Source organism: Pseudomonas ulcerans (assembly GCF_036324125.1).
GTDB lineage: Bacteria > Pseudomonadota > Gammaproteobacteria > Pseudomonadales > Pseudomonadaceae > Aquipseudomonas > Aquipseudomonas ulcerans.
In genome coordinates, this window is the sequence record NZ_JAZDQN010000024.1 from 1 (window position 1) to 56,053 (window position 56,053).

Annotated in this window: 54 protein-coding genes, 1 tRNA gene and 1 pseudogene (1 of these 56 cut by a window edge); 13 read left to right on the forward strand and 43 right to left on the reverse strand. The window is 63.2% G+C overall.

Going from position 1 to position 56,053, the window contains the following annotated elements:
* The first annotated feature begins 209 nt into the window (after nt 1–209).
* The 3 genes and pseudogenes from V0R59_RS19905 to V0R59_RS19915 all read left to right on the forward strand — a co-directional run bounded on the left by V0R59_RS19905 (nt 210) and on the right by V0R59_RS19915 (nt 4,441).
* Nucleotides 210–286 (forward strand) — tRNA-Met (locus V0R59_RS19905).
* A gap of 233 nt (nt 287–519) precedes the next feature.
* Nucleotides 520–3,146, forward strand: a pseudogene (gene mprF / locus V0R59_RS19910) (bifunctional lysylphosphatidylglycerol flippase/synthetase MprF).
* Nucleotides 3,146–4,441 carry a virulence factor family protein gene (locus V0R59_RS19915; protein WP_330076178.1) on the forward strand — a complete coding sequence of 432 codons (1,296 nt, stop codon included), beginning with the start codon at nt 3,146–3,148 and terminating at the stop codon, nt 4,439–4,441. The pseudogene mprF and the gene V0R59_RS19915 overlap by 1 nt, the downstream one beginning before the upstream one ends.
* Before the next feature lie 118 nt (nt 4,442–4,559).
* On the opposite strand, the gene V0R59_RS19920 is transcribed toward V0R59_RS19915, so the two are convergent.
* Complete coding sequence (locus tag V0R59_RS19920) at nt 4,560–6,458, reverse strand: potassium transporter Kup (RefSeq protein ID WP_330076179.1); 1,899 nt, start codon at nt 6,456–6,458, stop codon at nt 4,560–4,562.
* A 268-nt stretch (nt 6,459–6,726) separates the two neighbouring features.
* On the opposite strand from V0R59_RS19920, the gene rimO reads away from it, so the two are divergent.
* From rimO to tsaA, 4 genes are all read left to right on the forward strand, one after another.
* Nucleotides 6,727–8,064: a 30S ribosomal protein S12 methylthiotransferase RimO gene (rimO, locus tag V0R59_RS19925; RefSeq protein ID WP_330076180.1), complete on the forward strand. Its 1,338-nt coding sequence runs from the start codon at nt 6,727–6,729 to the stop codon at nt 8,062–8,064.
* Nucleotides 8,065–8,170: 106 nt separating this feature from the next.
* Nucleotides 8,171–8,881 (forward strand): rRNA pseudouridine synthase, encoded by a 711-nt coding sequence (locus V0R59_RS19930; RefSeq protein ID WP_330076181.1) that lies wholly within the window; start codon nt 8,171–8,173, stop codon nt 8,879–8,881.
* Between the two features lie 43 nt (nt 8,882–8,924).
* Nucleotides 8,925–9,386 (forward strand): YehS family protein, encoded by a 462-nt coding sequence (locus tag V0R59_RS19935; protein WP_330076182.1) that lies wholly within the window; start codon nt 8,925–8,927, stop codon nt 9,384–9,386.
* A 7-nt stretch (nt 9,387–9,393) separates the two neighbouring features.
* Nucleotides 9,394–10,092, forward strand: coding sequence for a tRNA (N6-threonylcarbamoyladenosine(37)-N6)-methyltransferase TrmO (tsaA, locus tag V0R59_RS19940; protein WP_330076183.1), 699 nt, complete (start codon nt 9,394–9,396; stop codon nt 10,090–10,092).
* A gap of 82 nt (nt 10,093–10,174) precedes the next feature.
* Here tsaA and fpr read toward each other — a convergent pair whose 3' ends face one another.
* Complete coding sequence (fpr, locus tag V0R59_RS19945; protein WP_330076184.1) at nt 10,175–10,954, reverse strand: ferredoxin-NADP reductase; 780 nt, start codon at nt 10,952–10,954, stop codon at nt 10,175–10,177.
* Nucleotides 10,955–11,074: 120 nt separating this feature from the next.
* On the opposite strand from fpr, the gene V0R59_RS19950 reads away from it, so the two are divergent.
* Entirely contained in the window at nt 11,075–12,001 is a 927-nt protein-coding gene (locus V0R59_RS19950) for a LysR family transcriptional regulator (RefSeq protein WP_330076185.1), read from the forward strand.
* Here V0R59_RS19950 and V0R59_RS19955 read toward each other — a convergent pair.
* The 3 genes from V0R59_RS19955 to V0R59_RS19965 all read right to left on the reverse strand — a co-directional run bounded on the left by V0R59_RS19955 (nt 11,998) and on the right by V0R59_RS19965 (nt 14,028).
* Nucleotides 11,998–12,360 (reverse strand): diacylglycerol kinase, encoded by a 363-nt coding sequence (locus tag V0R59_RS19955; RefSeq protein WP_330076186.1) that lies wholly within the window; start codon nt 12,358–12,360, stop codon nt 11,998–12,000. The genes V0R59_RS19950 and V0R59_RS19955 overlap by 4 nt on opposite strands.
* A gap of 74 nt (nt 12,361–12,434) precedes the next feature.
* The gene (gene erdR / locus V0R59_RS19960) at nt 12,435–13,085 is read right to left on the reverse strand and encodes a response regulator transcription factor ErdR (protein WP_330076187.1); all 651 of its coding nucleotides are present in this window, start codon (nt 13,083–13,085) and stop codon (nt 12,435–12,437) included.
* A gap of 232 nt (nt 13,086–13,317) precedes the next feature.
* A complete protein-coding gene (locus tag V0R59_RS19965; RefSeq protein WP_330076188.1) occupies nt 13,318–14,028 on the reverse strand; it encodes a tRNA-uridine aminocarboxypropyltransferase in 711 nt (236 codons plus the stop codon).
* Nucleotides 14,029–14,243: 215 nt separating this feature from the next.
* On the opposite strand from V0R59_RS19965, the gene V0R59_RS19970 reads away from it, so the two are divergent.
* On the forward strand, nt 14,244–14,666 hold the full coding sequence (locus V0R59_RS19970; RefSeq protein WP_330076189.1) for a quorum-sensing-regulated virulence factor family protein: 423 nt from the start codon (nt 14,244–14,246) through the stop codon (nt 14,664–14,666).
* A 10-nt stretch (nt 14,667–14,676) separates the two neighbouring features.
* On the opposite strand, the gene V0R59_RS19975 is transcribed toward V0R59_RS19970, so the two are convergent.
* Nucleotides 14,677–14,877 (reverse strand): hypothetical protein, encoded by a 201-nt coding sequence (locus V0R59_RS19975; RefSeq protein WP_316920812.1) that lies wholly within the window; start codon nt 14,875–14,877, stop codon nt 14,677–14,679.
* A gap of 427 nt (nt 14,878–15,304) precedes the next feature.
* Between V0R59_RS19975 and V0R59_RS19980 the strand changes: the two genes are divergently transcribed.
* Nucleotides 15,305–16,426: an LOG family protein gene (locus V0R59_RS19980; RefSeq protein WP_330076190.1), complete on the forward strand. Its 1,122-nt coding sequence runs from the start codon at nt 15,305–15,307 to the stop codon at nt 16,424–16,426.
* A 44-nt stretch (nt 16,427–16,470) separates the two neighbouring features.
* On the opposite strand, the gene recX is transcribed toward V0R59_RS19980, so the two are convergent.
* The 21 genes from recX to V0R59_RS20085 form a co-directional block, all read right to left on the reverse strand.
* Entirely contained in the window at nt 16,471–16,938 is a 468-nt protein-coding gene (gene recX, locus V0R59_RS19985) for a recombination regulator RecX (RefSeq protein WP_330076191.1), read from the reverse strand.
* Between the two features lie 8 nt (nt 16,939–16,946).
* A complete protein-coding gene (gene recA / locus V0R59_RS19990; RefSeq protein WP_330076192.1) occupies nt 16,947–18,014 on the reverse strand; it encodes a recombinase RecA in 1,068 nt (355 codons plus the stop codon).
* A 104-nt stretch (nt 18,015–18,118) separates the two neighbouring features.
* Nucleotides 18,119–18,601 (reverse strand): CinA family protein, encoded by a 483-nt coding sequence (locus V0R59_RS19995; RefSeq protein ID WP_330076193.1) that lies wholly within the window; start codon nt 18,599–18,601, stop codon nt 18,119–18,121.
* Nucleotides 18,602–18,641: 40 nt separating this feature from the next.
* Complete coding sequence (locus V0R59_RS20000; protein ID WP_330076194.1) at nt 18,642–19,139, reverse strand: lysis system i-spanin subunit Rz; 498 nt, start codon at nt 19,137–19,139, stop codon at nt 18,642–18,644.
* Nucleotides 19,136–19,687 (reverse strand): glycoside hydrolase family 19 protein, encoded by a 552-nt coding sequence (locus tag V0R59_RS20005; RefSeq protein ID WP_330076195.1) that lies wholly within the window; start codon nt 19,685–19,687, stop codon nt 19,136–19,138. The genes V0R59_RS20000 and V0R59_RS20005 overlap by 4 nt, the downstream gene beginning before the upstream one ends.
* Entirely contained in the window at nt 19,684–20,739 is a 1,056-nt protein-coding gene (locus tag V0R59_RS20010; protein WP_330076196.1) for a phage late control D family protein, read from the reverse strand. The genes V0R59_RS20005 and V0R59_RS20010 overlap by 4 nt, the downstream gene beginning before the upstream one ends.
* A gap of 61 nt (nt 20,740–20,800) precedes the next feature.
* Entirely contained in the window at nt 20,801–21,007 is a 207-nt protein-coding gene (locus V0R59_RS20015) for a tail protein X (protein ID WP_330076197.1), read from the reverse strand.
* Nucleotides 20,982–21,827 (reverse strand): phage tail protein, encoded by an 846-nt coding sequence (locus V0R59_RS20020; protein ID WP_330076198.1) that lies wholly within the window; start codon nt 21,825–21,827, stop codon nt 20,982–20,984. Before V0R59_RS20020 ends, V0R59_RS20015 begins: the two co-directional genes overlap by 26 nt.
* 9 nt (nt 21,828–21,836) lie before the next feature.
* Nucleotides 21,837–24,098, reverse strand: coding sequence for a hypothetical protein (locus tag V0R59_RS20025; protein ID WP_330076199.1), 2,262 nt, complete (start codon nt 24,096–24,098; stop codon nt 21,837–21,839).
* Between the two features lie 139 nt (nt 24,099–24,237).
* Complete coding sequence (locus V0R59_RS20030; RefSeq protein WP_330076200.1) at nt 24,238–24,537, reverse strand: phage tail assembly protein; 300 nt, start codon at nt 24,535–24,537, stop codon at nt 24,238–24,240.
* A gap of 17 nt (nt 24,538–24,554) precedes the next feature.
* The gene (locus V0R59_RS20035; RefSeq protein ID WP_330076201.1) at nt 24,555–25,064 is read right to left on the reverse strand and encodes a phage major tail tube protein; all 510 of its coding nucleotides are present in this window, start codon (nt 25,062–25,064) and stop codon (nt 24,555–24,557) included.
* A gap of 13 nt (nt 25,065–25,077) precedes the next feature.
* Nucleotides 25,078–26,244, reverse strand: coding sequence for a phage tail sheath family protein (locus V0R59_RS20040; RefSeq protein WP_330076202.1), 1,167 nt, complete (start codon nt 26,242–26,244; stop codon nt 25,078–25,080).
* Between the two features lie 90 nt (nt 26,245–26,334).
* Nucleotides 26,335–26,763: a tail fiber assembly protein gene (locus tag V0R59_RS20045; RefSeq protein WP_330076203.1), complete on the reverse strand. Its 429-nt coding sequence runs from the start codon at nt 26,761–26,763 to the stop codon at nt 26,335–26,337.
* 26 nt (nt 26,764–26,789) lie between these two features.
* Nucleotides 26,790–28,613 carry a phage tail protein gene (locus V0R59_RS20050; RefSeq protein ID WP_330076204.1) on the reverse strand — a complete coding sequence of 608 codons (1,824 nt, stop codon included), beginning with the start codon at nt 28,611–28,613 and terminating at the stop codon, nt 26,790–26,792.
* Complete coding sequence (locus V0R59_RS20055) at nt 28,610–29,215, reverse strand: phage tail protein I (RefSeq protein WP_330076205.1); 606 nt, start codon at nt 29,213–29,215, stop codon at nt 28,610–28,612. The genes V0R59_RS20050 and V0R59_RS20055 overlap by 4 nt, the downstream gene beginning before the upstream one ends.
* 1 nt (nt 29,216) lies before the next feature.
* A complete protein-coding gene (locus V0R59_RS20060; protein WP_330076206.1) occupies nt 29,217–30,098 on the reverse strand; it encodes a baseplate J/gp47 family protein in 882 nt (293 codons plus the stop codon).
* Nucleotides 30,095–30,421, reverse strand: a complete 327-nt coding sequence (locus V0R59_RS20065; protein WP_330076207.1) for a GPW/gp25 family protein — start codon at nt 30,419–30,421, stop codon at nt 30,095–30,097. Before V0R59_RS20065 ends, V0R59_RS20060 begins: the two co-directional genes overlap by 4 nt.
* A gap of 97 nt (nt 30,422–30,518) precedes the next feature.
* Nucleotides 30,519–31,079 (reverse strand): phage baseplate assembly protein V, encoded by a 561-nt coding sequence (locus tag V0R59_RS20070; RefSeq protein WP_330076208.1) that lies wholly within the window; start codon nt 31,077–31,079, stop codon nt 30,519–30,521.
* Nucleotides 31,076–31,582, reverse strand: a complete 507-nt coding sequence (locus tag V0R59_RS20075; RefSeq protein ID WP_330076209.1) for a hypothetical protein — start codon at nt 31,580–31,582, stop codon at nt 31,076–31,078. Before V0R59_RS20075 ends, V0R59_RS20070 begins: the two co-directional genes overlap by 4 nt.
* Entirely contained in the window at nt 31,579–31,914 is a 336-nt protein-coding gene (locus tag V0R59_RS20080; RefSeq protein WP_330076210.1) for a phage holin family protein, read from the reverse strand. The genes V0R59_RS20075 and V0R59_RS20080 overlap by 4 nt, the downstream gene beginning before the upstream one ends.
* A 470-nt stretch (nt 31,915–32,384) precedes the next feature.
* Nucleotides 32,385–33,119 (reverse strand): LexA family transcriptional regulator, encoded by a 735-nt coding sequence (locus V0R59_RS20085; RefSeq protein WP_330076211.1) that lies wholly within the window; start codon nt 33,117–33,119, stop codon nt 32,385–32,387.
* Between the two features lie 186 nt (nt 33,120–33,305).
* Here V0R59_RS20085 and mutS point away from each other — a divergent pair, with 186 nt between their 5' ends.
* Complete coding sequence (gene mutS, locus V0R59_RS20090; protein ID WP_330076212.1) at nt 33,306–35,882, forward strand: DNA mismatch repair protein MutS; 2,577 nt, start codon at nt 33,306–33,308, stop codon at nt 35,880–35,882.
* Nucleotides 35,883–36,022: 140 nt separating this feature from the next.
* Nucleotides 36,023–36,346 (forward strand): ferredoxin FdxA, encoded by a 324-nt coding sequence (fdxA, locus tag V0R59_RS20095; RefSeq protein WP_042121894.1) that lies wholly within the window; start codon nt 36,023–36,025, stop codon nt 36,344–36,346.
* 489 nt (nt 36,347–36,835) lie between these two features.
* Here the strand turns inward: fdxA and rpoS are convergent, their stop codons facing one another.
* From rpoS to V0R59_RS20135, 8 genes are all read right to left on the reverse strand, one after another.
* Nucleotides 36,836–37,843 carry an RNA polymerase sigma factor RpoS gene (gene rpoS, locus V0R59_RS20100; protein ID WP_330076213.1) on the reverse strand — a complete coding sequence of 336 codons (1,008 nt, stop codon included), beginning with the start codon at nt 37,841–37,843 and terminating at the stop codon, nt 36,836–36,838.
* A gap of 105 nt (nt 37,844–37,948) precedes the next feature.
* On the reverse strand, nt 37,949–38,809 hold the full coding sequence (locus V0R59_RS20105) for a peptidoglycan DD-metalloendopeptidase family protein (RefSeq protein ID WP_330076214.1): 861 nt from the start codon (nt 38,807–38,809) through the stop codon (nt 37,949–37,951).
* Between the two features lie 187 nt (nt 38,810–38,996).
* Complete coding sequence (locus tag V0R59_RS20110; protein ID WP_330076260.1) at nt 38,997–39,635, reverse strand: protein-L-isoaspartate(D-aspartate) O-methyltransferase; 639 nt, start codon at nt 39,633–39,635, stop codon at nt 38,997–38,999.
* Between the two features lie 38 nt (nt 39,636–39,673).
* Complete coding sequence (surE, locus tag V0R59_RS20115) at nt 39,674–40,423, reverse strand: 5'/3'-nucleotidase SurE (RefSeq protein WP_330076215.1); 750 nt, start codon at nt 40,421–40,423, stop codon at nt 39,674–39,676.
* Complete coding sequence (gene truD / locus V0R59_RS20120) at nt 40,411–41,469, reverse strand: tRNA pseudouridine(13) synthase TruD (RefSeq protein WP_330076216.1); 1,059 nt, start codon at nt 41,467–41,469, stop codon at nt 40,411–40,413. The genes surE and truD overlap by 13 nt, the downstream gene beginning before the upstream one ends.
* Complete coding sequence (ispF, locus tag V0R59_RS20125; RefSeq protein ID WP_330076217.1) at nt 41,466–41,939, reverse strand: 2-C-methyl-D-erythritol 2,4-cyclodiphosphate synthase; 474 nt, start codon at nt 41,937–41,939, stop codon at nt 41,466–41,468. The genes truD and ispF overlap by 4 nt, the downstream gene beginning before the upstream one ends.
* Before the next feature lie 71 nt (nt 41,940–42,010).
* Nucleotides 42,011–42,865 (reverse strand): S-formylglutathione hydrolase, encoded by an 855-nt coding sequence (gene fghA, locus V0R59_RS20130; protein WP_375547394.1) that lies wholly within the window; start codon nt 42,863–42,865, stop codon nt 42,011–42,013.
* 8 nt (nt 42,866–42,873) lie between these two features.
* Nucleotides 42,874–43,986, reverse strand: coding sequence for an S-(hydroxymethyl)glutathione dehydrogenase/class III alcohol dehydrogenase (locus V0R59_RS20135; RefSeq protein WP_330076219.1), 1,113 nt, complete (start codon nt 43,984–43,986; stop codon nt 42,874–42,876).
* A gap of 106 nt (nt 43,987–44,092) precedes the next feature.
* On the opposite strand from V0R59_RS20135, the gene V0R59_RS20140 reads away from it, so the two are divergent.
* Nucleotides 44,093–44,989 (forward strand): LysR substrate-binding domain-containing protein, encoded by an 897-nt coding sequence (locus V0R59_RS20140; protein ID WP_330076220.1) that lies wholly within the window; start codon nt 44,093–44,095, stop codon nt 44,987–44,989.
* 4 nt (nt 44,990–44,993) lie between these two features.
* Here V0R59_RS20140 and ispD read toward each other — a convergent pair whose 3' ends face one another.
* The 8 genes from ispD to dnaE all read right to left on the reverse strand — a co-directional run.
* A complete protein-coding gene (gene ispD, locus V0R59_RS20145) occupies nt 44,994–45,698 on the reverse strand; it encodes a 2-C-methyl-D-erythritol 4-phosphate cytidylyltransferase (protein ID WP_330076221.1) in 705 nt (234 codons plus the stop codon).
* Nucleotides 45,695–45,973 carry a cell division protein FtsB gene (gene ftsB, locus V0R59_RS20150; protein ID WP_330076222.1) on the reverse strand — a complete coding sequence of 93 codons (279 nt, stop codon included), beginning with the start codon at nt 45,971–45,973 and terminating at the stop codon, nt 45,695–45,697. The genes ispD and ftsB overlap by 4 nt, the downstream gene beginning before the upstream one ends.
* A gap of 156 nt (nt 45,974–46,129) precedes the next feature.
* The gene (eno, locus tag V0R59_RS20155; RefSeq protein ID WP_330076223.1) at nt 46,130–47,419 is read right to left on the reverse strand and encodes a phosphopyruvate hydratase; all 1,290 of its coding nucleotides are present in this window, start codon (nt 47,417–47,419) and stop codon (nt 46,130–46,132) included.
* A 153-nt stretch (nt 47,420–47,572) separates the two neighbouring features.
* Entirely contained in the window at nt 47,573–48,418 is an 846-nt protein-coding gene (kdsA, locus tag V0R59_RS20160; protein ID WP_330076224.1) for a 3-deoxy-8-phosphooctulonate synthase, read from the reverse strand.
* Nucleotides 48,419–48,421: 3 nt separating this feature from the next.
* The gene (locus V0R59_RS20165; RefSeq protein WP_330076225.1) at nt 48,422–50,050 is read right to left on the reverse strand and encodes a CTP synthase; all 1,629 of its coding nucleotides are present in this window, start codon (nt 50,048–50,050) and stop codon (nt 48,422–48,424) included.
* Nucleotides 50,051–50,322: 272 nt separating this feature from the next.
* A complete protein-coding gene (tilS, locus tag V0R59_RS20170; protein WP_330076226.1) occupies nt 50,323–51,621 on the reverse strand; it encodes a tRNA lysidine(34) synthetase TilS in 1,299 nt (432 codons plus the stop codon).
* A 143-nt stretch (nt 51,622–51,764) separates the two neighbouring features.
* Nucleotides 51,765–52,712: an acetyl-CoA carboxylase carboxyl transferase subunit alpha gene (accA, locus tag V0R59_RS20175; RefSeq protein ID WP_330076227.1), complete on the reverse strand. Its 948-nt coding sequence runs from the start codon at nt 52,710–52,712 to the stop codon at nt 51,765–51,767.
* A gap of 98 nt (nt 52,713–52,810) precedes the next feature.
* Nucleotides 52,811–56,053, reverse strand: partial view of a DNA polymerase III subunit alpha gene (dnaE, locus tag V0R59_RS20180; RefSeq protein WP_330076228.1) — the 3' portion only. It continues 282 nt past the right edge of the window; the window shows 3,243 of its 3,525 coding nt (coding positions 283–3,525); its start codon lies off the right edge, out of view; the stop codon is at nt 52,811–52,813.

Below are 56,053 nucleotides of genomic sequence, written 5' to 3' on the forward strand. Positions count from 1 at the left end.
GGGATGGAGCAGCCTGGTAGCTCGTCGGGCTCATAACCCGAAGGTCGTCGGTTCAAATCCGGCTCCCGCAACCAGATTCAAGAAAAAGGCCAATCGAAAGATTGGCCTTTTTCGTTTGCCCGGGATTTGGGCCGAAAAGGTTTTTCAGGAAAATCAATAATTAAGCATTGACAGCCAGCGGCAAGACTGTAGAATGCGCACCCATCAGACGCGGGATGGAGCAGCCTGGTAGCTCGTCGGGCTCATAACCCGAAGGTCGTCGGTTCAAATCCGGCTCCCGCAACCAGATACAGAAAAAGGCCAATCGAAAGATTGGCCTTTTTCGTTTGCGTCAGAAAAACCTCGCCAGCCTCCCTGCCCATGGCAGCCATGTGAATATTCTTTAACTATCATGACCCTCACGGATACGCCTGAACGCTAGTAATATTCAGACATTATTATTCCATAGGGATTGGTAACTTGACCGGATACTCCCGTCCTGTCGCGCACAATCCCCGAGGTGATTGATGCGCCCAACCGCTGAAACCGAAATTCCCGTTACCGCCGCGCACCCCATCGCTGCCAGCCGCCTGCGCTGGCTCGATCTGCTGAGCAAGTACCGTCAACCCATCGGTCTGGCCGTAACCCTGGTGCTGTTCGGGATAGCCCTGATCGCTTGCCGCCATCTGCTCAGCGAGCTGGACATCTATGCCCTGCACGACCAGATCCTGGCCACGCCCAAGCCCGCGCTGGCCGGAGCCTTGCTCGCGACCCTCATCGGCTTCATCACCCTGCTCGGCTACGAATGGTCCGCCAGTCGCTACGCCGACGTGAAATTGCCTGCCGGCAGTCTGGTCATGGGCGGTTTCTGCGCCTTCGCCATCGGTAACGCCATTGGCCTTTCGCTGCTCTCCGGCGGTTCGGTGCGCTATCGCCTGTATGCCCGCCAGGGTGTCGGCGCCGCCGAAGTGGCGCGCATGACCCTGTTCGCCAGCCTGTCGCTGGGCTGTGCGTTACCGCCCCTCGCCGCGCTGGCTACCTTGAGCAACCTGCCCGCCGCCTCGGAAGCGCTGCGCCTGCCGCAAGGCCTGCTGGCCAGCATCGCCATGGCGGTATTGCTGCTCGCTTCCGCCCTGGCTTATGGCCTCTACCGTCGTCGCCTGCCGGAGCAGCCGTTCACCCATGCCCTGCTGAGCCGGGTCGGACGTCGCACCTTGCGCCTGCCAGGCGCCAGGCTGACCCTGCTGCAACTGGTCATCACCGCACTGGACGTCGCTGCAGCAGCCACCGTGCTGTACCTGCTGCTGCCGGAAGCCCCGCCCTTCGGCGCGTTCCTGCTGGTGTACCTGCTGGCCCTCGCGGCCGGCGTGCTCAGCCATGTGCCTGGCGGCGTCGGCGTGTTCGAGGCGATCCTTCTCGCCGCCTTCGCCAACCAGCTGGGCGCCGCCCCGCTGGCGGCCGCGTTGCTGCTGTATCGCCTCATCTATGTTGTGCTGCCGATGCTGGTGGCCTGCGTGGTCCTGCTGGCCAGCGAAGCTCGGCGCTTCCTGTTCGCCCAGCAGGCGATCAAGGTCGCCTCGGGCCTGGCCGCGCCGGTGCTGGCGGTGCTGGTGTTCCTGTCCGGCGTGGTGCTGCTGTTCTCCGGTGCAACACCGGAAATCGACACCCGCCTCAAGCACCTCGGCTTCCTGATTCCACACCGCCTGATCGACGCCTCGCACTTCGGCGCCAGCCTGATCGGCGTGCTCTGCCTGCTTCTGGCCCAGGGCCTGCGCCGTCGCCTTTCGGCGGCCTGGATGCTGACCACCATTCTCCTGCTGGTGGGTGCGTTGCTTTCCCTGCTCAAGGGCTTCGACTGGGAAGAAGCCAGCATCATGGTGTTCACCGCCAGCCTGCTGGCTCTGTTCCGCCGCTCGTTCTACCGCCCGAGCCGCCTGCTGGAACTGCCGTTCTCGCCGATCTACCTGGTCGCCAGTGCCTGCGTGGTCGGTGCGTCGATCTGGCTGCTGCTGTTCGCCTACCAGGACGTGCCCTACAGCCATCAACTGTGGTGGCAGTTCACCCTGGATGCCGACGCCCCGCGCGGCCTGCGCTCGGCCCTGGGCAGCGCGGTCCTGCTGGTAGTGCTGGCACTGACCTGGCTGCTGCGCACTGCGCGCCCGGTGATCCACCTGCCAACCAGTGACGAACTGCAGCGCGCCAACCGCATCCTGCTGGCCTCGGACCAACCCGACGGCGGCCTGGCCCTGACCGGCGACAAGGCGCTGCTGTTCCACCCCGATGACGACGCCTTCCTCATGTACGCCCGCCGCGGTCGCAGCCTGGTGGCGCTGTACGACCCGATTGGCCCGGCCCAGCGCCGCGCCGAGATGATCTGGCAGTTCCGCGACCTCTGTGACATCCACCACGCCCGTCCGGTGTTCTACCAGGTCCGTGCCGAGAACCTGCCGTTCTACATGGACATCGGCCTGACCGCGATCAAGCTCGGCGAAGAAGCACGGGTCAACCTGCTGCGCTTCGATCTGGAAGCGAAGGGCAAGGAAATGAAGGACCTGCGTTACACCTGGAACCGTGGTGGACGCGATGGCCTGAGCCTGGAAATCCACGAGCCCGGTCAGGCGCCGCTGGAAGAACTGAAAGCCATTTCCGACGCCTGGCTGACCGGCAAGAACGTCCGCGAGAAAGGCTTCTCCCTCGGCCGCTTCAGCGAGGACTACCTGCAACATTTCCGCATCGCCCTGATTCGCTTCCAGGGCCAGCCGGTGGCGTTCGCCAACCTGCTGGAAACCCACAGCCGGGAGCTGGCCAGCCTCGACCTGATGCGTGCGCATCCGGAGGCGCCGAAACTGACCATGGAATTCATGATGGTCGGCCTGATCCAACACTATAAACAGCATGGATATGCCCGCTTCAGCCTTGGCATGGTCCCTCTGTCGGGCCTGCAACCGCGGCGCGGCGCGCCCCTGACCCAGCGCCTGGGGTCGATGGTGTTCCACCGCGGTGAGCAGCTCTACAACTTCCAGGGCCTGCGCCGCTTCAAAGACAAGTTCCAGCCAGACTGGGAACCCCGCTACATGGCCGTCCCCGCCGGACTCGATCCGCTGGTCGCTCTGGCCGATACCGCCGCCCTGATCGCGGGCGGTCTTACAGGATTGGTGAAACGCTGATGATTCGACGTTACTGGTATTACCTGCTCGGCGCGCTGATCGTGGCGCTGCTGGCAGCCGCCGTGAGCTTCTGGGCATGGACCCGTCCCGCGCCAGAAGCCCATCTGGAGCACATCACCCTCAGCGATGGCAGCAGCCTGACCCGGGCCACTCCCGGCAGCGAGGCCAAGGCCCGGGTGGTCATTGCCTCACCGCAGGATCAACTGCTGAGCGACAAGCAGCTACTGGACCTGAGCCAGAGCGGTGAAGCGCAGTTGGTCCAGGTCGCATTGCCGCCTGGCGACTGCAACCTGCAACAGCAGGCCGTGCAGCTGGCCACGCAACAGCTCAAGGGTGCACCGACCCTGGTCGCCGGTATCGGCCCGGGCGCCAACCTGGCGTGGGACTGGCTGGCCGGGCAGAAGGACGACAAGGCACTGGCCATTTCGGTGGACTTCAATGTAGAACGCCCCGCCTGCTCGATCACGGCCGCCAAGTCCGCGCCTCACGGGCACTGGAACGTGGCCTGGAACGACAGCCCGGACGACGCCAGCGCCGCCTTCGTACGTGACCAGGCCAATGCTGAAACCAGCATCGCCGACTATGACATCCACCTGCCGCAGGTGCTCAAGGCCCAGCTGACCCACGCCCTGGTGGGCGAGGACGGCAATGCCATGAGCATTCCGGTGGTGGAAGTCCCGGCGGGCCAGACCACCGACACCGTGACCCTGTTCCTCTCCGGTGACGGCGGCTGGCGCGACCTCGACCGCGACGTGGCCGGGGAAATGGCCAAGCTTGGCTATCCGGTGGTGGGTATCGACACCCTGCGCTACTACTGGCAACACAAGACCCCGGAACAGAGCGCCGTCGACCTGTCCGAGCTGATGCAGCACTACCGGCAGAAATGGGGCACCAAGCGCTTCGTGCTGACGGGCTACTCCTTTGGCGCGGATGTCCTGCCGGCGATCTACAACCGCCTGCCGGATGAAGACAAGAAACGCATCGACGCCGTTATCCTGCTGGCATTCGCCCGCAGCGGCAGCTTCGAGATCCAGGTGGAAGGCTGGCTGGGCCAGGAAGGCAAGGAAGCGCCGACCGGTCCGGAAATGGCGAAGATGCCGGCGGCCAAGGTGCTTTGCGTGTATGGCGTGGAAGAGACCGACGAGAGCGGTTGCACCGATACCACGGCAGTGGGCGAGAAGCTCAAGCTGCCGGGTGGGCATCACTTCGACGAGAACTACCCGGCACTGGCGCGCAAGCTGATCGGCGAGATCGAGAGCCGCCAGGGCAAGAACAGCGTCGCCGAGCAGAATTGATCCAGGCCTCAGGCCGCCATCGCTGGCAAGCCAGCTCCCACAGGTACCGAGGCGTTCTCAAGAACAATCGAGAACCTTGTGGGAGCTGGCTTGCCAGCGATGAGGCCTTCAAAGCACCTCAGATCTCGACCTGGGTCCCCAGCTCGATCACTCGGTTCAACGGCAGGTTGAAGAAGCGCAGATTCCCGTTGGCATTCTTCAACAGGAACGCGAACAGATTCCCCCGCCAGCGCGACATCCCCTCCAGCCGTGACGAAATCACCGTTTCCCGACTCAGGAAATAGGTGGTACGCATCGGACTGAAATCCAGCTCGTCGAGATGGCACAGGCGCAGTGCCGCCGGCACATCCGGCTCGTCCATGAAGCCGAAATGCAAGAGCACGCGGAAGAAACCGTCACCATAGGCCTCGACCTCGAAACGCTCCTGCTCCGGCACTCGCGGCCGGTCTTCGCTCACCACCGTCAACAACACCACCTGGCTGTGAAGCACCTGGTTGTGCAGCAGGTTGTGCAACAACGCATGAGGCACGGCGTCAGGGCGCGCAGTCAGGAACACCGCAGTTCCCTCGACCCGATGCGGCGGCTGCACGCGAATGCTGCCGATGAACACCGGCAACGGCAGCGCGCCTTCGTCGATCCGCTCGACGAGAATCTGCTTGCCGCGCTTCCAGGTGCTCATCAACAGCAGCAGGACCGCCCCCGCCAGGACCGGGAACGCGCCACCCTGCACCACCTTGGGCAGGTTGGCGGCGAAGAACAGACCGTCCACCAGCAGGAAGCCGACAAGGATCGGCACCGCCAGCAGCGGTGGCCACTTCCACAGCAGAAGCATCACCGCAGACACCAGCAACGTGGTCATCAGCATGGTCCCGGTCACCGCCACCCCGTAGGCCGCCGCCAGGGCGCCGGAGGACTCGAAACCGATCACCAGCAGGACCACCGCCACCATTAGCGACCAGTTCACCGCGCCAATGTAGATCTGCCCCTGCTCATCACTGGAGGTGTGCTGGATCTGCATGCGCGGGATGTAACCGAGCTGGATGGCCTGGCGAGTCAGGGAGAAGGCCCCGGAAATCACCGCCTGGGAGGCGATGACCGTGGCCAGGGTGGCCAGGGCGATCAGCGGCAGCAGGGCCCAGCCCGGCGCCAGCAGGTAGAACGGGTTGCGTGCCGCATCCGGGTTCTGCAGGAGCAACGCGCCCTGGCCAAAGTAGTTGAGCACCAGTGCCGGCAGCACCAGGGCGAACCAGGCGCGAGCGATGGGCTTGCGGCCGAAGTGGCCCATGTCGGCGTACAGCGCCTCGGCACCGGTCAGCGCCAGCACCACCGCACCGAGGACGGCCACGCCGATGCCTGGGTGGACGACGAAGAAACGCACCGCCCATACCGGGTTGAAGGCCTTGAGCACTTCGGGGCTCTGCGCGATACCATGCAGGCCGAGCAGCGCCAGCACCACGAACCAGGTGACCATCACCGGCCCGAAGAGGATGCCGATCTTCGCCGTGCCGTGCTTCTGCACCAGGAACAACGCCACCAGGACGATCAGGGCGATCGGCACCACCCAGTGATCGATACCGTCGAAGGCCAGCTCCATGCCCTCCACCGCCGACAACACCGAGACCGCCGGGGTGATCATGCTGTCGCCATAGAACAGCGCCGCGCCGGTCAGGCCACAGGCCACCATCATCGCCTTCAGCTTCGGCCGCGCGCCCACCGCTCGCGTGGCCAGCGCCGTGAGCGCCATCACTCCGCCCTCGCCCTGGTTGTCAGCGCGCAGGATGAAGGTCACGTACTTGAACGACACCACCCAGATCAGCGACCAGGCGATCAGCGACAGGATGCCCAGGACACCATCATGGTTGACCGGCACCCCATAACCGCCGGTAAAGACTTCCTTCAGGGTATACAGGGGACTGGTACCGATATCGCCGTACACCACCCCGACAGCAGCCACCAGCAGACCCAACGAGCGCGCCGCGCCGTGCCCTGCCGAGGCTTCACTGCTTGCCTGACCCATCAACCACTCCCGCGAACATGAACCGGAAACCGGTGAATTTCGTACCAGACGCCATGATTTTTCTCGTCGGCAGAACCTTGTCGCCCCTGTCCGAAAATACCAAGGGCGCAACGCGGCGAAGCATAGCGCAGCGTTCGTCGTTTTTCTGCTGGTCAAGCAGACGAACGCTCGCTAGAATTGCGCACTTTTTGATCAGAGGCGCCTGGAAGCGCCCAGCAGGGCTGCCTTTCGTCATGCACGCGGCAGCCCCTCTACACCGAGGTTAGCCATGTCCACCACCGCAACCCCCACCACGCCAAAGGTAGGATTCGTCTCGCTCGGATGCCCGAAGGCTCTGGTTGACTCCGAACGCATCCTCACCCAGCTGCGCATGGAAGGTTATGAAGTCGTGCCCACCTATCAGGACGCTGATGTGGTGGTGGTCAACACCTGTGGCTTCATCGACTCGGCCAAGGCCGAATCCCTCGAAGTGATCGGCGAAGCCATCAAGGAAAATGGCAAGGTCATCGTCACCGGCTGCATGGGCGTCGAGGAAGGCAACATCCGCGACGTGCACCCGAGCGTGCTGGCGGTGACCGGCCCGCAGCAGTACGAGCAGGTGGTCAGCGCCGTGCACGAAGTGGTCCCGCCGCGCCAGGACCACAACCCGCTGATCGACCTGGTGCCGCCACAGGGCGTCAAGCTGACCCCGCGCCACTACGCCTACCTGAAGATTTCCGAAGGCTGCAACCACAGCTGCAGCTTCTGCATCATCCCGTCGATGCGCGGCAAGCTGGTCAGCCGCCCGGTCGGCGAAGTGCTGAGCGAAGCCGAGCGCCTGGTCAAGGCGGGCGTCAAGGAGATCCTGGTGATTTCCCAGGACACCAGCGCCTACGGCGTCGACGTCAAGTACAAGACCGATTTCTGGAACGGTCGCCCGGTGAAGACCCGCATGCTGGAGCTGTGCGAAGCCCTCAGCAGCCTCGGCGCCTGGGTTCGCCTGCATTACGTCTACCCGTACCCGAACGTGGATGACGTAATCCCGCTGATGGCCGCCGGCAAGATCCTGCCGTACCTGGACATCCCGTTCCAGCACGCCAGCCCGAAAGTGCTGAAGTCGATGAAACGCCCGGCCTTCGAAGACCGCACCCTGGCGCGCATCAAGAAATGGCGCGAGCAGTGCCCGGACCTGATCATCCGTTCGACCTTCATCGTCGGCTTCCCCGGCGAGACCGAAGAAGACTTCCAGTACCTGCTGGACTGGCTCACCGAAGCCCAGCTGGACCGCGTCGGCTGCTTCCAGTACTCCCCGGTGGAAGGTGCGCCGGCCAACGACCTTGGCCTGGACGAAGTTCCGGACGAGATCAAGCAGGACCGCTGGGACCGCTTCATGGCCCATCAACAGGCCATCAGCAGCGCCCGTCTGCAACTGCGCATCGGTCGTGAGATCGAGGTGCTGATCGACGAAGTAGAGGAACAGGGCTCGGTGGGCCGCAGCTTCTTCGATGCGCCGGAAATCGACGGCAACGTGTTCATCGACGGCAACCACGGCTACAAGCCGGGCGACAAGGTCCGCTGCCGCGTGGTGGATGCCGATGAGTATGACCTCTGGGCCGAACCCGTCTGAAATCGGACCCGCTGAACGACCCCGCCTTCTGGCGGGGTTTTGTTTTCCACAACTGGCTTGTCCACGGCGGTTACAATGGACGCCTTTCCCTGCGCACGGCCCTGTCATGTCCGAAACCACCCGCCTGTCCAAATGCCTTGTCGCCCAGCTGGGCTGCTCCCGCCGCGAGGCCGAACTGTATATCGGCGGAGGCTGGGTCACGGTGGATGGCCAGGTCATCGATGAACCTCAGTTCCCGATCGACCAGCAGGTCGTCGCCCTGCTGCCCGGCGCCAAGCCCGAGCCACTGGAACCGGTGACCCTGCTGCTGCACCAGGAAGCCGGCCTGGATGCCGAAGCCGCCCGCAATGCCATGAACCCCGGCAACCGCTCCGAAGCGCATGCCACGGAGCGTCGCGTGCTGCGCGGGCACTTCGCCCGTCTGACCTGCCTGGCGCCCCTGCAGGCCGGGGCCAGCGGCCTGCAGATCTACAGCCAGGACTGGCGCACGGTGCGCAAGATCGACTCCGACCTGAACAAGCTCGAACAGGAGTACGTGGTCGAAGTCCGCGGCCAGATCATCGCCACCGGCCTTGAACGACTGAACCGCGGCTTCAACTGGAAAGGCCACGAGCTGCCGAAGGTCAAGGCCAGCTGGCAGAACGAGACGCGCCTGCGCCTGGTCCTGAAGAACCCGGCAGCAGGGCTGGTGGAACTGCTCTGTCGCAGCGTCGGCCTGGAAGTGGTCGGCATGCGCCGTATCCGCCTCGGTGGCGTGGCCATGGCCAAGCTGCCCGCCGGCCAGTGGCGTTACCTGGAAAGCAAGGAAAAATTCTGAGCCGCGCCGCACTGGCGAGGCTCCTGATCAGGATCACATTTTCATGATGCACAACGACGTACTGCGCAGCGTGCGCTACATGCTGGACATTTCCGACACCAAGATGGCGCAGATCGCACGCGCCAACGGCTTCAACGTCAACGACGCGGACATGGCCAGCTACCTGAAGAAGGACGAGGACGCGGACTTCCGCCATTGCCCGGACGACGTACTGGCGCATTTCCTCGATGGCCTGGTGATCTTCCGCCGCGGCCGTGACGAAAGCCGTCCGCCGCTGCCGATCGAGCTGCCGGTGACCAACAACATCATCCTGAAGAAGCTGCGGGTCGCCTTCGAACTGAAGGAAGACGACCTGCACGCGGTGCTCAAGTCGGCCAACTTCCCGGTGTCCAAGCCGGAGCTGAGCGCACTGTTCCGCAAGGTCGACCACCACAACTACCGCCCGTGCGGCGACCAGTTGCTGCGCAACTTCCTCAAGGGCCTGACCCTGCGTATCCGTGGCTGAACGGCACATGGACCATCGCGTCTCGCCGGTCGGTTTCGTCCGTTCCTGCTTCAAGGAGAAGTTCGCCATCCCGCGCCAGCCGCACCTGGCGCCGGCGGCGCGGGGCGTCCTGGAGCTGGTGCCGCCGTTCGACACCGGCGAGGCGGTGGCCGGGCTGGAGCAGAGCAGTCATGTCTGGTTGTTGTTTCTGTTCCACCAGGCGCTGGAGGAAAAGCCACGGCTGAAGGTGCGTCCGCCGCGCCTGGGCGGCAATGTCTCGATGGGGGTGTTCGCTACCCGGGCCACTCATCGACCTAATGGCATAGGCCAGTCGGTGGTACGTCTGGAGAAGGTCGAGCCGGGGCGCCTGCTGCTGTCGGGTATCGACTTGCTGGATGGGACGCCGGTGCTGGATATCAAGCCTTACGTGCCCTATGCCGACAGCGTCACCGAGGCCAGCAATCAGATGGCCAGTGCGCCGCCTGAGTCGATCGCTGTCGAATGGAGCGACAGCGCCCTGCCCCAGGCCCATGGGCATGCGCTGCGCCTGGACGAGCCGCTGGTGGAGCTGATCGAGCAGTGCCTGGCACAGGATCCGCGGCCGGCCTATCAAGTGCCGCCGCCGGAACGGGTGTACGGGGTGAAGTTCTGGGATGTGCAGGTGCGCTGGCACTATCCGGTGCCGGAGCGGATCAGGGTGCTGGAAGTGGTGGCTGATCCGAAATAGATACTCCATCAAGCGTATCGCAAATGCTTCAGGCATAAAAAAACGCAGACCAGGGTCTGCGTTTTTTTATATCACTCGACGCTTACTTCTCGACGAAGGCACGCTCAATCAGGTAGTCACCCGGCTCGCGCATGCGCGGCGAGATCTTCAGGCCGAAGCTGTCGAGCACTTCGCTGGTTTCGTCCAGCATGCTCGGGCTGCCGCAGATCATCGCGCGGTCGTCCTGCGGGTTGATCGGTGGCAGGCCGATGTCGCTGAACAGCTTGCCGCTGCGCATCAGGTCGGTCAGGCGACCCTGGTTCTCGAACGGCTCGCGGGTAACGGTCGGGTAGTAGATCAGTTTTTCACGCAGCGCTTCGCCGAAGAACTCGTTCTGCGGCAGGTGCTCGGTGATGAACTCGCGGTAGGCGACTTCGTTCACGTAGCGCACGCCGTGGACCAGGATCACTTTCTCGAAGCGCTCGTAGGTCTCTGGGTCCTGGATGACGCTCATGAAGGGCGCCAGGCCAGTGCCGGTGCTCAGCAGGTACAGGTGCTTGCCAGGGTTCAGGTCGTCGAGGACCAGGGTACCGGTAGGCTTCTTGCTGATGATGACTTCGTCGCCTTCCTTCAGGTGCTGCAGCTGGGAGGTCAGCGGACCGTCCGGCACCTTGATGCTGAAGAACTCCAGGTGCTCTTCCCAGTTCGGGCTGGCAATGGAGTAGGCACGCATGAGCGGGCGGCCGTTGGGCTGTTGCAGGCCGATCATCACGAACTGACCGTTCTCGAAGCGCAGGCCCGGGTCGCGGGTGCACTTGAAGCTGAACAGGGTGTCGTTCCAGTGATGCACACTGAGGACACGTTCGTGGTTCATGTTGCTCATGTAAGGGGGCTCCTGAGAAAAACGCAGCGCTAACCGAGAGCGCGATTGCGCGATAGTTTAATGCGGAGGACAATATCTGTTAACTGGATTATCAAGATATGTCTTATCGGTTATATAGATATGCGATTTACGCTTCGTCAACTTCAGGTCTTCGTCGCTGTCGCCCAGCACCAGAGCGTTTCTCGCGCGGCCAGTGTGCTGGCGCTTTCGCAATCGGCGGCCAGTACCTCCATCACCGAACTGGAGCGGCAATCCAGTTGCCAGCTGTTCGACCGCGCCGGCAAGCGCCTGAGCCTCAATGCCCTGGGCCATCAGTTGTTGCCGCAGGCGGTGGCCCTGCTCGACCAGGCCAAGGAAATCGAGGATCTGCTCAACGGCAAGTCCGGCTTCGGCTCGCTGGCGGTGGGCGCCACGCTGACCATCGGCAACTACCTGGCAACCCTGCTGATCGGCAGCTTCATGCAGGTCCACCCGGAAAGCCAGGTCAAGCTGCATGTGCAGAACACCGCGCATATCGTGCAACAGGTGGCGCACTACGAAATTGACCTGGGTCTAATCGAGGGTGACTGCAACCATTCGGACCTGGAAGTGCAGCCCTGGGTTGCCGACGAACTGGTGGTGTTCTGCGCACCGCAGCACCCCTTGGCGCAACGCGGCCATGCCAGCCTGGAGGAACTGACCCGGGAAGCCTGGATCCTCCGCGAGGAAGGCTCTGGCACGCGCCTGACCTTCGACCAGGCCATGCGTCATCATCGTTCCACCCTGAATATCCGCCTCGAACTGGAACACACCGAAGCGATCAAGCGCGCCGTGGAATCGGGCCTGGGCATCGGCTGCATCTCGCGCCTGGCCCTGCGCGACGCCTTCCGCCGCGGCAGCCTGGTCCCGGTGGAAACCCCGGAACTGGACCTGGCGCGGCAGTTCTTCTTCATCTGGCACAAGCAGAAATACCAGACCTCGGCGATGCGCGAATTCCTCGAACTGTGCCGGACATTCACCGCCGGCGTGCAGCGCAGCGATGAGATCGTGCTGCCGAGCATCGCTTAGAGCAGGATGACGCCCCAGACCACGGCCACCATGGTCAGTGCCACGAATTGCGCGGCGCTGCCCATGTCCTTGGCGTTCTTCGACAGGGGATGGCGATCCAGGGAAATACGATCGATCGCCGCTTCCACGGCGGAGTTGAGCAACTCGACGATCAGGCCGAGCATGCACACCGCAATCAGGATCGCCCGCTCGGCACGGCTGACATCCAGCCAGAACGCCAACGGCACCAGGATCACGTTGAGCAACACCAGTTGGCGGAAGGCCGCCTCACCGGAAAATGCCGCGCGCAGCCCATCGAGGGAGTAGCCCGCGGCATTGAAGACACGTTTGAGGCCGGTCTGGCCTTTGAAGGGTGACATAGAGAACCACTTCCGACTGTGGAGAGCGGTGCAGACTAGTGCACCGCGGGTCAAAAAACCGTGAAGGCGATGGGCTATCCGTTGGCCACCGACTCCAGTTGTTGCAGCAGCAGCGCCGCCTGGGTCCGGGTACGCACGCCGAGCTTGCGGAAGATCGCCGTGACATGGGCCTTGATGGTCGCCTCGGAGACACTCAGCTCGTAGGCGATCTGCTTGTTCAGCAGCCCTTCGCAGACCATGGTCAGCACGCGGAACTGCTGCGGTGTGAGACTGGCCAGGCCTTCACTGGCGGCCTTGGCCTCGGCGGAGACATCGACCTTCTCGAATGCCTGCGGCGGCCACCAGACCTCACCGTCGAGCACCTTGCGCACGGCGTCCTGGATCTCTTCCAGCGGGCTGGACTTGGGAATGAAGCCACTGGCCCCGAACTCCCGCGACTTGACGACAACGGAGGCCTCTTCCTGGGCCGATACCATCACCACCGGGATCTGCGGGTACTGTCCGCGCAGCAGCACCAGGCCGGAAAAGCCGTAGGCGCCCGGCATATTGAGATCGAGCAGTACCAGGTCCCAGTCGGATTTTTCCGTGAGGCGGGTCTCCAGCTCGGCAATGCTGGCGGCCTCCACCAGACGGACATCAGCGCCCAGCCCCAGGGTCACGGCCTGGCGCAAGGCGCTGCGGAAAAGCGGGTGGTCATCGGCAATCAGGATTTCGTATGTGGCCATCGATCTAATGATCCTGTTCTGTGCAGGTTCCGGAAGACGCCGGAACCTGGCGAAGCAACTCAAGGCGACGGCGGCGGTGCCGGACGCCGGAAAGGCATACCGGTCGAGCCCGCGACCTGCCCGAATCGGCGCCAAGGATGCCGAGGCGGAACCGGGTGGTCAAGTTCGGTCCCGGCCCGTTCCGGCGCCGCGTTCATCATTATGAAGCAAAGCGCAAGACTTGCCCCTTGGACTATAGGAAGGGCTTGAGGCGCTGATGGACGGCGTCGTCGAGGTCCAGCGGCAACTGGAACTTTGCGCCCAGGTAATGGGTGCTGAAGACATCGAGGTAGGCATCCAGCGCCTGTGCGGCGACCTGGTCACCGGCCAGTTCCAGGCACATCGCGGCCACTTCCGCAGTGCAGAAGTGGTCGTCGCGCTTGGAACGGCGCAGGCGGTAGCGGGAAATCTGCTCCGGCTCCAGGCTCAGCACCGGGAAGCGCTCCAGGTAGGGACTCTTGCGGAACATCTTGTGCGCTTCGGTCCACGTCGCGTCCAGCAGGATGAACAACGGGCGCTTGCCCGCTTCCGGCCTGACTTCAGTGACAACCCGCGAAGACTCGACGAATTCCCCGGGGAACACGATGTAGGGCTGCCATTGCGGCTGGTCGAGCAGCGCCAGCAATTGCTCGTCCACTACCGTGCGTTGCCAGCCAAAGGCGCTGGTGTCAGTGATGGTATCGGCAATCAGCCAGCCAGTATTGGTCGGTTTCAATGGCTCGGTATCGTGCATCAGCAGGCACATCGCCGAGTTGGCCACGACCTGCGGCCGCCAGGCACACAGGCAATAGTCGAAGATCACCCGGCACTCCGGACAACGCGGAGCACGGGAGCCACGGGCGACGAAGGGTTTGATGCTGCGGGCCAGACGTTCGGCGCGCAGGCGCGAGACGGCATGGCTCATGGCGGATTACAGAGAGAAAGGAAGAAGAAAGGCACAGCACAAGCTCGGCGGGGCGAATTGCGCGGGAGTGTACGGCACATCGCTTTGCCGTGCAGGGAAATATCCCACTCCACTATAATCCCCGACTTGTTGATGGTTGCGACTGACTGTGCTCGTGACGGAACACGACGTGCGGATGCAGGTCAAAGCGCCAGTTACCGAATCTGGAGAAATGAATGCTGCGTTTCATCGCCCCCACCCTGGGCCTGCTGCTGGTCCTGCCGCTTGCCGCCAATGCCGCGTCCAAGCAGGAATACGAACTGACCCAGATGCTGGAAAAGGTCGCTCGGGAAAGCAGCGCAGGCACCCCGCGCGCCATCAACGAGGACATCCTCGACCAGGGCTATACCGTCCAGGGTCCGCAACTGATCAATCACCTGAGCGTGCGCGCCAGCCACGCCCAGCAGATGCGCGCCAACCCGGACAAGGTCCGCGACCAGTTGGGCGCCAGTGTCTGCAGCAACAACGGCTATCGACAACTGATGGCCCGCGGCGCAGTGATGACCTACCAGTTCACCGAGTACAAGACCAATCGCCCGGTGGCCGTGGAGAACTTCAACGCCCAGAGCTGCGGTATCAACGGCAAGAAGAAGAAATAAACGGGCTGGCCTACATCAATTGACTGCTTTCGCGCCGTTGTTCCTCATCGGCGCGCAACTCCGCGACCAGCGCCTGCAGATACCGTGAACGTCGCTCGCCGCCTTCCAGCCGACGCAGGCATTCCTCTTCAATACTCAGGTTGTTGGCCCGAGCCGCATTTTGCAGAAGCCGGAACAGCTGGCTATCGACCTCAAGACTGACACGTTGCATATGCAACCTCCCTGTGTCGCGTATCACTACCCTCAGTTAACCAGACAGATACGAACATTGGATCCGATCTGACGAGTGGCGCGCCAACTCACGCGAAACCGAATAAAACGATTATCTGTCATCACGTTATGCGCACATGCTCAACGAAGCGCAAACACCCGACAGGGTCTAGATTGATTACAAGTACCTTTCATCTTCCGGGCAGACAAAGGAGGCTGTCCGCGACCACGACGTGCCACGCGCGAACCATCCCGAAAACGACAAGACAAGGGATCCAGATCATCACTGCGACGAGACCTTCTTCAGGTCTACTGCAACGCCGGGGCTTAGTGCCCAGGCCTGTGCAGCCAGCGACACCGATCGTGTCGCGGCCAGGTCCCGATCCAGACCTGGTCTGAGGTTTTGCTGCAGAAAGGAGACGTTTTCAATGCCTTACCTACCCAACGAGCTGCTTGCCAGCCACTTCAAGAACCAGGGTATCGACCTCGAACATATCGACCGGCAACTGAGCCTGGTCGCCGCCAACAGCCCCAACCTGCCGCTATACCGGGACATGATGCTCACCGTGCTGCGCATGGCCCATGACGACAGCAACCGCTGGAACGCCAAGATCACCCTGCAGGCCCTGCGCGAACTCGATCATGCGTTCCGGGTGCTGGCGCAGTACAAGGGCCGGCGCAAGGTCACCGTATTCGGCTCGGCGCGCACGCCGGTGGAACATCCGATCTACGCCCTGGCCCGGGAACTGGGCGCTGCCCTCGCTCGCTCCGGGCTGATGGTGATTACCGGTGCCGGTGGCGGAATCATGGCTGCGGCCCACGAAGGTGCCGGCGTCGACAACAGCCTCGGCTTCAATATCACCCTGCCCTTCGAACAACACGCCAATGCCACGGTGGACGGCACCGACAAGCTGCTACCGTTCCACTTCTTCTTTATCCGCAAGCTGTTCTTCGTCAAGGAAGCCGATGCGCTGGTGCTGTGCCCGGGTGGTTTCGGCACCCTCGACGAGGCCCTGGAAGTCCTGACCCTGATCCAGACCGGCAAGAGTCCGCTGGTCCCGGTGGTGCTGCTGGATGCTCCCGGCGGCAGCTTCTGGCAGGACGCGCTGGACTTCATCACCCGGCAGTTGCAGGACAACCGCTACATCCTGCCCACCGACATGAAGCTGCTGCGCCTGGTGCACAGTGCCGACGAGGCCGTCGCGGAAATCAACCAGTTCTACAGCAACTACCACAGCAGCCGCTGGCTGAAGAACCAGTTCGTGATTCGCATGCAGCATCCGCTGAACGAAGCTGCCTTGCTCGATATGCAGGATGCCTTCGCCGATCTGCGCTTGAGCGGAAGCTTCATCCAGCACGCCTATTCAGGCGAAGACCAGGACGACGTCCAGTTCAGCCACCTGCATCGCCTGGTGTTTGCCTTCAATGGCCGTGATCAGGGTCGCCTGCGGGAACTGGTGGACTTCATCAACCTGCCGGAGAACCGGGTCGTGTCTTCGGCGAATTCGGTCTCGCCACAACGTGTACGGGAACCGCTCAAGGTCACTTGAGTGCTTCAGATCAGGGGCTGCCTTGCAGCCTCTGTTGGCTAAAGTCAGTCGTCCAGATTTCGCCCGCTCAACAGGCGACCTACCTTGTCCATCGAATAGCCGCGATAAACCAGGAAGCGCGTCTGCTTGGCGCGCTCGCGCGGGTCGCTCGGCAATTGCCCGGCAAACTTGCGCCGCCAGACATCCGCCAACTGCCCCTGCCAGTCGATATCGGCTTCTCGCAGGGCCTGCTCCACGTCGCCGCGCGGCAGACCACGCTGGGTCAGCTCTTCGCGGATCCGCGACGGGCCATAGCCCGAGCGCGCGCGCGAACTGATATAGCTTTCAAGATAACGGGCTTCACTCAGCAGCCCCTCGTCCGCCAGGCGGTCGAGTTCGTGCTCGATCATTTCAGGAGTTGCGCCGCGCTGACGCAACTTGCGCGTCAGCTCGGCGCGACCGTGCTCGCGGCGTGCGAGCAGGTCCATGGCTGTCCGCCTGACGGCGACGGGGGTGTCGAGTATGACGGACATGGGCGGGATCAGAAGTCGGCGTCAGCGTCGGCCAGGTCTTCAGCGGACTCGTTCTGTGCAGCCACTTTGCCGGCGGCGTCGACAGCACCGGCGCTCAGCAGCTTCTCGCGAATCTGCTTCTCCAGGGTCTCGGCGATTTCCGGGTTCTCGGCGAGGAACTTGGCCGAGTTGGCCTTGCCCTGACCGATCTTGCTGCCCTGGTAGCTGTACCAGGCACCGGATTTCTCCAGCAGGCCGTGCAACACGCCCAGGTCGATGATTTCGCCGTTGCGGTAGATGCCCTTGCCGTAGAGGATCTGGAACTCGGCCTGGCGGAACGGCGGCGCGACCTTGTTCTTGACGATCTTGACGCGGGTTTCGCTGCCGACCACCTCGTCGCCTTCCTTCACCGCGCCGGTACGACGGATGTCCAGGCGAACCGAGGCGTAGAACTTCAGCGCGTTACCACCGGTGGTGGTTTCCGGGCTGCCGAACATCACGCCGATCTTCATGCGGATCTGGTTGATGAAGATGACCAGGCAGTTGGCGTTCTTGATGTTGCCGGTAATCTTGCGCAGGGCCTGGGACATCAGGCGGGCCTGCAGGCCCACGTGCATGTCGCCCATTTCGCCTTCGATCTCGGCCTTGGGCACCAGGGCGGCCACGGAGTCGACGATGATTACGTCGACGGCGTTGGAGCGCACCAGCATGTCGGTGATTTCCAGGGCCTGCTCGCCGGTGTCCGGCTGCGAGACCAGCAGGTCGTCGACGTTCACGCCCAGCTTGCCGGCGTACTCGGGATCCAGCGCGTGCTCGGCGTCGACGAAGGCGCAGGTGGCGCCCATTTTCTGCGCCTGGGCGATGACGGACAGGGTCAGGGTGGTTTTACCGGACGATTCCGGACCGTAGATCTCGACGATACGGCCTTTTGGCAGGCCGCCGATGCCGAGGGCGATGTCCAGGCCCAGCGAGCCGGTGGAGATGGCCGGGATCGCCTGGCGCTCATGGTCGCCCATGCGCATGACCGCGCCTTTACCGAATTGACGTTCGATCTGACCCAGGGCCGCAGCCAAGGCACGCTTCTTGTTGTCGTCCATTGAAGTCCTCACGTAATCGATAGGGCCTGACGGCCAGAAACAACTGTATAAGTAGCCAGTATTATTCCACAGGGAATTATTTCCGCCTACCCCCGATTCGTGAATTACTCCGCACCAAGGTGTAACAAGCCCTCTAGCGCGGCGATTACCGTTTGTCGGCGTACGGCCTCGCGGTCGCCGTCGAACTGCCGCCGTTCGCTGCTGACATGGCTGCCGTCGCCCCAGGCCAGCCACACGGTACCCACCGGCTTGGCCGGCGAGCCGCCATCGGGGCCGGCGACGCCGCTCACCGCCACGGCGAAACGCGCACCGCTGGCGGCCTGGGCGCCACGCACCATGGCCTCGACCACCTCCTGGCTGACCGCGCCGACCTGGCCGAACAGCGCCTCCGGCACCTGCAACTGGCGAGTCTTCTGCGCATTGGAATAGGTCACGTAGCCCGCCTCGAACCAGGCCGAACTGCCGGGGATGCGGGTGATGGCTTCAGCGATGCCACCACCGGTGCAGGATTCGGCGGTGGTCACTTGGGCATTGAAACGACGCAGATGTTCCCCCAGGCGGGCGGAAAGCACAGTGATCGGGTCCATGGCGAGCTCCTTGGAAAAACTGCCGCCTACCCTACACCACTCAGAAGCGCAGCGCGCGCACGTAGGCCTGGCAGGCGCGCAGGGCGATCAGTCCCTGGTCGCCGTCGTCGACGATGGCGACAATTCGTCGAGCATGCGCCGGGTCAAGTCGGGCTCGCGCGGGGTCATGAACCACGCTGCCGGTGCCGGCGGCGGCAGGCACAGCGGGAGCGACGGCGTCGCTGGCGAGGAGGACTGACAACCGCAGGTCAGCAGTAGCCAACCGGTCACGCAGACGGGCTTGAGTCTGTTGAGCATCGATAAGCTCCTGGTAATGGGTCTGGTCGACAGCCTGCAGGCGCTGCTCCAGCGCCAGCCGCTGCTGTCGTTCATCCTGCAACTGCGCCGTGGCGTTCTCCGCCAGTTGCTGGCGCTCGCGGGCATACGCCTCTTCACGCAGCGCAACCTGCCGCCCATGACGCCACGCCTGGACCTGCCAGGTCAGCGCACAGGCTGCCAGTACCAACAGCGCCAGGGCGGCGATCCGCAGGCGGCTCAACACAGCACCTCACGGGCCCGGGCCCAGAGTTTGAGGCGGTCTTCGAGACCGTTCAGCCCGCCATTGATATGCCGGGTGATGCGATTGAATTCGCCGCGATCCGCCAACTGGTTGAGCCCTCGCGAATGCCAGAACCAGGCCGCCGACTCGGTGGCCCACTGTGGTTCTTCGAGCATCTGCGGGCGCGCCAGCAAACGCTCGTCGTCGAACAACGCCATGCTGCAGGCGCGATAGTTGTTGCGCCCGGTGACCTGGATCAGGCCACGGCCGCAATACAGCTGGCCGTCACCGTCAGCCTCCGGGGAGTTGCCCAGGCGCAGGGCCAGGTTGCCGGTGTCGTAACGCGCCAGGTATTGCTCGGAGCCCAGCTCCTTGACGTAGCGCAGTTGCCCGGACTCGTGGCCGATCTGGGCGAGAAAGGCCGCCACGCGCCGCGGCGTATCGATCGCCCAGTGGGCCATGGCGGCATTCAGCGGTGCAACGAAAACGCCCGCTGTGGAGCGGGCGTTGGGATAGATGCGAAACAGTTCGGCTTCGGTCAGGTTCATTTCGTGCCCTCGCTTTGCCCGGCCTTGAGCGGTTTGGTTTGCCTGGTTTTCTGCGTCTTCGCCGTGGACTTGCCCTGGTTGGTGCCGTTGCACTGGACGGTGGTGTCCCAGCCGCTGGCAGTGAAGGTCTGGGTAACGTTGTCGATGAGGTAGTCGCCGTCGAGGCCGTCCTTGAAGCCCTGGATATTGAGCATGCGCTCGGCGAACAGGTCGGTACGCCCGGCCATTTCCAGGTACACCGTGGCGGTGCTGCGCTTGAAGGCCTCCAGGCGCGCCTTGGCAGCCTGCTCCGCGGCCGACTGGTTGGGGTAGACATGGCGCATCGTGAACACCGCGCTGACATCCGGCGGGCCGTTCTGGTTTTCCGTCTGCACCACCTTCTGCTGGCCGGTCGCCGGGTCCTGATGACGCGCCTTGACCGCCTTGACCGTGCCACGGTCCTGCAGGTGGAACTTCCAGCGCCGGACATCCCGCAGACCGATGCTGACCACCCCCAGTGCCTGGCCACTGGCACTCTTGCCGCCCTGGCGTGGCAGCACCAGCAGCACACCGTCGGCAATCTTCGCGGTGCAGCCGTACTGGATGGCGATGCGGGTCAGGAAGTTGAAGTCCGATTCGTCACGCTGGTCGACACGCGGGATGACCGTCGTCACCGGACACTGTGGCTGCCAGCCATTGCGCGCGGCGATATCTCGGACGATCTGCTGCAGTGGCACGTTCTCCCAGCTGTCACTGCGGATGGTCTTGCCGGTGCCGCGCATGTCGGCGGCCTTGCCGCGAATCTCCATGGTCGAGGCAGGGCCGGAGAGATCGATCTGGTCCACCGTGTAGCGGCCCAGCCGGGTCAGCTCTTCGCCCGCGTAGCCGAGAAACACTTCAAGCAGGGCGCCGCGTGCCGGCAAGGCCAGGGCGCTGTCGCGGTCGTCGAGTTTCAATTCGAAATCGTCGGACTCCATGCCGGTCTTGTCGGTCGTGCGCAACAGCAGCACACGATCGTTGATCAGCGCGGTGATGTCCTTGCCATCGGCGATGATGCGAAACACAGGTTGCATGTTCAGGCTCCAGAAAAGACAGGCCCCGCGCTGGGCGGGGCCTGGAAATGCAAGCGGTCGATCAGTCCCACAGGAGCACCGTGGCATCGGAGATCACGGACAACACCGGCAGCCTGATCAGCACCCCGGCGCGAAACGGCTGGTCCTCATCGGCCAGCCCCTGGTTGGCATCCAGCACGGCTTCGACGCTGCCCTTCAAGTGGCCGTAGTAGTGCTGGCACAGGGTGTCGAGCAGATCGCCGTCAGACGTTCGGCATATCGTCGCCATAACTCACGAGCTCCAAGGTGAAGGTTTGTCTTCCGGGGATACCGCCTGCCATGAGCGCCTCCTGGGTTTCGGTGATGCTGGTCAGGCACCAGTTGCCCAGGACCTCGCCGTAGCCCGTGCTCAAGGTCAGCGGCTTGAGTTGCCCGGCGATGCTGCGCAAGTTCTGCAACTGGTCGAGGCCGGCCCGGAACGAGGGAAAGACCACGCCATCAAGGGTGATCTTGTCGTCACCCAGGCCGACCGCCTGTTGCGCCTTGCTGCGCGACAGACGCTCCTGCGCGGCCCAGGTATAGGCCTTGGTCCGCTTCAGTTGATTGAAGGCCAGCGTGTCGAGGTTGAAGTAGAACGCCCCCTGAGCGGCCTGCAGCGGTTGCAGGATCATCAGGTGGGGGTAGGGTTTGACCGCCTCCTCGGCGGGCGTGGTCTGCGGGGCGAAAGCGCCGGTCGGCAGGATCGAGCCCAGTGACGGGCTGATCTTGCCGGCGATACGGTTGATCGCCGTAGCCGCCTTGCCCGCCTGTTCGGAAAAGGTCTCCAGGCGGCTTTCGACCTCCCCGATCACCGACACGGCCTGGTTGTACTTCGCGGCAACCATGCCTACCGTCGACTGCGCCACCTCGATGGCGCGCATCGTGCGCTGGAGCTTCTTGCCGATGACTTCGCCCACGAAGGGCAGGTTTTCCAGCTCGGTAGCCGCACCGGTGATATCGCTGACGGCGCCATTCAAGGGCCCCAGCATTTCATCGGCGCTGCGCCGCCCGGCTTCGCCCGCCGCTGCCAGCGAGCGCAGGCTGGATTGCATTGATTCCATGTAGGCCATGGACTCTCCTCAGGCATAGCCATATAGCTGGTTGGTGGTGTCGTAGATCTCGCCGCCTGTATTGGCCCGGGTGGCCAACCCGGCAAACATCCTCTGCACCTCCGGTTCGAGGACGCGAGCGAGCTCCGCAGGGTCGGTGACGATGCCCTGGACGTTGATCGAGATGCTGGGCGAAACCGAGAATTGCTGGGACGTGGTGTTGGTGATCGTCGCGTTGGTGGGACCAACGGTTGCCGGTAAAGCAGGCGTTGCCGTGGAAGTGGCCATGGACCGGACAACTTCGCCGGGCTCGCGGCCTGCCAACTGCAGGGCAGCGGGAGCAGACTGGCCGCCAAAGGCAGCACCCGGTTGCCCGCTACCGGCGCCGGGCGTTTGCGACGCAGGCCGCTCTGCAGGTGTACTTCCCGTGGCCCGCACCGCGTCGCCGGGCTCACGGTCCGTGGGCTGCTGGACCGCAGGAATGGATGGACCGCCGCCGGCTTCCTTGGCCGCAGCCCCCAACTGAGGCGTACCGGCCACGCTCGCTTCCGACGAAGACGGATCTGCATTCTCGGGGTTCTTCTTGCCGTCATCCCCCCAGTACTCATTGATCTTTCGGCCAACGCTCTTGCCGACGACAGCACCGACATAACTACCGGCAATCGCTCCCACCGGACCGAGGAATCCGCCCAGCACGGTACCCACCACCGTCCCGGCGGCCTCACCATAGCCCTCGGCCTTTTCCCGGCCAGTCTCTGCGTTCTCGAACGTCTCGGCAGCCATGAATGCGCCGCCTATCGCCCCTGCAATGCCCCCACCCCACTTGCTTGCCTTCGTGGGACGCAGCCCATCCGGCACAAACGAGTCGACCGTCCTGGCGGCCTGCTTGACACGCGCCCAGGCTCCAGTCGAAGAGCCTGGAACATCGCTTCGCTTCCAGGCTTCAGTCAGGACTTTGCCTTGTGGCCCCAAAACCGCCTTGCCCGCATCCAGCAGCAACTTGCCCTTGGCGAAAGCCGCATAACCGGTCACCAGGGCGGCAGCACCTACCACAACCCCGCCCAGCACCGTGACCACCCCGCTCAATTTCTCGACGACAACGCCAAGCAGATTGGTGGCCTGGGTCATGACGTTGGTCCAGGTCGAATAGATCGGCGCCAGAGCACCGCCTATCCCCACCGACAATCGCTCGCTGGAAGATTCACGCTCCTTCTGTTGCCACTCCAGCGTTTGCTTGCGGTCCTCCAGCCGGGACTGGATATGGTCCGGAGCAACGGAAGTCGTGGGCATGTACTTTTGCCCATACTGCTGAAGATCGGCGGCCTGGCTGCCTCCTGCCTGCTTGTACTCAAGAAAACGCGCCCGCGCCGCACTCATGACCTCAACGGGGTTGCCGGTTTTCTCCGCCTCCTGCTGGAGAATCGCCACCAGTCGAGCAACATCTTCCGGACCACCTCCCAGCGCCGGCAGCAAGCGCGTAACGGCCTCTGCCGTATTGCCAACCCCGAAATTGCCGGACTTGTCGATCATGCTGTTCAGGACGTTCTCGAGTTGCTCGCCCGACACCCCATTGGTGGTCAGCGTGCGGAACAACCCTGAAGTAACGCGCTCGTCCACTTGCTGGCCGTCGCTGAATCGCGCGGCCAGACGGCCTTGGGACACGCTAGCGTCAAGCGTCATCCCGGCGTCGTACATGCCCCAGAGCTGGCTGGCCGCCTCGGTCCGGCCCAGGCTCGTGGCATACATCATCCTGCCGATCTCGGCCTCGACCGCGGCCTTTTTCTCCTCCCACTTGCTCGGGTCTGTCTCTCCCTGGCGAACCAGCTTGGTGACGATCCCTTCATAGTGCGCGTACCGATCGACAGAACTGCTCGCCGACTTCACTAGGGTCTGCGAAGCATCGGTGATCTTTTCACGGGCCGAGTCTTTCTCCGACGGTTGAGCAACGGCAGGTGAGCGAATGCCCCCTGCCGCTTTGCCTAGGTCGGCGTATGCCTTGGTCAACGCAGACAGCAGGTCCAGTTGCCCGGACAGCTTCCTGGCGATGTCATCCAGCGCCGCCTGCCATTTCCCCGCCGACTCCACGGCGATGTGGTTCGCCGTCTGGAACGCCGTGGCCAGGGGCAAGGCACTCTGGGTCGTCAACCGCAAGGCATCGCCAATTCGCAAGGCCAGCGACTCCACCTGATCGACCTGCTGGGCGATCTGCTGCACGATCTGGCTGAACGCTTGCCCCAACGTCGGATCGACTGCACCTCCGATTATCATTTCAACTCTCAGTTCGCCCGCCATATCGTCCTCCCTGCGCGCAAACCCGGCTCACTCGGTGAGCCACCAGACCATGTCGGCGTACGACATGGTCATGATCTCGGCGGCAGAGAAGTTCAGCTCTTTCGCGAGCCGCTTCGCTGCCGCCTTCTGCCTTGAGGGATCAAAGCTCGTCGTCTTGCACCAGGCGAAAATAGCCCGTCTGCAGCCGGCTGTAGTCCTTCAGGGCAAGCCCCTCCAGGTCCTTGACGCCGACTTCGGCGAGGGAGGCGAACAGGTTCAGTTCCCGGGTTTCGTCGTCGGCACTGCCCGACTGCGCGGCACGCAGGTCGCGCACGGTCGGGGCACGCAGCGCCAGGCTGTCGACCTGCACGCCGTTGGCCTCGCTGGCACGGCTCAGCCTGACCACCACACGATCCGCGCTGACGGTCAGCCAGGCGGGTACTTTCGTTGCTTGCTTCATACGAGCTTGTCCTTGTCTCAGAGGCCCAGGGCGGTACGTTGCGCAGCGAGCTGGTCAACGCCGTTGATCACCCGCTTCATGCCCAGCGGGTCGATCTCGTACATCAGCCGACCATCGATCTCGAGCTTGTAGTAGGTCAGGGAAACGGTGTGCTTGACCGCGCTTTCGCCGGCGGTCTTCCACTCGCCCATCTCCACTGCGGTCAGGGCACCACGCAAGGTGACCACCACGGGGGTGATCGCGCCTTTCAGGCCCTTGAAGGCACCACGGAAGGTGCCGTTGAAGGCCGAGTTGTCGGCCAGGCCGAAGAACTTCAGCGACTCCGGGCGCACGCCCGCGGTGGAGAACTCGGCGCTCATCTTGTCCATTCCCTGATCGATATCGACCGGGGTATCCATGCCGCCGAAGCGCTGCTCGGCGAGTTTGACCGCCAGTTTCGGCAGGGTCAGGCTGCTGACGTTGCCCTGGAAGCTGACGCCATCGACGAACAGGTTCAGGTTGGCCAGGGTTTGCGGAATCATTGCCATGTGTTGTTGCTCCTTAAGCGGCCTGGTCGAGGACTTCGGTCAACCACTGGTTGGTGACCTCGACACGGAAGTTGGGGTTTTCAGCAGGTGGGACGTCGGTGAAGCGGATGTTCCAGTACACCTTGCCCTGCTCCAGCTGGCTGGCGGTGTTGAGCTCGGCGTCGGCATACACTTCGAAATTGATGATTGCGCCCTGGGCCTTCAGGTCGCGCATGAAGTTTTCCAGGCCCTCGGTCACGTCCTTGACGTAGGTCGCGGTGATCGAGCGGTCGACCGCCCACTTGTGGCCGTAGAGGATCGCGTCCATGACGATGTCCAGGGTCCGCACGCGGGTGACGAAGGCCCACTTCGGATCGCTGGACAGGGTGCGGTTGCCCCACAGGCGGAAGCCGTCGTCGCGGATGATGGTGGTGATGTTGGCGTTGTTCAGCAGGTTGGCGCGGCAGCTCTCGTCGCCATCGAGGAACTCCACCGCACGGGTGGTACCGGTGATGCCGACGAACTCCTTGTTCGATGGCGAGGCCCAGAAGCCGTACTCGCTATCGGTCCAGGCGAACAGGCCGGCGACCCAGGCCGAGGCCGGGGCGTCGACGGTGGCGTTGGTGCCGGTATCCCAGTACTGCACGCCCGGGTCGACCATGAAGGCGCGCTTGGCGCCGAAGTTTTCCGCGTAGGCCAGCGCGGCCTCGTCGGTGGTGCCGGGACCGTCGATGATGGCCAGGCCGCGCAGCTTGTCGGCCAGGGCCACCAGGGCGGTGCCGACGGCCTGGGTGGCGCTGTGTTTCGGGGTGACCAGCAGGCGAGGCTGGGCGTTGAAACGGCTCTTGCCGTCGAGCAGCGCCTGCAGGCCGGTACGCTTGCCGTCGGCCTCGACGCCGCCGATGATCGCCGAAGTCTGCTCGGCGGCGTCGGTCAGCTTGGCCACGCCGCAGGCGACGATGACCGCCTTGGCCCGGGCGAAGATGGCCTGGCAGGATTTGGTGATCGCAGCATCGGCGCCGAATGCGGCGACGGCTTCGCGTTCGCTGGTGATCAGCACCAGGTCGTTGGCCTTGACGGTGACGTTGTCGACTGCGGTGAAGGTGTCGACCAGGCCGATGATGGAAGAAGACGGCAGCGCGATACTGCGCGAGCCGGTGTCGACGTTGGTGACGGTAACGCCGTGGAAGAATCCACTCATAGGTATTGCTCCAGAAATGAGAAGGCCCCGTCAATGCGGGGCCCTCAGGGGTGAATGCCGGGCAGAAAAAGCCTCGACAGGTACAGGACTCTATTGCAAATGTTCGGCTAGCCAGACCGGCGGCGCCGGGCGCTGTTCCGGCAGAGGAAACATGCCTCCGGCCGGCCAGTCGCGCAGTTCCTGGCGGTAGCCCTGCAGCTCGACAAACTGAGCATCGGCCAGGCTCGTCGGCCGGGTCATGTCCCGCTCGTCGCGGTGCCGGGTAATGATGGGGTCGGTGGCGGCCAACTGGCCGTCGCGCCACGCGCGCTCAATGACTGCCCGCTGCTCGGAACTCAGTGGTGGCGGATCCCGCAGCACCGGGGGCTCTTCGTCAAAGTCGATCAGCTTGCCCTGCTCCTGCCCTGCTCGAAGCACGACATGCAGCTCAAAACTGATCTCGACAGCATCGCCCGGCAGCTCAGGGTTGATGGCGTCATCGTAAAAGCTGCAGGTCGACCTGCTGGAATAGATGGTCACACATGCCTCCTCGGCGAGCCGCCCGGCTAAGAGCCGAGGGCAAAGAACTGAAAACCGTTGTTGATGGTGCTACCACGCCAGGTGAATGCGCCCAACGTGGAAACTCCCGCACTCGCATAGCCCATCGAACCACTGCCGGCGGTATAGCCCTGGGTAATGAAAATCTTGCGAAAACTGTTTGGAAACGCGATGGGCAAGGTATGCAGCTGATCGGCACCGGTCGCCGCCGCGGTATCACCCCACTGCAGAATCATGCCGCTGGGAAATTTTTGGTAGCCACTGGCCCCCATGCTGCAGAAAAACGCTTCGGCACCGAGGCCCCCGCCGGCCAGATACCAAGCGTTACTGCGCTTAACAAGGGTGACTTTCTCCCCAATAAACGGCAAATACTGGTTGCCTCCCGTGATCCCCTGAATGCCTTCCGCACCGCTGCCCTTGAGCATTGCGCCGGAGCCGGTAAACAGGAAATGGAAGGCCGAACCGGCTGGCACGCTCGACAATGCCGGCAGCGTGGTCTGGTAGGCTCCGCCGACAATGAACAGCCCACCCGCTTGCGCAGACGTGAGTACGGTATTTGCCCCCAGCACTGTCGGCTCGCCCGTCAGGTTGCCCAGGGCCTTCTGCACGAATTCGGTACTGGCCGCCTGGTCGGTCACGGTCCCGGCAGCCGCGGTCGGTACTCGAGGGATACCGGTAAACGTCGGACTGACGAGGTTGGCCTTGAGCGCCGGGGTGAAGTTCGCCTCCGTCCAGAGCTTGCGGAAGGTGCCAGCGCCCTGATAGCAAGTCCGCACGAAGAACTCTTCCTGCGCGTTGAGTGCCCCCAGGAAGTCGATGCATTGCTCACCGCCTCCCCAAGTGATATGCACACCTGCTGCGTAGTTGATGCCCTCTGGCCTATCCTCGGTACCAGGGCTCGTCGAGATGAAGCGTGTTTCTGGAATGGCACTGATGCGCCCCTCCACCGCGCGAGCCTGGGAAAGCAGCCCCCCCGCGTTTGAAGTGTCGAGCATCACCGCAGTCGAGCTCCACACGACGGGATTGGCCCCGGCAGCAGCACGCCGTACCGCCAGTTTGTTATTCGATAACGACAAGGAGATCGCAGGGAGGCTGACATCGTGCCGGCGCCAATTAGTGCCATCGAAGTAGCAATTCTGTCCAAAAGCCGATTCGTTGATCGCCGTCACGAACGCGTAGTTGGCCCCGTGCAAATCCAGGCTGCCATTGGGCAGCGGATTGGTCATGGGCAGTGCATCGGTAATGCCATAGCCCGCCAGCGTCGTCGGATTCGAACCCTCCTGCACAACACCACGATCATTGATCCGCACCTTGGTATAGGTCCCGGCAGCTTTGTTCTTCGGCAGCACGCTGATGATCGAGCTGTCGACATACTCCCGCGTCGCCAGCACCACCGCCGGGTCGATCTTCAGTTGCACATTGGCGCTGCTGCTCACCACCAGGTTCAGGCGCACCACCTGGGTCTTGCCGGTGCCCTGTGCCAGCAGCGGCTTGTAGCTCGGTGCGCAGTTGGCCACGGCCACCAGGTCACCGGCCGTGTCGTAGAGGCCGATCTCGCGGATCCACCAGCCGCCGACATCCGGCGGGATCACCTGCTCGGCGATGATGATGCTGGCGTCCTTCGGATCGACCGTGAGCTGGTTCAGCGGCGCACGACGGCGCTCGTTGATCAGTCTGGTCTGGGTGCGCGAGGGCACCGGCTCGGTATTGTTGGCGTCGCCCACGCCCATCTGGGCGAAGGTCCAGGGCACGCCCAAGGCGTTCGCGTTGGCCTGCTTGGCCTCCCCCACCGCGGTGAGGATCGCGAAGAACTGGCTGTTCTGGTCAGTCATGAGTAAACGTCCAGGGTTTCGATTTGATGGTCATGGCCCTTACGGCCAAGGTTGCCGCGCACCTCGATGTCGCGTGAGGCAGGCGGGTAGATGTCGATCTCGTCACCTTCGCTCAGGCCCAGGCCATGACGCAGGAAGCCGTTGCTGTCGAGGGTGATGGCAAGGCCAACGAGGTGACGGCTGACCGGACGCGCGTCGTCGATCAGCGCGGTGAGTTCGTCGTAGGTTTCTTCGCTGATGCCCGACTCGGACACACCGATCTTCAGCGCGAAGGTGCCGGGCACGCCCGGCGGGACGGTGTTGAACCATTCGGCGACTTCGATGAGATAGCCGAAGGGTTCGACCACCCGCCGCAAGGCGCCGAGAGTGCCCTTGCGGGCATGGACCTGGAACGAACTCCGGATAACCGAACGCTTGACCGCATCCGGCCAGTTCTCGTCCCAGCGGTCCACCGACCAGGCCAGCGCCAACTGGTGCAGGAGATGGGAAGGACAGGTGTCGGGGTTGTACAAGGTGCGCAATGGAATTTCCGGCACTTCCGTCACCGCAGCCTCGACAGCCCGTTCCAGCAGGGTGCTGTTGAGTGGCAGGAGGCTGGTCATGTCAGCCTCCCACGGTTACGGAGAACTCGCTGCACCAGGCCGCCTGCCCCTTGGTCGGACGGATGTCCTGCCAGTCGAGCAGTTCAACCCGGCCGACACCGCTGATGTGCAGCTGTGCATCGATCGCCGAACGAGCCACTTCCACGCCCAGGCGTCGGCGTGGATTGATCCAGGCCTGCAAACGCCGTCGGCACTCGGCCACGGTCGCTTCGTTCTCCGGGCCGTTGCCGGCCATGTGCAGCACCGCGTCGATGCGATATTCGAGGATCTCGGCGCTACGCACCGTCACGCGATCGGCCACCGGACGCACTTCGTCATCGTTCAGATACGTCGCGACTTGCGCCAGCAATTCGGAACTGGCGACGCCCGGGTCGTCGAAGCTCAGCACGGTGACATCCACCGTCGCCGGCGAAGGACTTTCCGCCGTGGCATCGGCCACCTGCCCGGAAGCATTGCGGGCATGGAGGATGTAGCTGTTGCGCGGTCCTGCGGTGGTCAGGCCCTCGTAGACGAGTTCGACCCGCTCACGCAGGGCATCGTCTTCTTCGAGCACCTGCTCGACCGGTGGAACCGCATTCGGGTCGGCGGCCCGTACCACCAGGCGGCGCAGTTGCACGTTGGCCGCCAGTTGATCCAGGTCGCTGCCCTTGGCATAGGCCAGCAACAGCGCCTTGGCGGCGTCGTTGACCCGTGCCCGGTTGAGCAGGGTGCGATAGGCACCGACTTCCAGCAGCTTGGTCACCGGGTCGCTTTCCAGCGGCGCGTTCCAGCCATCGCCCATGTGCGATATGAAGGTCGTCAGGTCAGCCTGGTAGATCTCCTCGAAATCGAGGTCTTCCAGTACCTGCGGCGCGGGCAGCGCCGAGAGGTCCACAATACTCATGCCGTCACCTCCAGGATCTGGCTGTCGCCCAGGTACTGCCCGGTGAGTTGCAGGCTGATCTGCCCGTCCACCACCGCCGTTACCCGGACGCGTTGCAGTTTCAGGCGCGGTTCCCAGCGCACCAGGGCCCGCGCCACCTCGGCCTGCACCGCGCTTTTCCAGCCCTCGTTGACGGGCAGGTCGACGAAGCGGCGCAGCTTGCTGCCGTAGTCCGGGCGCATGCGCCGGCTGCCTAGCGGGGTGCCGAGGATGTCCTCGATGGACTGGCGCAGGTGGGCGATGCCGGAGAGTGGCTGGCCGGTGTGGCGGTCCATGCCGATCATGGCGCTGCTCCTTCGGCGCCACCGGGGCCGGGCTTGTCGTTTGAAAATGCCATGGCGTTCTCCTTGGCATAAAAAAGCCCGCGTTGGCGGGCTGGTTTCAGTGCTTGTGATTTGGCGTGTTCCCGGCCGTATCGATGATCGCTCCGCCGCCATGGATATCCCCGGTCACCTGCAATGCACCGTTGATCTGCACCGGGCCATTCAAGGTCAGGCTGCCAGAGGTCAGGGTGATGGTGTCGGGGGTGGCAGTCAGCGTGGTGCCGCCGACTTTCAGGTTGATGGTTCCGCCTGGCAGTTCGATGCTGTAGCTGCTGGCCTGCCAGTCGTAGACCAGCGAGCCACCGTCGTCGAAGCGCCAGGTTTCGACATGCTCGCGATTGTCCGGCGGATTGCCGGCGTTGCCATACAGGCCCGGGACGAAGGTGCCCTGGGCCGGTTCGCCGCTGGGGCTGATGAGCATGCCCTGCTCGTCCAGGCTCGGCGCCCGCCAGTGTCGAGCCTTGCCGGCGGCCTGGCTGTGCCAGCGGACCCAGGCGCTGGTCCAGCCGGCGCCATCGGAGACTCGTACACGGGCAGCGGCCAGGTCGACCGCCACTACACGACAGGGAATCAGCAGGCCGGCGATCATGCGGTCATGCATAGCGCTGGCGTAGCTCATGCGAAATCCTCCGGCGCCCTGTAGTCGCTTTCGTGCCCGGGGCCGGAATCGGGATCAAAGGCCAGCACCAACGAACCCGGTGGCTGGTTCGGCCATGGCCATTGCACCTCGCCCAGGTGCAGGACCTGTTCCCATTGCACCGTCCAGGTGGTGGCGGCCGTGCTCGACGGCAAGGCCTGGACGCCCTGGGCCTCCTCGACGAAATCGATGTTCCAGTACTGCTTGCGCAACAGCACCATCAGTTGCGCGGCCAGGGTGATGGCTTCCAGTGTCGCCTGGGGGCGATCGCCGTCTGTGCTGATACGCGCCTCGAACGTCGCGACCACACGGGAATGCCCATCACCCGGATCGACACCGGGCTTCAGCCCGACGATGCCGTGGAACAGCGCTGGCAGCGCCGTTTCCTGCTGCACGGCGGCATAGCTGCCGACGGTGGCGAGTTGCGGTATCGCCGTCTCGATGGCTGCGCTGATGGCCTGATGCAATCCGCTGAGGTCGGTCATGATCTCTCCTTGCTGTCATTGCCCAGGCCCAGGCGCTTGGTCGCCCAGCGTTCGTACAGGCCCATGGTGATGTCCGCGCCGCCTACGGCGGTCAGGCATCCCAAGGCGCTGGCCGCCCAGATCGAAAGGCCGCTGGCATACAGCAGCATCATGGTGGATACGCCGCAGACCATGCAGGCCCCCGAGCGCAGTGCCAGTCGTCTCAACAAGGCTGCGCCACGGGCGCCTGCCTTGTCCGCTCGCCACATCTCGCCGGAAACCCCACCCAGCAACGCCAGGACGATCACCAGCCAGATCGGCATTTCCAGCAACGTCTGTTGCTCGCTTGTCACGGTCCTGCCTCCTTTTGTACTCCCCGCCTGGCGATGGGCCATTTGGGACCGAGGGATCACTCGGCATTCCAAAGAGCCCGGGGCCAGGCCTGGGCTCTTCAGTAATGCGTCGTTGAAACGCCCGCCACGACTGGTGCGCTGGACGTCTCCGCTTCAGATTGTTCCTCCGGCCGCGGCCACCTGCCCGCCGGATAACTGCTCTTGGTGCTTTACGCTGCACACCCGGGTCAGTTGCCAACCCTCTGAACAGTCGAGGCCTGTTCATCGCTGCCTTTCTCGCCGCCGGTGTCTGACCGGCTTGGAACGAACTTTATGCATAGATGCATATACAGTCAATGCATTTTTGGAAAAATTTGCATTGGCGGATTTGCACAGATGCATGAAAGCCTTGCAGGCATTGGTGCGGAGCGATTTCATGAAGGCGAAAAAAAACCCGCCGAGGCGGGTTTTTCAATGATCGATGGAATGACCTAGCGGGCGTACATGCCCCACCAGAACACATGGCCGAGGATGGCGATCTGCTCTTCCTGCATCTGCTGGAAGCTGTAGTCTTCGTCGGGATGCTCGTCGCGATTGAAGCTGCGCAGGCGAATGCCGGTGGGCAGGCGATAGAGTTGCTTCACACGCAACTGGCCATTGTGATTGATGGCGTAGAGATCGCCATCGATGATGTCGCCGATCGAGCACTTGCCCGTGTTCACACCCACCGTCGCACCGTCGCGCAGCACCGGGAACATACTGTTGCCACGTACCGTCACGCATTTGGCCTGGTCGAACTGCACACCGTTATGGCGCAGGCTGCGCTTGCCGAAACGCAGGCGGGCGCGCTCGCTTTCCTCGATGACGAATCTTCCTGATCCTGCTGCCAACTCGACCTCACGAAGAAAGGGAACGGACACCTCGTCGTCCTCGACGGGGGTTTCATCGTCCCACAGGCTGATATCACGCAATTCGTCATGCCCGGGCAGCGGCTCGCCTGCGCGGCTTTCGCCCAGCTCGACGCGGCCGCGCAACTGATCGGTGCTCACGCCGAAGTACTCGGCGATCTTCGACACATGCTTGTCCGACGGATCGACGATCTTCTCGCCGAGGATCCGCGACAGGGTGGATTGGGGCACGCCGGTTCGCCGGTGCAGCTCCGTGGCGGAGATCCCGTGGCGATCCAGCAGTGATTTGAGGACTGAGGCTACGTTGCGCTTTTGCATGGAGTGCATACTGCTCGCGGTCGTAAGCAAATGCAATTGCAAATATGCATTTATCCGATAGAAATGGAATAGCGCGGCAACGATCCACAGGCAGCCGTCAGCTCCCGGCCTCAGCGCCCGAGAAAAAATCCCTGTACCATTAGCCGTTTCATACCATCTCCAAGACACCCAGCTCCAAGGCCTTGAATGTCTGATCTTTCCGCACACACTCCGATGATGCAGCAGTACTGGAAGCTGAAGAACCAGCATCCGGACCAGCTGATGTTCTACCGCATGGGCGACTTCTACGAGATCTTCTACGAAGATGCGAAGAAGGCAGCGAAACTGCTGGATATCACCCTGACCGCCCGCGGTCAGTCGGCGGGCCAGTCGATTCCCATGTGCGGTATCCCCTTCCACTCGCTCGAAGGCTATCTGGCCAAGCTGGTGAAGCTGGGCGAATCGGTAGTGATCTGCGAACAGATCGGCGACCCGGCCACCAGCAAGGGGCCAGTGGAACGCCAGGTGGTGCGCATCATCACCCCGGGCACGATCAGTGACGAGGCGCTGCTGGACGAGCGTCGCGACAACCTGATCGCTGCAGTGCTCGGCGACGAACGCCTGTTCGGCCTTGCGGTGCTGGACATCACCAGCGGCAACTTCACCGTGCAGGAGCTCAAGGGCTGGGAAAACCTGCTGGCCGAGCTGGAGCGGACCAACCCGGTCGAGCTGCTGATCCCGGACGACTGGCCCCTGGGCCTGCCCGCCGAGAAACGCCGCGGCTCGCGCCGCCGCGCCCCGTGGGATTTCGACCGCGACTCGGCGCGCAAGAGCCTGTGCCAGCAGTTCGCGACCCAGGACCTCAAGGGCTTCGGCTGCGACAAGCTGACCCTGGCTATCGGCGCAGCCGGCTGCCTGCTGGCCTACGCCAAGGAAACCCAGCGTACCTCGCTGCCGCACCTGCGCAGCCTCAAGCATGAGCGCCTGGACGACACGGTCATCCTCGACGGTGCCAGCCGTCGCAACCTGGAGCTGGACGTCAACCTGGCCGGGGGGCGCGACAACACCCTGCAATCGGTGATCGACCGTTGCCAGACCGCCATGGGCAGCCGCTTGCTGACCCGCTGGCTGAACCGCCCGCTGCGCGACCTGAAGGTATTGCAGGCACGCCAGGGTTCGATCCGCTGCCTGCTCGACAACTATCGATTCGAGCGCCTGCAGCCGCAACTGAAGGACATCGGCGATATCGAGCGGATCCTCGCCCGAATCGGCCTGCGCAACGCCCGTCCACGGGACCTGGCGCGCCTGCGCGATGCCCTCGGTGCCCTGCCCGAGCTGCAGAACGCCATGGCCGAGCTGGAGGCACCGCACCTGGCGCGCCTCGCCGCCATCGCCGGCACCTATCCGGAACTGGCCGACCTGCTGGAAAAGGCCATCATCGACAACCCGCCCGCCGTGATCCGTGACGGCGGCGTACTGAAAACCGGTTACGACGCCGAACTGGACGAACTGCTGTCGATCAGCGAGAACGCCGGCCAGTTCCTCATCGACCTGGAAGCCCGGGAAAAGGCCCGCACCGGCCTGGCCAACCTCAAGGTCGGCTACAACCGCGTCCACGGCTATTTCATCGAGTTGCCGAGCAAGCAGGCCGAACAGGCACCGGTCGACTATATCCGCCGGCAGACCCTGAAAGGCGCCGAGCGCTTCATCACCCCGGAGCTGAAAACCTTCGAGGACAAGGCGCTGTCGGCCAAGAGCCGTGCCCTGGCCCGGGAAAAGATGCTCTACGACGCCCTGCTGGAAACCCTGATCAGTCACCTGGCGCCGCTGCAGGACACTGCCGCTGCGCTGTCCGAACTGGACGTGCTGAGCAACATGGCCGAACGCGCCCTGACCCTCGACCTGAACTGCCCGACCTTCGTCGACGAGCCGTGCATGCAGATCGAGCAAGGCCGTCACCCGGTGGTCGAGCAGGTCCTGACCAGCCCGTTCGTGGCCAACGACCTGTCCCTCGACGACAGCACGCGCATGCTGATCATCACTGGTCCGAACATGGGCGGTAAGTCCACCTACATGCGCCAGACCGCGCTGATCGTGCTACTGGCCCATATCGGCAGCTACGTGCCGGCAGCGAGCTGCCAGCTGTCGCTGGTGGACCGCATCTTCACCCGCATCGGGTCCAGCGACGACCTGGCCGGCGGCCGCTCCACCTTCATGGTGGAAATGAGCGAAACCGCCAACATCCTGCACAACGCCACCGACCGCAGCCTGGTGCTGATGGACGAGGTAGGCCGCGGCACCAGTACCTTCGACGGCCTGTCGCTGGCCTGGGCCGCCGCCGAGCGCCTGGCCCAGTTGCGCGCCTATACGCTGTTCGCCACGCACTACTTCGAGCTGACCGTGCTGCCGGAGAGTGAACCACTGGTAGCCAACGTTCATCTCAATGCTACCGAGCACAACGAACGCATCGTCTTCCTTCACCATGTGCTGCCTGGACCGGCCAGCCAGAGCTACGGCCTGGCGGTGGCGCAACTGGCAGGCGTGCCGGCGGCGGTCATCCAGCGTGCGCGGGAGCACCTGGGTCGCCTGGAGACTTCCAGCCTGCCTCACGAAGTGCCGAAGCCCGCGACCAGTAGTCGCAGTGCGCCAGCCGTGCCGCACCAGAGCGACATGTTCGCCAGCCTGCCGCACCCGGCCATAGAGAAGATCGGCAAGCTCGACCTGGACAACATGACGCCACGTCAAGCTATCGAAATGCTCTATGAACTGAAGACTCTGTTATAACGCGCAGCCTTACAAGCTGTTAGAATCCCGCGCGGTTTGGCGGAGCGTCGAGTTATTAGCCTGGCTCGCCGCGAACCTGACAAACCGAGCGGCCCTGACTGGAAGGGCACCGCTGCCGTCGCCTGAGGAGAGAATTAGAAATGACCTTCGTCGTCACCGACAACTGCATCAAGTGCAAGTACACCGACTGCGTAGAAGTCTGTCCGGTGGACTGCTTCTACGAAGGCCCGAACTTCCTGGTCATTCACCCGGATGAGTGCATCGACTGTGCGCTGTGCGAGCCTGAATGCCCTGCCCAAGCCATTTTCTCGGAAGATGAGGTTCCTGATGACATGCAGGAATTCATCGAGCTGAACGCCGAGCTGGCGGAAATCTGGCCGAACATCACCGAGAAGAAAGATGCATTGCCAGAGGCCGAGGAATTCGACGGCGTCAAAGGCAAGATCAAGGATCTGGAGCGCTGAGTCACGACTCGCGACATGATCAATAAAAAAGGCCCTCACGGGCCTTTTTTCATTTTCACCGGGCAAAAAAAAGGGGCGGTTTGACCCGCCCACATTTTTTCCGTAGTCCCTGTATTCCCTATCATCATCCTGATGAATCGCATCCTGCGATGTCCTTGGTCTTCATCCGTTGAAAACCTGTGTCAGTCCGTAGACACAGGACAGATATTAACGCGTGCCACGCTTGTCGCAACTGGCAATGGCTCTCAAAAAAAGACATGAGGGTTGTCGAAACAAAACACAAAACCCTTTTATTTCAATGTCTTATAGAAAATTCGACGACAAGAACGAGCGAAAATTACCTGCATTCGCTGCATTGGCTTACAGATCACGTAAGCAATTGCTTACATCAAAAGACTCATAGCCGACAGAATTGCCTTATGTCCTAATACCCAAACGAAAACGCCCCGGACGGGCCGGGGCGTTTTCTTGCAAGGCTGATGGTTTTAATTATTGAAACAGCGACTCGCTGGACAGGCCGTTTTTCTCCAGGATCTCGCGCAAGCGCTTGAGCCCCTCGACCTGGATCTGACGCACCCGCTCGCGGGTCAGGCCGATCTCAAGGCCAACGTCTTCCAGCGTACTGCTCTCGTGGCCACGCAGCCCGAAACGGCGGATAACCACCTCACGCTGCTTGTCGGTCAGTTCGCTCAGCCATTGGTCGATGCTCTGGGAAAGGTCGTCGTCCTGCAACAGCTCGCAAGGATCGGTAGGGCGGTCGTCGGTCAAGGTATCGAGCAGGGTCTTGTCGGAGTCCGGCCCGAGGGACACGTCCACCGAAGACACCCGCTCGTTCAGCCCGAGCATGCGCTTGACTTCGGAAACCGGCTTTTCCAGCAGGTTGGCGATTTCTTCAGGGGAAGGCTCGTGATCGAGCTTCTGGGTCAACTCGCGAGCCGCGCGCAAGTAGACGTTCAGCTCCTTGACCACGTGAATCGGCAGGCGGATGGTGCGGGTCTGGTTCATGATCGCCCGCTCGATGGTCTGCCGGATCCACCAGGTCGCATAAGTGGAGAAGCGGAAGCCCCGTTCCGGATCGAACTTCTCGACTGCCCGGATCAGACCCAGATTGCCCTCTTCGATCAGGTCGAGCAGGGAAAGACCGCGATTCACGTAGCGCCGGGCGATCTTCACCACCAAGCGCAGGTTGCTCTCGATCATCCGCTTGCGGCCGGCCGGATCGCCACTTTGCGACAGACGCGCAAAATAGACTTCCTCTTCAGGCGTCAGCAGAGGAGAGAAACCGATTTCATTGAGATAAAGCTGAGTCGCATCAAGTGCTCGGGTGTAATCGATGTACTTGTGCTGTTTTAGCGAAGAGCCCTGCCTGGCCCTTGTCCGAACCGAAGGTACAGCAGGTTCGTCTGACACCACATCCGTTTCCAAAACGATGCCAGTCTCCATCAGGAGAACTTCATCGTCGATGTCAAACTCCGGCACTTCTTTACTGAGAGCCATTGTTATAGTCCTTTGCTGAGTTCGAACTCAGACTCGAGCGTACCTTATCCATGGCATCGCTTGAGCCTGTCCCCATTACGCCAAGGAACAGGCCGGAACCAACAATCAACGGTTTGGCAGGAACTGCAACGGGTCTACCGGCTTACCCAGTCGGCGAATCTCAAAGTGAAGCTTCACCCGATCGGTGCCCGTGGACCCCATTTCGGCAATTGTCTGCCCTACCTTGACTTGCTGTCCCTCCCGAACCAAAAGCCTGCGGTTATGACCGTAGGCACTCACGTAGGTTTCGTTGTGCTTGATGATTACGAGTTCACCGTAGCCCCGCAAGCCACTACCGGCGTACACCACTGAACCATCAGAGGCAGCAAAAACAGGCTGTCCCAAATCCCCGGCGATATCAATGCCTTTATTCAAACTACCGTTTGAAGCGAATTTTCCAATCAGGACACCATTGGCAGGCCATGCCCAACCACCGCTCGAACGCTCTGCGGCGGGCACTTGCGTCGGCGCGGTGGACGGCGTGACCACCGGCGCTGTGCTTGCGGTATTAGTACTTTTCGGTGGTGGCGGAGTGCCAGCCGGCCGTCGGGTGATCGTGGTCTTGCTCGATGGTGAAGTGGATGTCACCACGCGGGAAGAACCGGAGGACGGCTCGTCGAAGCGGATCGCCTGGCCAGGGCGGATGGTATAGGGCGCTTCGATACCGTTGCGCGCGGCCAGCGACTTGTAGTCCCAGCCATAGCGGAAGGCGATGGAGAACAGCGTGTCACCCGGACGCACCACGTACTGGCCGGAGGTGACTGCGGGACGCTTGGGCGCAGCATTGTTGCGATCAACCACCCGTGCGCCGCTGGAAGAGGAGGAAGTGCTGGAGCAACCCGTCACCAACGTGCCAAAGGCAAGTGCAACCACCAGGAGCCTGATGCTTGATAGACCCATACGCTGCCGAATGACTGTTTGACTCACCCGCCGCTCCCTTGAATGTTTTCCAATATTGAAAATGCAATAACGTTGCAATTATAACCAGGCGCCGCCAACTTGCGCTCGTTGAAGAAACGCAAAACGTGAACAGTTGCAGACCCGGATATAAAGCGCCCGCCAGATAGACCTGGCGGCGCGCCGAGAATTCGCCGCTGTCGAAAATAAACTGCAGTCAGGACAAGGTCCCGTTGAGCAACGGAACGAAGCGTACCGCACCCAGCACGCGACGGGAAAAACCGTGCTCTTCGCGAACGATCAACAGCAACTGCTGGGTTTCCCCGACAGCGCCCACCGGGATCACCATACGCCCGCCCGGAGCCAACTGGTCGAGCAAGGCCTGGGGGACTTCCGGGGCGACCGCGGTGACGATGATGCCGTTGTAGGGCGCCAGCGCCGGCCAGCCTTCGCTGCCATCACCCCAGCGGAACACCACGTTGCGCAGGTTGAGCTCGGTCAGGCGCTCCTTGGCCCGATCCTGCAGGACCTTGATCCGCTCCACCGAGAACACCCGTTCCACCAGTTGCGCCAGCACGGCGGTCTGGTAGCCGGAGCCGGTGCCGATCTCCATGACCTTGTCCAGCGGACCGGCCTCCAGCAGCACCTCGCTCATGTGCGCGACCATGAACGGCTGGGAGATGGTCTGGTTGTGGCCAATCGGCAGGGCGGTGTCTTCGTAGGCACGGTGCGCCAGCGCTTCATCGACGAACAGATGCCGCGGGGTGCGACGCAGTACTTCCAGTACCCGCGGATTGGTCACCCCTTCCTCGCACAGGCGCTGGATCAGGCGCTCCCGCGTGCGTTGGGAAGTCATGCCGATACCGCGGCGCATCATGTCGTCCTGATCGCGCATCAGAGCACCCCCTCCAGCCAGCCACCCAGGCGTTCGAAGGCATCGTTGAAGGTACGGTCCAGCTGCAGTGGCGTGATGGACACATAACCCTGCATGACCGCATGGAAATCGGTACCCGGGCCGCCATCCTCGACGTCACCGGCCACCGCGATCCAGTAGCCTTCCTTGCCCCGCGGATTGACATCCTTGATCGGCGCCGCCGCCCGCGCCCGATGGCCGAGGCGGGTCAGCTGGATACCACGGATGTGATCCAGCGGCAGGTTCGGGATGTTGACGTTGAGCACGGTACGCGGCGGCAATTCCAGACGGGCATGGGCCTCGACCAACTTGCGCGCGATATAGGCAGCGGTCGGCAGGTTGTCCGGCAAGCGCGAGAGCAACGAGAAGGCGAACGAGGTGTTGCCGAGGAAACGCCCTTCCAGCGCAGCAGCGACGGTGCCGGAGTACAGCACGTCATCGCCCAGGTTGGCACCGAGGTTGATCCCCGAGACCACCATGTCCGGCGTCTCCTTCAACAGGCCGTTGAGCCCGAGGTGAACGCAGTCGGTCGGCGTGCCGTTGATGCTGATATAGCCGTTGGGCAAGGTTTGCGGATGCAGTGGACGATCAAGGGTCAGCGAGCTGCTGGCACCGCTCTTGTCCTGATCCGGGGCGATTACCACGCACTCGGCATAGTCCGCCAGCGCACCATGGAGCGCGGCGAGTCCGGGCGCGATAACGCCATCGTCATTGGAAATCAGAATACGCATGGGCTGTCCGTCTGCCCTGCCGGGACCAGATCGACGAGTTCGCGCACCACCACGGTGGCGAAGCATCCGGCCGGAAGGACGAATTCCAGTTGCAGGATATCAGGCTCGGGATAATGCCACGTCAGCCGGCCAATGGGCAGTCGCAGAATGCGTCGCTCCTGCTTCATCGCAGCATTGCCGAGCCACTCGCAAAGCGCCGCTTCCTCGTGGCCGATACGCTGTTCGAGCACGCCGGCTGCGCCCTCTGTGGCCGGCAGGCCTTCGCCCCACAACGGCCCCGTAGGATGCAGGTCGAGAATGGCCAGGCGCGGGTCGCTGCATTCCGACTCACCCGCCGGAAAGAAGCTACGACTGTCCGTGAAGGCCAGAAGGTCGCCCACCTGGGCACGCTGCCAGCTGCCATCGTTGACGCGCTCGGCCAGGACCCGGTTGAACAGGTAGCTGCGCGCACTGGACAGCAGCCGCGAACGCAGGTTGCGCTGCTCCGGCAGGGCCTTGCGCCCGGCCCAGTGCCGCGCTTCCTCGACATTGCCGCCGGCATGACCGAAACGCTGGGTGCCGAAGTAGTTCGGCACGCCCTGCTCGCGCAGGCGTTCGAGGCGGGCATCCAGCGCCGCATGCTCGGCCTGGAGCCGGGTCAGGCGCAGGGTGAAGCCGTTGGCCGAATGCGCGCCGCGTTGCAGCTTGCGCGAATGGCGAACCCGCTGACAGATGCGCAGGTTTTCGTTTTCTGCCGCCGACAGGTCCGGGTCGGCCTTGCCTGGCAGGTGCAGGCTGAACCATTGGCGGGTGAGCGCCTGACGGTCCTTGAGTCCAGCATAGCTGACGGTCTTCAGCGGCACACCGGCAGCGCGGGCCAGACGGCGGGCCGCTTCCTCAGTGTTCAAGTCGCGTTTCTCGACCCACAGCCACAGGTGCTCGCCCTGCCCCGACAACGGGATATCGAGCACCTCATCGACCTGGAAGTCCTCCGCGACCGCCTTCAGTACCGCACTGCCCAAGGCCGGCCCGCTGGCACGCGGGCCGAGAAGTTCGAGTTCGGTCATGCTGGCAGCAACAAGGCGACAGCGTGCACGGCAATGCCTTCCTCACGCCCGGTGAAGCCGAGTTTTTCGGTAGTGGTGGCCTTGACGTTGACCTGGTCGAGCTCGACCTGCAGGTCTTCGGCGATCAACGCACGCATGGTTTCGATATGCGGGGCCATCTTCGGTGCCTGGGCAACGATGGTGGCGTCGACATTGCCGACCTTCCAGCCCTTGGCCTGGACGATGCCGACCACATGGCGCAGCAGCACACGGCTGTCGGCGCCCTTGAACTGCGGGTCGGTATCAGGGAAATGGCGACCGATGTCACCCAGCGCGGCAGCGCCGAGCAAGGCATCGCTCAGGGCGTGCAGCAGCACGTCGCCGTCGGAGTGGGCCAGCAGCCCGTACTTGTGCGGGATACGCACGCCCCCCAAGGTGATGAAATCGCCTTCGGCGAAGCGGTGCACATCGTAGCCGTGGCCAATACGCATAGAAAAACGCCCTGATTGAGTCAGGGCGTGATTCTACCCGCTTTACCGGGGCTTGGGCTCGAATTGTCGCCTCAGCCGCGGTCGATCCCCAGCGCTGCGGCATGATGCCGCAAATGGTCGTCGATGAAGCTGGCGATGAAGTAGTAGCTATGGTCGTAGCCCGGCTGCAGGCGCAACTGCAACGGATAACCTGCGGCCTGCGCCGCCTGTTGCAGCACCTGCGGCTTGAGCTGGTTTTCCAGGAAGTCGTCGCGATCGCCCTGGTCCACCAGCAGCGGCAGACGCTCGCCGGCCTGGGCGATCAGCACGCTGGCATCCCACTCGCGCCAGCGCGAACGGTCCTCGCCCAGGTAACGACTGAACGCCTTCTGCCCCCACGGGCAGTCCATCGGATTGCTGATCGGCGCAAACGCCGACACCGACTGGTAACGCCCGGGGTTGCGCAAGGCACACACCAGCGCCCCGTGACCGCCCATGGAGTGGCCACTGATGGCGCGCTGCTGCGAAGCCGGGAAATGCGCTTCGATCAGCGTCGGCAGCTCGCTCACCACGTAGTCGTACATGCGGTAGTTGGCCGCCCACGGCTGCTGGGTGGCATTGACGTAGAAGCCGGCACCCAGGCCGAAATCCCAGGCGCCGTCCGGATCGCCCGGCACCTGGGCGCCGCGCGGACTGGTGTCCGGCGCGACGATGATCAGCCCCAGCTCGGCGGCGAGTTTTTGCGCGCCAGCCTTCTGCATGAAGTTCTCGTCGGTACAGGTCAGCCCGCTCAGCCAGTACAGCACCGGCAACGTACCGCCCTGCTCGGCCTGCGGCGGCAGGTACACGGCGAATACCATGTCACAGCCAAGCACCTCGGAGCGATGGCGATAACGCTTGTGCCAGCCCCCGAAACTCTTCTGGCAGGAAATGTTTTCCAGGCTCATGGGCAACCTCAGAAGTGGATGACGCTACGGATGCTCTTGCCTTCGTGCATCAGGTCGAAGGCCTTGTTGATGTCTTCCAGGCCCATGGTGTGGGTGATGAAGGTATCCAGTGGGATCTCGCCCTTCTCGGCCATGTCGACGTAGCTCGGCAGCTCGCTGCGGCCACGCACGCCCCCGAAGGCGGAACCGCGCCAGACGCGACCGGTGACCAGCTGGAACGGACGGGTAGCGATTTCTTGGCCAGCACCGGCGACGCCGATGATCACCGATTCGCCCCAGCCCTTGTGGCAGCATTCCAGCGCCGCACGCATCAGCTGGACGTTGCCCACGCACTCGAAGGAGAAGTCGACACCGCCGTCGGTGAGGTCGACGATCACTTCCTGGATCGGGCGGTCGTAGTCCTTCGGATTGACGCAGTCGGTGGCGCCGAGCTGGCGGGCGATCTCGAATTTGCCCGGGTTGATGTCCACCGCGATGATGCGCGAGGCCTTGGCCTTGACCGCACCGATGATCGCCGACAGACCAATGCCGCCCAGGCCGAAGACGGCCACGGTATCACCCGGCTTGACCTTGGCGGTATTCAGCACCGCACCGATACCGGTGGTCACGCCGCAGCCAAGCAGGCAAACCTTCTCCAGCGGCGCTTCCTTCTGGATCTTGGCAACAGAGATTTCCGGCAGCACGGTGTACTCGGAGAAGGTCGAGGTACCCATGTAGTGGAACAGCTGCTGGCCCTTGTAGGAGAAACGGGTGGTGCCATCCGGCATCAGGCCCTTGCCCTGGGTGGCGCGGATCGCCTGGCAGAGGTTGGTCTTGCCCGAACGGCAGAATTTGCACTGGCCACATTCCGGGGTGTACAGCGGGATGACGTGGTCACCCACCGCCACCGAGGTCACGCCCTCGCCCACCGCCTCGACGATCGCCCCACCCTCGTGGCCGAGGATCGACGGGAAGATGCCTTCCGGGTCGGCGCCAGACAGGGTGTAGGCGTCGGTATGGCAGACGCCGCTGGCGACCACCCGCAGCAGCACTTCACCGGCTTTCGGCATCGCCACGTCGACTTCGACGATTTCCAGCGGTTTCTTGGCCTCGAAGGCAACGGCGGCACGGGACTTGATCATCAATCTTCTCCAATGAAAGGACATTTCAGGCGTGCAGTGTAATTCAAGGTCTTTTGATGAATAATCCGGCTGAAGACAAAACATTATTGCTGCACAGGGATAATCAATGAGCAGTCGCTGGGAAGGGATCGACGAATTCGTCGCCGTGGCCGAATCCGGGCAGTTCACCGCTGCCGCCGACCGCCTGGGCGTTTCTTCCTCCCATATCAGCCGCCAGGTGGCGCGGCTGGAGGAACGCCTGCAGACCCGCCTTCTGTATCGCAGCACCCGCCGCGTCACCCTTAGCGAGGCTGGCCAGACCTTTCTCCAGCATTGCCAGCGCTTGCAGGACGGCCGCGAGGAGGCCCTGCGGGCCATGGGCGACCTGACCAGCGAGCCCAAGGGCTTGTTGCGCATGACCTGCGCGGTGGCCTATGGCGAGCGCTTCATCGTTCCGCTGGTGACGAGCTTCATGGGGCAGTACCCGCATCTGCGGGTGGACATCGAACTGACCAACAACACCCTCGACCTGGTGCACGAAGGCATGGACCTGGCGATCCGCCTGGGTCGCCTGCAGGAATCGCGACTGGTGGCTGCACGCCTGGCGCCACGGCGCATGTACCTGTGCGCCTCGCCGGAATACCTCAGTCGCTATGGCCGCCCCCATAGCCTGTCGGAGCTGGCGCGGCACAACTGCCTGATCGGCAGTTCGGACATCTGGGCGCTGCAACAGGACGGCCGCGAGATCGCCCAGCGCGTACAGGGCAACTGGCGCTGCAACAGCGGTCAGGCGGTGCTCGATGCAGCGTTGCAAGGCATGGGGTTGTGCCAGTTACCGGACTACTACGTGCTGGAGCACCTGGGTAGTGGCGCGCTGGTACCGCTGCTGGAGACCCACCAGCCACCCAACACAGCGGTGTGGGCGCTGTATCCGCAACAGCGGCACCTGTCGCCGAAGGTCCGCAAGCTGGTGGATCACCTGCGCGAAGGACTGGCCCTGAGGCCGGAGTATCAGATGAGCTGAGGGATCAGCGCAGGGACCAGCGCTGGCGCAGCCATTCCAGGTCTTCCGAACGGGTGACCTTGATGTTGTCGCTACGCCCTTCGATCAAGCGCGGCGCCTGGCCGGCCCATTCGAGGGCCGAGGCTTCGTCGGTGATCGCCACATCCGCCACCAGGCTGTCGGCCAGGGCCCGGTGCAATGCGCCGAGACGAAACATCTGCGGGGTGTAGGCTTGCCAGATGGTACTGCGGTCGACCGTGACAGCGACCCGGCCAGCGGCATCGGCGCGCTTCAGGGTGTCCCGGGCCGGCACGGCGAGCAGGCCGCCCACCGGGTCATCGGCCAGTTCCACCAGCAAGTGATCGAGATCGGAACGGGCCAGGTTCGGCCGCGCCGCGTCGTGCACCAGCACCCAGTCGCTGTCCGCCGCGCCCTGGGCGTGCAGCAGCAACAAGGCATTGAGCACCGAGTCGGCGCGTTCGCGACCGCCAGCGGCGCGCTGGATGCGCGGGTCACGGGCACTGGCCAGGTCCGGCCAGTAGGGATCGTCAGCGGCAAGGCTGACCACCACCCCTTTCAACGAGGGATGGTCGAGAAAACAGTTGAGGCTGTGTTCGAGGATCGTGCGTCCACCCAGTTGCAGGTACTGCTTAGGCCGGTCGGCGGCCATGCGCGCACCCACGCCGGCGGCGGGGATCACTGCCCAGAAGGCAGGCAGGGAGGTATTCATTGGGCCAGCTGGTAGAGGGTTTCCCCATCCTTGACCATTCCCAGTTCGTGGCGGGCCCGTTCTTCGACGGTTTCCATGCCTTTCTTCAATTCCAGAACTTCGGCATCGAGCACGCGGTTGCGCTCCAGCAGACGCTCGTTCTCGGCGTGCTGGTCGGCAATCTGCTGCTTGAGCTCGGCCACCTGGGCCAGGCTGCCATTGCCCACCCACAGCCGATACTGCAAGGCACCGAGCAACGCGAGGAGGACGAGGAACAACCAATAAGGACTACGCATCAGGGTATCCACAGGCAAAAGACCGCTACCGCGAGGGGCTTATGGCACGAAGCCTGACCGAAGCCAGGCTTTGTGATTGCAGCGCTCGCAGCGCCCGCGCCAGCCAGGTCATGTAACCATGGCACAGCGCGGTGCTGTCTTTTTACCACCTATCGCTTAGCCGCGAAACTCGTCGCGACCACGGTACACCGCCTTGGCGCCCAGTTGCTCTTCGATGCGCAGCAGCTGGTTGTACTTGGAAACGCGGTCGGAACGGCACAGCGAGCCAGTCTTGATCTGGCCAGCAGCGGTACCCACGGCCAGGTCGGCGATAGTGGAGTCTTCGGTTTCGCCCGAACGGTGCGAGATCACCGCGGTGTAGCCGGCGGCCTTGGCCATCTGGATGGCTTCCAGGGTCTCGGTCAGCGAGCCGATCTGGTTGAACTTGATCAGGATGGAGTTGGCGATCTTCTTGTCGATGCCTTCCTTCAGGATCTTGGTGTTGGTCACGAACAGGTCGTCGCCGACCAGTTGCACCTTCTCGCCGATCTTGTCGGTGAGGATCTTCCAGCCAGCCCAGTCGGACTCGTCCAGACCGTCTTCGATGGAGATGATCGGGAAGCGCTCGGTCAGGCCTTTCAGGTACTCGGCGAAACCTTCGGCGTCGAACGACTTGCCTTCGCCGGACAGGTTGTACTTGCCGTCTTCGAAGAATTCGCTGGCTGCGCAGTCCAGAGCGAGGGTCACGTCGGTGCCCAGCTTGTAGCCGGCGTTGGCCACGGCTTCGGCGATGGCGCCCAGGGCGTCTTCGTTGGAAGCCAGGTTAGGGGCGAAACCGCCTTCGTCACCAACCGCAGTGTTCAGGCCACGGGCCTTCAGCACGGCTTTCAGGTGATGGAAGATCTCGGTGCCCATGCGCAGGCCATCGGAGAAGGTCTTGGCGCCAACCGGCTGGACCATGAACTCCTGGATGTCGACGTTGTTATCGGCGTGCTCGCCACCGTTGATGATGTTCATCATCGGAACCGGCATGGAGTACTGGCCCGGGGTGCCGTTGAGGTTGGCGATGTGCGCGTACAGTGGCAGGTCCTGGTCCTGGGCGGCAGCCTTGGCAGCAGCCAGGGACACGGCGAGGATGGCGTTGGCACCCAGCTTGGCCTTGTTCTCGGTACCGTCCAGTTCGATCATGGCGCGGTCCAGGGCTTTCTGGTCTACCGGGTCCTTGCCCAGCAGCAGGTCGCGGATCGGGCCGTTGATGTTGGCGACGGCCTTCAGCACGCCCTTGCCCAGGTAACGGCTCTTGTCGCCATCACGCAGTTCCAGTGCCTCGCGGGAACCGGTGGAAGCACCCGACGGCGCGCAAGCGCTGCCGATGATGCCGTTGTCGAGCAGTACGTCCGCTTCCACGGTAGGGTTGCCCCGGGAATCGAGAACTTCACGACCTTTGATGTCGACGATTTTTGCCATTGTTGTAAGCACTCCAGAATTGACGAAAACAACGCAGCTTGAAGAATTCCGCTCGATTCCAGGCACGGGGCACGGGCAGGCCTGGGGCGGAGAAAACCCCTGACCTTGCGGCCAGGGGCTGAACGGGGGGTTACTTTACCGGAGAAACGCGCCTTATGCGGTTTCTACTGTCGGAAAACTCTTGACCAGGTCATCCAGTTGCTTGAGCTGGCTCAGGAACGGCTCCAGCTTGTCCAGGCGCAGGGCGCACGGACCGTCGCACTTGGCATTGTCCGGATCCGGGTGGGCCTCCAGGAACAGACCCGCCAGGCCCTGGCTCAGGCCGGCACGGGCCAGCTCGGTGACCTGGGCACGGCGACCGCCGGCGGAGTCGGCACGACCGCCCGGCATCTGCAGGGCGTGGGTCACGTCGAAGAACACCGGGTACTGGAACTGCTTCATGATGCCGAAGCCGAGCATGTCCACCACCAGGTTGTTGTAGCCGAAGCTGGAACCGCGCTCGCAGAGGATCAACTGGTCGTTGCCCGCTTCTTCGCACTTGGTCAGGATGTGTTTCATCTCCTGGGGCGCGAGGAACTGGGCTTTCTTGATGTTGATCACCGCGCCGGTCTTCGCCATCGCCACGACCAGGTCGGTCTGGCGCGAGAGGAAGGCCGGCAGCTGGATGATGTCGCAGACATCGGCCACCGGTTGCGCCTGGTGCGGCTCGTGGACGTCGGTGATGACCGGGACGCCGAAGGTCTTCTTCACTTCCTCGAAGATCCGCATGCCTTCTTCCAGGCCCGGACCGCGGTACGAATTGATCGAGGAGCGGTTGGCCTTGTCGAAGCTGGCCTTGAACACGTAGGGGATACCGAGCTTCTCGGTAACCCGCACGTACTCTTCGCAGACCTTCAGGGCCAGGTCACGGGATTCCAGGACGTTCATGCCGCCGAATAGGACGAACGGCTTGTCGTTGGCGATCTCGATGTTACCGACGCGAATGATCTTCTGGGTCATGGATCAGGCCTTGTTCTTCTGCGCCAGGGCAGCCTTGACGAAGCCGCTGAACAGCGGGTGGCCGTCGCGCGGGGTCGAGGTGAACTCAGGGTGGAACTGGCAGGCAACGAACCATGGGTGGTCCTTGGACTCGACCACTTCCACCAGCGCGCCGTCGCCGGAACGACCGGACACCTTGAGGCCGGCCTCGATCAGTTGCGGCAGCAGGTTGTTGTTCACTTCGTAGCGGTGACGGTGACGCTCGACGATCACGTCCTTGGCATAGCAGTCGTGAACCTTGGAGCCGCTCTCCAGCTGGCACTCCTGGGCGCCCAGGCGCATGGTGCCGCCCAGGTCCGAGGCTTCGGTACGGGTCTCTACCGCACCGGTGGCATCGGACCACTCGGTGATCAGGCCGACGACCGGGTGGCCGCTGTTGCGATCGAACTCGGTGGAGTTGGCGTCTTTCCAGCCCATGACGTTACGGGCGAACTCGATGACCGCCACTTGCATGCCGAGGCAGATGCCCAGGTATGGAACCTTGTTCTCGCGAGCGTACTGGACGGCAGTGATCTTGCCTTCCACGCCGCGCAGACCGAAGCCGCCGGGAACGAGGATGGCATCGACGCCTTCCAGCAGGCCGGTGCCCTGGTTCTCGATGTCTTCGGAGTCGATGTAGCGCAGGTTGACCTTGGTGCGGTTCTGGATGCCGGCGTGGCTCATCGCTTCGATCAGCGACTTGTACGCGTCCAGCAGTTCCATGTATTTGCCGACCATGGCGATGGTGACTTCGTGCTCGGGATTGAGCTTGGCATCCACGACCTTTTCCCATTCGGACAGGTCGGCGCCATTGCATTGCAGGCCGAAGCGCTCGACGACGAAGTCGTCCAGGCCCTGGGCGTGCAGCACGGCGGGAATCTTGTAGATGGTGTCGACGTCTTCCAGCGAGATGACCGCGCGCTCTTCGACGTTGGTGAACAGGGCGATCTTGCGACGGGAGGAGACGTCGACCGGATGGTCGGAACGGCAGATCAGCACGTCAGGCTGCAGGCCGATGGAGCGCAGCTCCTTGACCGAGTGCTGGGTAGGCTTGGTCTTGGTCTCGCCAGCGGTGGCGATGTACGGGACCAGGGTCAGGTGCATGAGCATCGCGCGCTTGGAACCGACTTCCACACGCAGCTGGCGGATGGCTTCGAGGAACGGTTGCGACTCGATGTCGCCCACGGTACCGCCGATCTCCACCAGGGCCACGTCGGCATCGCCAGCGCCCTTGATGATGCGACGCTTGATCTCGTCGGTGATGTGCGGGATGACCTGGATGGTCGCGCCCAGGTAGTCACCACGACGTTCCTTGCGCAGCACGTGCTCGTAGATGCGGCCGGTGGTGAAGTTGTTGTTCTGGGTCATGGTCGTGCGGATGAACCGCTCGTAGTGGCCCAGGTCCAGGTCGGTCTCGGCGCCGTCGTGGGTGACGAACACTTCACCGTGCTGGAACGGGCTCATGGTGCCCGGGTCGACGTTGATGTACGGGTCCAGCTTGAGCATGGTGACCTTGAGCCCCCGCGCCTCCAGGATGGCCGCCAATGAAGCCGAGGCAATGCCTTTCCCCAATGAAGAAACAACACCGCCCGTGACGAATATGTAGCGCGTCATGAAAAACCCTAGAAGTCTGCGTTAAAGCGGTCTGCGCCGCCGGGGAAAGCGAAGGAAGGCCGAAGCCCCCGATCACCTGCGTCTATCACAGTGCATCCGAAAATACTGCCGCGTCTGTACAGACCGGGGGTTGGAATCCCGGTACGGAGCTCGCTACACATTTTGAGAATCGCCCAGCAAAAAACTGCTTGGTAATCGGCAACTGCCGTGGCTCGAAAGGAGCTCACAGAAGCTGTATCAAGAAGGGAGCGTAGTCTACCCGAAGATGCCCATCACCTCAAACCTTGCTCACTCGTCGGTACGCTCCAGACGAGTTGCAAATCGCCATCAGTGAGGTCCGGCAGGTTGGCCACGGCCACCAGTCGCTCGCCCGCGAACAGCAATGGCAGGCGGCTGCGGACGAAGGACGGGACCTGGCGTTCGTTGAGCAGGCGCTTGAGATCGCGATGGCCGCGACCGGGGATATTCATGCTTTCGCCACCCTGACGGTAGGCGATTCGCAGAGGCTCCAGAGGAACCGTGCCGCTCAAGACCACGCTGCCATTGCCAGGCAGCAACAGTGCCTGTTGTGGATCATCCCAGGTCAATTCCGCGTCCGGAGCGTCCAGCCAGGCGCCGGAAAGCCAGTAGCAGCGCTCATCCGCCCGATGCAACTCGCCATCGGTGAGTTTCCAGACCGGCGACGCATCGACGCGGGCATCGCGCAGATCGCTCCACCCAGCCCAGTGATCGGTATCCGGCAGGCGAGTGAATCGTGAGAGCCAGAACTGCAGGGCATTGCGCTGACGCGCCGGGGAAAGCCGGGCAAGCGGCGGCAAGTGCAAGGAGGGCAACCCGAGCCACGAGAAGTCCTCGACGCCCTGCGCCCGCGCCAGATCGTCGCGGGCCAGTTCGTCGAGCAGCTCGCCAGCCTCGGCCAGATGAGCGGACGCACGAGCCAGGCTGCGGCTAGCCTGTGGCCAGCGTGAGGTCAGAGCCGGGAGCACCTGGTGACGCAGGTAATTGCGGTTGAATCGGGTATCGGCGTTGGACGGGTCTTCGACCCAGCTCAAACCCTGCGCCAGGGCAAATGCAAGCAGGTCGTCACGGGAAATATCCAGCAACGGCCGCACCAACAGGCCAGCAGCCAGCGACCTGCACTCCGGCATCGCCGCCAGACCACGCAGTCCGGCCCCCCGCAGCAAACGCAAGAGCAAGGTTTCGGCCTGGTCCTCGCGATGCTGGCCGGTCAGCAAGAGCTCACCAGGCTGCAGAACTTCAGCGAACGCCTGGTAACGAGCATCGCGCGCTGCCTGTTCGAGGCTCGCGCCCTGCACAACCTTCACCCGTCGCACCAGCAACTCGACACCCAATGCATCACACAAGCGCTGGCAGTGCTCGGGCCAGACATCGGCGGCATGCTGAAGCCCGTGATGAACATGAATGGCGCGCAAGGCCGGCCGTTCCTTCAGAGTCGCCAGAACATGCAGCAGCACGGTGGAATCCAGCCCGCCCGAGAGTGCCACGCACCAGCATGGCGCATCACGCCAGGGAGCCAGCTTGTCCTGCACCCGAGAGGCGAGATCAGTCATGTTCGACAACCTTGGTATAGAAACAATTGGGGCCGCTTTGCGGCCCTTCGCGAGCAAGCTCGCTCCCACAGGTAGGCGTGGGAGCGAGCTTGCTCGCGAAGGGCTGCAAGGCAGCCCCAAATAGCCGAGAGGGTGGCTTCAGGTCAGAGACCGTAGCTCATCAGTCGGTCATAACGACGCTTGAGCAGCGCGTCGTTGTCGAACTTCTTCAGCATGTCCAGTTGCTGGATCAGTTCCTCGCGGACCGAAGCCGACATCACGGCAGGGTCACGGTGGGCGCCGCCCAGCGGCTCCTGGATGACCTTGTCGACGATACCCAGGCCCTTCAGGCGCTCGGCGGTGATGCCCATGGCCTCGGCGGCGTCGGCAGCCTTCTCGGCGGTCTTCCACAGGATCGAGGCGCAACCTTCCGGCGAGATCACCGAGTAGGTCGAGTATTGCAGCATGTTCAGCTGGTCGCAGACACCGATGGCCAGCGCACCGCCGGAACCACCTTCACCGATGACGGTGGCGATGATCGGGGTTTTCAGGCGCGCCATGACACGCAGGTTCCAGGCGATCGCTTCGCTCTGGTTGCGCTCTTCGGCGTCGATGCCCGGGTAGGCGCCCGGGGTGTCGATGAAGGTCAGGATCGGCATCTTGAAGCGTTCGGCCATTTCCATCAGGCGGCAGGCCTTGCGGTAGCCTTCCGGACGCGGCATGCCGAAGTTGCGGCGAACCTTCTCGCGCACTTCACGGCCTTTCTGATGGCCGATGACCATCACCGGACGGTCTTCCAGGCGCGCGATGCCGCCAACGATCGCGGCGTCGTCGGCGAAGTGACGGTCGCCGTGCAGTTCGTCGAACTCGGTAAAGATGTGCTCGATGTAGTCCAGGGTGTACGGACGGCGCGGGTGACGCGCCAGGCGAGCGATCTGCCAGCTGGTCAGGTTGCTGAAGATGCTCTTGGTCAGCTCGCTGCTCTTGTCTTGCAGCCGACCGATCTCGTCGCCGATGTTCAGCGAGTTGTCATTGCCCACCAGGCGCAGCTCTTCGATCTTGGCTTGCAGGTCAGCGATCGGCTGTTCGAAATCCAGAAAATTCGGGTTCATAGGCTTCCGTCTTGGGTCGACGGCCAGGCGGCCGGCCGGTTGATCCGTTTGGCGCCCTACCTTAAGGGATCAGGCGCATTCAGGTCGAGATTAAAAATTCATCGATAGTGCAAAAAGACGTTCTCTCGACCGAACTGGTCACGCAGGGCCTGAATCAGGCCATCGGCCGGGTCGATCCGCCAGTCTTCACCGAACTGCAACTGGGCACGGGCGTCGCTGCCGGTGTATTCCATGCTTACCGGGCAGGCGCCGCGATGGCGCTTGAGCAGATCGCCGAGCCAGGCCAGGCGGTCGCCCTTGAGGGCATCGGCGTGGATCTTCAGGCGCAGGCTGTCGGCCAGATTGGTGCGCGCATCCTCCATGCTCATCACCCGCTTGACCCGCAGGCGCAGGCCACCGGAGAAGTCGTCGTTGCTGACTTCTCCCTCGATCACCACCATGGCATCGTTCTGCAGCAGCGATTGCGAGGCCATGAAGACATCGGCGAACAACGAGGCTTCAATGCGCCCGGAGCGGTCGTCGAGGGTGACGAAGCCCATCTTGTCGCCCTTCTTGTTCTTCATCACCCGCAGGGCAATGATCATCCCGGCCACGGTCTGGGTGTCGCGGGCCGGCTTGAGGTCGATGATGCGCTGGCGGGCAAAGCGGCGGATCTCGCCTTCGTATTCGTCGATCGGGTGGCCGGTGAGGTACAGGCCGAGGGTGTCCTTCTCGCCGCGCAGGCGCTCCTTGAGGGTCAGCTCGCGGGCCTTGCGGTGGTTGGCGTAGACGTCGGCATCCGGCTCGTCGAACAGACCGCCGAACAGGTCCGAGTGGCCACTGTCATGGGTGCGTGCGGTCTGTTCAGCGGACTTGATCGCCTCTTCCATGGCCGACAACAGTACCGCGCGGTTCTGGTCGACGTTGGCCTGGTAGGCCTTGATCTCGTCGTGGAAGAACGGTCCCAGGCGGTCCAGCGCGCCACTGCGCACCAGGGCATCGAGGGTGCGCTTGTTGATGCGCTTGAGGTCGACGCGGGCGCAGAAATCGAACAGGTCCTTGAACGGGCCGCCTTCGGCCCGCGCCTCCATGATCGCCTCCACCGGACCTTCGCCCACGCCCTTGATCGCGCCAAGGCCGTAGACGATGCGGCCGTCGTCGTTGACGGTGAACTTGAAGTCGGAGAAGTTCACGTCGGGCGCATCGAGGCGCAGCTTCATGCTGCGCACTTCCTCGATGAGGATCACCACCTTGTCGGTGTTGTGCATATCCGCCGACAGCACCGCAGCCATGAATGCAGCCGGGTGGTGGGTCTTCAGCCAGGCCGTCTGGTAGGAAACCAGGCCGTAGGCGGCGGAGTGGGATTTGTTGAAACCATAGCCGGCGAACTTTTCCACCAGGTCGAAGATGTTGCCCGCGAGGTCGCCATCGATGCCGTTGTTGGCGCAACCCTCGATGAAACCACCCCGCTGCTTGGCCATTTCCTCGGGCTTCTTCTTGCCCATCGCCCGACGCAGCATGTCCGCGCCGCCGAGGGTATAGCCGGCCATGACCTGGGCAATCTGCATCACCTGCTCCTGATACAGGATGATGCCGTAGGTCGGCGCCAGGACCGGTTGCAGGCCGTCGTACTGGTAGTCCGGATGCGGATAGGCCAGCTCGGCGCGGCCGTGCTTGCGGTTGATGAAGTCATCCACCATGCCCGATTGCAGCGGGCCCGGACGGAACAGCGCCACCAGTGCGATGAGGTCTTCCAGGCAGTCGGGCTTGAGCTTCTTGATCAGCTCCTTCATGCCGCGGGATTCGAGCTGGAACACCGCGGTGGTCTCGGCCCGTTGCAGCAGGTCGTAGGTGCGCTTGTCGTCCAGCGGAATGAAGTCGATGTTGACGTCCGGCAACCCCTGCTTGGCCTGCTCGCGGTTGATGATCTCCATCGCCCACTTGATGATGGTCAGGGTACGCAGGCCGAGGAAGTCGAACTTGACCAGGCCCGCCGCCTCGACGTCATCCTTGTCGAACTGGGTGATCAGGCCGCCCCCCTCTTCGTCGCAGGCGATCGGCGAGAAGTCGGTGAGCTTGGTCGGCGCGATCACCACGCCACCGGCGTGCTTGCCGGTACCCCGGGTGACCCCTTCCAGCTTGAGGGCCATGTCCCAGATTTCCTTGGCGTCCTCATCGGTCTTGAGGAAGTCGCGGAGTATCTCTTCCTGCTCGAAGGCCTTGTCCAGGGTCATCCCGACCTCGAACGGGATCATCTTCGACAGGCGATCCGCCAGGCCGTAGGACTTGCCCTGGACCCGCGCTACGTCACGCACCACCGCCTTCGCGGCCATGGTACCGAAGGTGATGATCTGGCTGACCGCGTTGCGTCCGTAGGCCTCGGCCACGTATTCGATCACCCGGTCGCGGCCGTCCATGCAGAAGTCGACGTCGAAGTCGGGCATGGAGATCCGTTCCGGGTTGAGGAAACGCTCGAACAGCAGGTCATAGGCCAGCGGGTCGAGGTCGGTGATCTTCAGCACGTAGGCGACCAGCGAGCCGGCACCCGAACCCCGGCCCGGACCTACCGGCACGCCGTTGTTCTTGGCCCACTTGATGAAGTCCATGACGATGAGGAAGTAACCGGGGAAGCCCATCTGGATGATGATGTCCAACTCGAACTTGAGCCGGTCCAGGTAGACCTGGCGCTTCTCTTCGTAATCCGGCGTGGTGTCCTTCGGCCAGAGCACCGCCAGACGCTCTTCCAGGCCTTCGTGGGAAACGTGGCGCAGGTAGTCGTCGATGCCCATGCCGTTCGGCGTGGGGAAGTCCGGCAGGAAGTACTTGCCAAGTTGCACGGTGATATTGCAGCGCTTGGCGATCTCGACGGTGTTTTCGAGAGCCTCGGGCAGGTCGCTGAACAGCTCGGCCATTTCTTCCGGACTCTTCAGGTACTGCTGGTCGCTGTAGTTGCGCGAACGACGCGGGTCATCGAGGGCCCGGCCTTCACCGATGCATACGCGGGTCTCGTGGGCGTCGAAGTCGGACTGCTTGATGAAGCGCACGTCGTTGGTCGCCACCAGCGGCGCGCCGAGGCGATCGGCCAGGGCCACGGCGGCATGCAGGTATTCTTCGTCGCCAGCGCGGTTGGTGCGTTGCACCTCGACATAGAAGCGATCCGGGAACATGCCCATCCAGTCACGCAGCAGGGCCTCGGCCTCGGCTTCGTTGCCGGACAGCAGGGCCATGCCGATATCACCTTCCTTGGCTGCGGACAGGGCGATCAGGCCCTCGGCGGCTTCGGCGATCCATTCGCGCTGGATGATCACCAGGCCATTGCGCTGGCCGTCGGTCCAGCCGCGGGAAATCAGTTCGGTGAGGTT

Coding starts and splice junctions, on each gene's coding strand:
- surE (WP_330076215.1), bottom strand. CDS start 40,423: ATGCGTATTCTGATTTCCAATGACGATGGCGTTATCGCGCCCGGACTC.
- accA (WP_330076227.1), bottom strand. CDS start 52,712: ATGAACCCGAATTTTCTGGATTTCGAACAGCCGATCGCTGACCTGCAA.
- V0R59_RS20065 (WP_330076207.1), bottom strand. CDS start 30,421: ATGATCGGCATGGACCGCCACACCGGCCAGCCACTCTCCGGCATCGCC.
- tilS (WP_330076226.1), bottom strand. CDS start 51,621: ATGACTGATCTCGCCTCTCGGGTGCAGGACAAGCTGGCTCCCTGGCGT.
- V0R59_RS20035 (WP_330076201.1), bottom strand. CDS start 25,064: ATGGCAATGATTCCGCAAACCCTGGCCAACCTGAACCTGTTCGTCGAT.
- V0R59_RS19965 (WP_330076188.1), bottom strand. CDS start 14,028: ATGAGCCATGCCGTCTCGCGCCTGCGCGCCGAACGTCTGGCCCGCAGC.
- recX (WP_330076191.1), bottom strand. CDS start 16,938: ATGTCCGTCATACTCGACACCCCCGTCGCCGTCAGGCGGACAGCCATG.
- V0R59_RS19920 (WP_330076179.1), bottom strand. CDS start 6,458: ATGGGTCAGGCAAGCAGTGAAGCCTCGGCAGGGCACGGCGCGGCGCGC.
- erdR (WP_330076187.1), bottom strand. CDS start 13,085: ATGGCCACATACGAAATCCTGATTGCCGATGACCACCCGCTTTTCCGC.
- V0R59_RS19930 (WP_330076181.1), top strand. CDS start 8,171: ATGTCCGAAACCACCCGCCTGTCCAAATGCCTTGTCGCCCAGCTGGGC.
- V0R59_RS20140 (WP_330076220.1), top strand. CDS start 44,093: ATGAGCAGTCGCTGGGAAGGGATCGACGAATTCGTCGCCGTGGCCGAA.
- V0R59_RS20025 (WP_330076199.1), bottom strand. CDS start 24,098: ATGGCGGGCGAACTGAGAGTTGAAATGATAATCGGAGGTGCAGTCGAT.
- V0R59_RS19975 (WP_316920812.1), bottom strand. CDS start 14,877: ATGCAACGTGTCAGTCTTGAGGTCGATAGCCAGCTGTTCCGGCTTCTG.
- V0R59_RS20015 (WP_330076197.1), bottom strand. CDS start 21,007: ATGGCGACGATATGCCGAACGTCTGACGGCGATCTGCTCGACACCCTG.
- V0R59_RS20010 (WP_330076196.1), bottom strand. CDS start 20,739: ATGCAACCTGTGTTTCGCATCATCGCCGATGGCAAGGACATCACCGCG.
- V0R59_RS19980 (WP_330076190.1), top strand. CDS start 15,305: ATGCCTTACCTACCCAACGAGCTGCTTGCCAGCCACTTCAAGAACCAG.
- V0R59_RS20005 (WP_330076195.1), bottom strand. CDS start 19,687: ATGAACCTGACCGAAGCCGAACTGTTTCGCATCTATCCCAACGCCCGC.
- V0R59_RS20055 (WP_330076205.1), bottom strand. CDS start 29,215: ATGACCAGCCTCCTGCCACTCAACAGCACCCTGCTGGAACGGGCTGTC.
- eno (WP_330076223.1), bottom strand. CDS start 47,419: ATGGCAAAAATCGTCGACATCAAAGGTCGTGAAGTTCTCGATTCCCGG.
- rimO (WP_330076180.1), top strand. CDS start 6,727: ATGTCCACCACCGCAACCCCCACCACGCCAAAGGTAGGATTCGTCTCG.
- V0R59_RS20085 (WP_330076211.1), bottom strand. CDS start 33,119: ATGCAAAAGCGCAACGTAGCCTCAGTCCTCAAATCACTGCTGGATCGC.
- V0R59_RS20030 (WP_330076200.1), bottom strand. CDS start 24,537: ATGAAGCAAGCAACGAAAGTACCCGCCTGGCTGACCGTCAGCGCGGAT.
- fghA (WP_375547394.1), bottom strand. CDS start 42,865: ATGAGCCTGGAAAACATTTCCTGCCAGAAGAGTTTCGGGGGCTGGCAC.
- V0R59_RS20135 (WP_330076219.1), bottom strand. CDS start 43,986: ATGATCAAGTCCCGTGCCGCCGTTGCCTTCGAGGCCAAGAAACCGCTG.
- ispF (WP_330076217.1), bottom strand. CDS start 41,939: ATGCGTATTGGCCACGGCTACGATGTGCACCGCTTCGCCGAAGGCGAT.
- V0R59_RS20040 (WP_330076202.1), bottom strand. CDS start 26,244: ATGAGTGGATTCTTCCACGGCGTTACCGTCACCAACGTCGACACCGGC.
- V0R59_RS19970 (WP_330076189.1), top strand. CDS start 14,244: ATGCTGCGTTTCATCGCCCCCACCCTGGGCCTGCTGCTGGTCCTGCCG.
- kdsA (WP_330076224.1), bottom strand. CDS start 48,418: ATGACCCAGAAGATCATTCGCGTCGGTAACATCGAGATCGCCAACGAC.
- V0R59_RS19955 (WP_330076186.1), bottom strand. CDS start 12,360: ATGTCACCCTTCAAAGGCCAGACCGGCCTCAAACGTGTCTTCAATGCC.
- V0R59_RS20165 (WP_330076225.1), bottom strand. CDS start 50,050: ATGACGCGCTACATATTCGTCACGGGCGGTGTTGTTTCTTCATTGGGG.
- V0R59_RS19995 (WP_330076193.1), bottom strand. CDS start 18,601: ATGGACCCGATCACTGTGCTTTCCGCCCGCCTGGGGGAACATCTGCGT.
- fpr (WP_330076184.1), bottom strand. CDS start 10,954: ATGAGCAACATGAACCACGAACGTGTCCTCAGTGTGCATCACTGGAAC.
- V0R59_RS20070 (WP_330076208.1), bottom strand. CDS start 31,079: ATGAGCTACGCCAGCGCTATGCATGACCGCATGATCGCCGGCCTGCTG.
- ftsB (WP_330076222.1), bottom strand. CDS start 45,973: ATGCGTAGTCCTTATTGGTTGTTCCTCGTCCTCCTCGCGTTGCTCGGT.
- truD (WP_330076216.1), bottom strand. CDS start 41,469: ATGACCGAACTCGAACTTCTCGGCCCGCGTGCCAGCGGGCCGGCCTTG.
- V0R59_RS20050 (WP_330076204.1), bottom strand. CDS start 28,613: ATGACTGACCAGAACAGCCAGTTCTTCGCGATCCTCACCGCGGTGGGG.
- mutS (WP_330076212.1), top strand. CDS start 33,306: ATGTCTGATCTTTCCGCACACACTCCGATGATGCAGCAGTACTGGAAG.
- V0R59_RS19915 (WP_330076178.1), top strand. CDS start 3,146: ATGATTCGACGTTACTGGTATTACCTGCTCGGCGCGCTGATCGTGGCG.
- V0R59_RS19935 (WP_330076182.1), top strand. CDS start 8,925: ATGATGCACAACGACGTACTGCGCAGCGTGCGCTACATGCTGGACATT.
- V0R59_RS19950 (WP_330076185.1), top strand. CDS start 11,075: ATGCGATTTACGCTTCGTCAACTTCAGGTCTTCGTCGCTGTCGCCCAG.
- V0R59_RS20020 (WP_330076198.1), bottom strand. CDS start 21,827: ATGGCCTACATGGAATCAATGCAATCCAGCCTGCGCTCGCTGGCAGCG.
- V0R59_RS20060 (WP_330076206.1), bottom strand. CDS start 30,098: ATGAGTATTGTGGACCTCTCGGCGCTGCCCGCGCCGCAGGTACTGGAA.
- tsaA (WP_330076183.1), top strand. CDS start 9,394: ATGGACCATCGCGTCTCGCCGGTCGGTTTCGTCCGTTCCTGCTTCAAG.
- fdxA (WP_042121894.1), top strand. CDS start 36,023: ATGACCTTCGTCGTCACCGACAACTGCATCAAGTGCAAGTACACCGAC.
- recA (WP_330076192.1), bottom strand. CDS start 18,014: ATGGACGACAACAAGAAGCGTGCCTTGGCTGCGGCCCTGGGTCAGATC.
- ispD (WP_330076221.1), bottom strand. CDS start 45,698: ATGAATACCTCCCTGCCTGCCTTCTGGGCAGTGATCCCCGCCGCCGGC.
- V0R59_RS20075 (WP_330076209.1), bottom strand. CDS start 31,582: ATGACCGACCTCAGCGGATTGCATCAGGCCATCAGCGCAGCCATCGAG.
- V0R59_RS20110 (WP_330076260.1), bottom strand. CDS start 39,635: ATGACTTCCCAACGCACGCGGGAGCGCCTGATCCAGCGCCTGTGCGAG.
- rpoS (WP_330076213.1), bottom strand. CDS start 37,843: ATGGCTCTCAGTAAAGAAGTGCCGGAGTTTGACATCGACGATGAAGTT.